The following is a 44969-nucleotide window of genomic DNA, read 5'->3' on the forward strand; positions in this document are numbered from 1 at the left end:
TCGCAAGTCAGCCGCTTTCTGGTGCTGCACAAAGAGCTTGATGCCGATGATGGCGAGCTGACCCGTACCAACAAGGTGCGTCGCGGCTTTATAGCCGAAAAATACCAGCCGCTGATTGACGCCCTGTACGGCAACAAAACCGAGCAGTTCATAGAAACCGTCGTCAAGTTTGAAGACGGCCGCAGTGGCAGCGTCAGCGCCACGCTGAAGATTGGCGATACCCAGACGTTTACCCCTGTGAAGGCCGCAGCATGAGCACCGTAAACATGAATGCTGACCTGGGCGCAGTTCGCGCGGCGACCGAACGCAGCGCAGGCCCAGCGTCGGCAACCAGCGCAGTACAGCAAGTGACGAGCGTGGCAGCCAAGAAGATTGGCGACGTCATTCTTGACGTGCAGAACATCAGCCTGAGCTTTGGCGGCGTCAAGGCCTTGCACGACATTTCGTTCAACGTCAAAGAGCACGAAATCCGCGCCATCATCGGGCCCAACGGCGCCGGCAAAAGCTCCATGCTCAACTGCATCAACGGCGTTTATTCGCCGCAGCAGGGCTCAATCGCCTTTCGCGGCCAGACCTTCAAGCACATGAACAGCCACCAGGTGGCGGTGATGGGCGTGGCCCGCACCTTCCAGAACCTGGCGTTATTCAAGGGCATGAGCGTGCTCGACAACATCATGTCGGGCCGCAACCTGAAGATCAAAAGCAACCTGCTGCTGCAGGCCTTGCGCATTGGCCCGGCAGAAAAAGAAGAAATCAGGCACCGCGAGGCAGTGGAAAAGATCATCGACTTCCTGGAAATCCAGGCCTTCCGCAAAACACCGGTGGGGCAGCTGCCCTACGGTTTGCAAAAACGTGTGGACCTGGGCCGCGCCCTGGCTATGGAGCCGCAGGTGCTACTGCTGGACGAACCCATGGCTGGCATGAACGTCGAGGAAAAGCAGGACATGTGCCGCTTCGTGCTCGACGTCAACGACGAATTCGGCACCACGGTCGTGCTGATCGAGCATGACATGGGCGTCGTCATGGATATTTCTGACCGCGTGGTGGTGCTCGACTACGGCAAAAAAATTGGCGACGGCACGCCCGGCGAGGTTCGCAACAACCCCGACGTGATCAGCGCCTATCTCGGCACCTCGCACTGAAGAAAGATCAAGATGGCTTTTTTTCTGGAAACACTGCTGGGCGGCCTGATGGCCGGCATGCTGTATTCATTGGTGGCGCTCGGCTTTGTGCTGATCTTCAAGGCCTCCGGCGTTTTCAACTTTGCCCAAGGCGCCATGGTGCTGTTTGCGGCACTGGCGATGGCGCGCTTTTCTGAATGGATTCCGCAGTGGACCGGCATTCAAAGCCTGCTGTTTGCCAACGTCATCGCTTTTGTCATGGCGGGCGGCGTGATGTTCGTGGTGGCCTGGCTGATCGAGCGCCTGGTGCTGCGCCACCTGGTCAATCAGGAAGGCGCGACGCTGCTGATGGCCACCCTGGGCATTGCCTATTTCATGGAAGGCCTGGGCCAGACGATTTTCGGCGGCAGCATCTACAAGATCGACATCGGCATGCCGAAAGATCCCATCTTCGCGCTGGACTCGGTTTTTCCGGGCGGTATCCTGATCAACAAGGAAGACCTGTACGCCGCACTGATCGCTGCGGTGCTAGTGGCGCTGCTAAGCGTGTTCTTCCAGAAAACGGCGACCGGCCGGGCGCTGCGCGCGGTTGCCGACGATCACCAGGCGGCGCAGTCCATCGGCATTCCGCTGAACCGTATCTGGGTCATCGTCTGGTGCGTCGCCGGAGTCGTAGCGCTGGTAGCGGGCATGATCTGGGGCAGCAAGCTGGGCGTGCAGTTTTCGCTTGCAACCATCGCCTTGCGGGCGCTTCCCGTAGTGATTCTGGGCGGCTTGACTTCGGTACCCGGCGCCATCATTGGCGGCCTGATCATTGGCGTGGGCGAGAAGCTGTCCGAGGTCTACCTCGGCCCGTTTGTCGGCGGTGGTATCGAGATCTGGTTCGCCTACGTGCTGGCCCTGGGCTTCCTGCTGATTCGGCCTCAGGGTCTGTTCGGCGAAAAAATCATTGACAGGGTATGAAAGCCCCCACGCTCGTCACTTCGTGTACTTCGCTGCCCCCCGGGGGGGGCCGCTGCGCCTGCGGCCCCTGCTGAACGGAGCACGGCCGGGCTCAAAACTTCTTTCATCGCAATCTAACGGCAGCGCACTAATATGTTCTACAGAGAAAACGGTCAATTCAAAACCAGCTACCGCGCGGACCAGCAGATCTTTCCGATCGCGCAGGACCGCATCGCCATCTTCCTGATTCTGGCGGTCGCCTTCGTGGCCGTGCCCATGCTGGCCAGCGACTATCTGTTTCGCGCCATCCTGATTCCGTTTGTCATCATGTCGCTGGCCGCGCTTGGCGTGAACATTCTGGTCGGCTACTGCGGCCAGATCTCGCTGGGTTCGGGCGCCTTCATGGCAGTCGGTGCTTACGGCGCCTACAACTTCTTTGTGCGCATCCCAGGCATGCCGCTGATCCCGGCGCTGATTCTGGGTGGCCTGTGCGCCACCCTGTTCGGCATCCTTTTTGGCCTGCCCAGCCTGCGTGTCAAGGGCCTGTACCTGGCGGTGGCCACGTTGGCCGCACAATTCTTCAGTGACTGGATGTTCCTGCGCATCAAGTGGTTCACGCTGGACTCACCGTCGGGCTCGGTGTCGGTGAACAACCTGCAGGTGTTCGGCCTGCCCATAGAAAGCGCGGTCAGCAAATATCTGCTGTGTCTGGGCGTGCTGGTGGTCATCGCTGTGCTGGCCAAAAACCTGGTGCGCGGCGCCATCGGCCGCGAGTGGATGGCGATTCGTGATATGGACGTGGCCGCCGCGGTGATCGGCATTCGGCCGATGTACGCCAAGCTTAGCGCGTTCGCGGTCAGCTCCTTCATCATCGGCGTGGCGGGCGCACTCTGGGCCTTTGTCTACCTCGGCGCCTGGGAACCAGCAGCGTTCTCGGTGGATCAGTCGTTTCGCCTGCTGTTCATGGTCATCATCGGCGGCCTGGGCTCCATCATGGGCGGCTTTTTCGGTGCGGCTTTCATCGTGATACTGCCTATCGCCCTCAACCAGTTCTTGCCGGTGTTTCTCGGCCTGTTTGGCATAGAAATTTCCACCGCCGGTATCGCCCATGCGGAGCTGATGATTTTCGGCGGCCTGATCGTCTGGTTCCTGATTGTGGAACCACATGGCTTGGCCAAGCTCTGGTCCACGGGCAAGCAAAAGTTGCGGCTGTGGCCTTTCCCGCATTGAATCTCTCAGGGCTGAGGATCACGCCCGGGCATCAATATGTTTTCGCAGGTCGACGCGTTAACCAGCGTGTCAGTTTTTTTAGGTGTTTTGCTTTTCTATTTTTTTTTAGGAGACGACAATGAAGATACGCAATTTGATTCTGGCAGTGGCCGCCCTGGCCGCTGGCGCCTCGTCGATGGTGACGACCAGCGCATTCGCCCAAGCCAAGGAGCAGTTCTTCCCGCTGCTGTCCTACCGCACCGGCCCCTACGCGCCCAATGGTGTGCCATGGGCAAACGGCAAGCAGGACTACATCAAGATGGTCAATGCCCGTGATGGCGGCATCAACGGCGTGAAGCTGACCTACGAGGAATGCGAAACCGGTTACGCCACCGACCGCGGCGTGGAATGCTACGAGCGCCTCAAGGGCCGCCCGGGGGTTGCGATTTTTGATCCGCAGGCCACCGGCATTACCTTCGCCCTGACCGAAAAAGTTGTGGCCGACAAGATTCCGCTGATCACGCTGGGCTATGGCCTTTCCGTTGCACAGGATGGCCAGGCCTTCAAATGGAACTTCCCGCTGATGGGAAGCTACTGGACCGGTGCCGACATCCTGATCCAGCACCTGGGCAAAAAGGAAGGCGGCCTGGACAAGCTCAAAGGCAAGAAAATCGCGCTGGTCTACCATGACTCACCCTTCGGCAAGGAACCCATTCCGCTGCTGCAAGAGCGCGCAAAAATGCACGGTTTCGAACTGCAGATGCTGCCCGTGACCGCACCTGGCGTCGAACAGAAAGCCACCTGGCTGCAGATTCGCCAGGCTCGCCCCGACTACGTACTGTTGTGGGGTTGGGGCGTGATGAACTCCACGGCGCTCAAGGAAGCGCAGGCCACCGGCTATCCACGCGACAAGATGTACGGTGTCTGGTGGGCCGGTGCCGAGCCCGACGTCAAAGACGTGGGTGAAGGCGCCAAGGGCTACAACGCACTGGCGCTCAATACCTCGGGCCAGCAGCCCAAAGTGATTCAGGACATCTTGGAGCTGGTGCATGACAAGGGCCAGGGAACCGGACCGAAAGATGAAGTCGGCCAGGTGCTTTACACCCGCGGCGTGATCATCCAGATGCTGAGCATCGAGGCCGTGCGCCGTGCGCAGGAACGCTTCGGCAAAGGCAAGGTCATGACCGGTGAGCAGGTTCGATGGGGCCTGGAGAACCTTGCATTGGATCAAAAACGGCTGGATGCCCTTGGCTTTTCGGGCATCATGCGTCCGCTGTCCACTTCCTGCTCAGACCACATGGGTTCAACCTGGGCGCGCATTCAAGCCTGGGACGGCAGTAAATGGAATTTCAGCTCCGACTTCATGCAGGCTGACGAACAGATTCTCAAGCCCATGATCAAGGCCGGCGCCGACAAGTACCTGGCCGACAAGAAGATGACTCGCCGTACTGCGGCAGATTGCCAATCCTGAGCAGCGGCGCGAATCAGCCGAGCCAGGCTTGCCGGCACTGACCGCGCCCTTTTCACTTGTCTTCATCCCCTCCCGCCTGGCGGGGGGATAGCGGCACCAAGAAGCCGCCAAATGAAAGAGCAGCCGCGCTGGTCTTTCATTTGACCACCCTGGAAAAATCTATGGAAACAAAAAACATCGTTCTCAACGTCAACGGCATCGAGGTCATCTACAACCATGTGATCCTCGTGCTCAAGGGCGTTTCGCTGCAGGTTCCTGAGGGCCGCATCGTCGCCATTCTGGGCGGCAACGGTGCCGGCAAGACGACCACGCTGCGCGCCATCTCCAACCTGCTGCAAGGTGAACGTGGCGAAGTCACCAAAGGCTCGATCGAACTGCGCGGTGAGCGCATCGAAAATCTGTCGCCGGCCGACCTGGTGCAGCGCGGCGTGGTGCAGGTCATGGAAGGCCGGCACTGCTTTGCCCATTTGACGATTGAAGAAAACTTGGCTGTAGGCGGCTACACGCGCAAAAGTAAAAGCGAAGTTGCCGCCAACCTGGAAAAGGTCTACAACTACTTTCCGCGCCTGAAAACCCGGCGCACCTCGCAAGCGGCGTACACCTCGGGAGGCGAGCAGCAGATGTGCGCGATTGGCCGCGCGCTGATGGCCAACCCGAGCATGGTGCTGCTCGATGAGCCCTCAATGGGCCTGGCGCCGCAGATTGTTGAAGAGGTCTTCAACATCGTCAAAGATCTCAACGAGAAGGAGAAAGTCACCTTCCTGATCGCCGAACAGAACACCAATATGGCGCTGAAATACGCCGACTACGGCTACATCATGGAAAGCGGCCGCGTGGTGATGGATGGCGCCGCCAGCGACCTGGCCAACAACGAGGATGTGAAAGAGTTTTACCTCGGCGTGGGCGGCGGCGAACGCAAGAGCTTCAAGGATGTGAAAAGCTACAAGCGCCGCAAGCGCTGGCTGGCTTGATTAGGCTGGAGGACACCGTCATGACTAAATTTTTTGATCCGCTGGAAACCCGTTCGCACGCTGAGCGCGAAGCCGACCTGATGGCCGCCCTGCCCCGGCAAGTCAGCCACGCACAAACGCGCAGCCCGGCTTTTGCCACCATCCTGCACGGTGTGGACGGCGCCGCCATCAACTCGCGCGCGGCCCTGGCGCGCCTGCCGGTGACGCGCAAACATGAACTGCTGGAGCGCCAGCAAGCGGCCCGCCAGGCCAGTGCTGCTGGGGATGTATTTGGCGGCTTCAGCGCGCTGCGTTTTGGCGCCCATATGCCGCGAGTGTTTGCCAGCCCCGGCACCATTTATGAGCCCGAAGGCACGCGTAAGGACTATTGGCGCATGGCACGCGCCATGCATGCGGCGGGCTTTCGTCCCGGCCAGCTGATTCACAACAGCTTCAGCTACCACTTCGTTCCCGCCGGCTCCATGATGGAAACCGGTGCGCACGCCCTGGGTTGCACGGTGTTTCCCGGTGGCACCGGGCAGACCGAGCAGCAGGTGCAGGCCATGGCAGAGCTCAGGCCCGCAGGCTACATCGGCACGCCGAGCTTTTTGAAAATCATCGTGGAAAAAGCCGCCGAGATGCAGGTCGCCCTGCCCAGCGTGACGCGCGCACTGGTCTCCGGCGAAGCCTTTCCGCCCAGCCTGCGCGACTGGCTGGGCGAGCGCGGCATTGCCGGCTACCAATGCTATGCATCGGCCGATCTGGGCCTGATTGCCTACGAGACCGAAGCGCGCGAAGGGCTGGTGCTTGACGAAGGCGTGATTGTGGAAATTGTCCGTCCCGGCACCGGCGACCCGGTGGCCGAGGGAGAAGTCGGCGAACTGGTGGTAACCACGCTGAACCCCGACTACCCGCTGATTCGTTTTGGCACCGGCGATCTGTCGGCGCTGTTGCCGGGCCACTGCCCAAGCGGGCGCACCAACGCGCGCATCAAGGGCTGGATGGGACGGGCCGACCAGACCGTGAAGATTCGCGGCATGTTTGTGCATCCGGGCCAGGTGGCGGATATCGCCCGCCGCTTCCCCGAAGTGATCAAGGCCAGGCTGATCGTCAGTGGCGAGATGGCCAATGACAGCATGACTTTTCAGGTCGAAGCGGCCTCCAGCGATAGCGGGCTGGACCAACGCATAGGCGCGGCCATTCGCGATGTGACCAAGCTGCGCGGCACCGTCGAGCTGCTGGCACCGGGCAGTCTGCCCAACGATGGCAAGGTGATTGAGGACGCGCGCAGCTACAAATAGACGGCGCCGCTACCTGTGATTTTTTCACGGCTTCGACCTGACCACGAAGATTCAGGAGTTTGAAATCTCTCGCGGCGGCCTGCTGCCCAACCTGCTGGCGTTTAACGTCGGCGTGGAGATCGGCCAGTTGCTGGCGCTCTTTGCCAACCTGATTTTGCTGGGGTACTGGCGCCGTACCGGCAGCTTCCTCCGCCACGCCTACACCGCCAACGTCGCATTGATGTGCGCCGGATTTCTGCTGATGGGCTACCAGTTCACTGGCTCTTTCATTTCCTGATCATCTGAAAGATCTCTTTCATGTACAACACTGATTTACCAAGCCGCGCAGAACTGCCTAGTTCCCGGCAACTGATCCGCTCGACTCTGTTTGCAGCAGTCGCGGCGAGTACCCTGTTGACGACGACGGTTCTGCCGGCCGAGTATGGGATTGATCCCACGGACATCGGAAGCCTGCTGGGCCTGAAGAAAATGGGCGAGATCAAGACCTCGCTTGCCAATGAGGCGGCACAGCAGACTCAAAACGTCCCGGCGCCTGTTGCTGCTGGGCCTGCCGCCGGGGCGCAGGCCAACAAGGCCTCAGTCGCCGCGAAAGCGTCAGACACAGCCCCCGTAGGAAAGGTGGACGAGATTTCCGTCTTTCTCAGGCCGGGTCAGAGCGCCGAGATCAAGCTTGATATGCGCAAGGGCGCCAAAGTGGCCTATCCCCGGGGCCGTGAGGGGAATTCGGTAAATTTCTATACCCATGGCGATCCAGTCGCCCCCACCGGCGGGTTTCTACCACGGCCACGGCAAAGGTCGCGGGGCAGACGGCGACAAGGGTGTTCTGGAAGCGGCCTTTGATGGCAGACACGGCTGGTTCTGGCGCAATCGTTCGAACCAGGACGTGAGCATCACCCTCAGTACCCAAGGTGAATACAAGGCGATAAAACGCGTGCTGTAAGATGCGCCGGGAACCGTCACCTTGGCCTGCATGGCTGCCGGGCGACGGTCTTTTTCGGTCTTTTCAGGAAGGCCAGCGCTGGTGTTCGTCATCGATGACGAAGGCATGCGAATGTTGCCGGTCCGCCAGCGCTGCGTCAGGTTCGCCAGCCAGGTGTGAATGCCCTTTTGCGAGGTTGTCGTGTCGGTGCAGAATTTCAACCGGGTCTTCTGCGGGCCATAGACGCATCGATAGCAGCACGGCCGCGCTGGCGAGGACGCCGAGCGTAACGAAACTGACGGCCAGCCCAAACTTAGCGCCCAGCCAGCCCGCCAAGGGGTAGGTGATCAGCCAGCAGGCGTGAGACAGGGCGAACTGAGCGGCAAAGAGCGCCGGGCGGTCAGTCTCGCCGGAAGAGCGGCGCAAAAGTCGTCCCGAAGGAGTTTGTGCCAGCGAATAGCCCAAGCCGAGCACAAACCACAACGGCAACAGCCAGGCATAGCGAGAGGCCAGCGCGAATCCTGCGAGCAAGCCCAGCGCAATCACGCCGGCCCCCACCAGCATGACGCGCCGTTCCGGCAAGCGCTCAAGCAGCCTTGGCAAGGCCAGGGCCACCAGCATGGAGCCGGCACCGAAACTGGCCAGGGCGATGGCCGTTGCGGCCTGTGTCAGGCCAAAACCAGCCTGGACCAGCACCACGGTGTTGACGATCACCATCGCGCTGCCCGAGGCAATCGCCAGGTTGAGAGCAAGCAAGCCGCGCAGACGCGGTGTGGCAAGGTAGATTCGCACGCCGCGTGTGGTTCTCTCATAAATACTGCGCTTGGGAGGGGCTTTTGCCTGCGGCAAGACGGCTGAAACGACTAGCGCTGCGGAGGCCAGGAAGCCCAATACCGTGCCGCCGAAGAGGCTGTGGTAGCTGACCACAGTCAACAGCAAGGCGGCCAGCATCGGGCTGACCAGGCTTTCGACGTCGTAGGCCAGCCGCGACAGCGACAAGGCCTGGGTGTAAGCCTTCTCTTCGGGCAAAACGTCCGGGATCGTCGCCTGGAAGGTAGGGGTGAACGCGGCGGAAGCCGACTGCAGGACAAAGATCAAGACATAGATTTCCCATATCTGCGTCACAAACGGCAGGATAAACGCTACACCGGCTCGTACCAGATCAAGCGCCACCAGCACCGCGCGGCGCGGCAGGCGCTCTGCCAAGGCCGACGCGATGGGCGCAACCCCGATGTAGGCCAGCATTTTTATGGCCAGTGCGGTTCCCAACACGGCCCCGGCGTTGGCGCCCGCCAGATCAAAAGCTAGCAAGCCCAATGCGACAGTGGCCAGGCCGGTGCCGAGAAGCGCGATAACCTGTGCGAGGAACAGATGCCTGTAAGTTCTGTTGGCGAGGACCTCAAGCACGGCTCATCTCGCCGAAAAAGTTTGCGAATACCATGATGACTACCTGTATCTGGCCCGTCTTTTGACGCAATTCCTTGACTGTAATCTATCCTGGGGGGTAGGATATTGCATGCCCGAAAAACATCTTCATACAGCGCATCCCGACGTGCTTAAACGCCTGAAGCGCGCGACCGGGCATTTGCAAAATGTCATTGCCATGATTGAGGGCGAGCGAGCTTGCATTGAGGTTGCCCAGCAACTTCACGCCGTTGAACGTGCCATCTGTGCGGCAAAGAAGTTGGTCATTCACGACCACCTTGATCACTGCCTCGAAGAGGTCGTCGGGGCAGGGCCGGCTGCCATGCGTTCTTCGATTGCGGAGTTCAAGGACATCACCAAGTATTTGTAAATGAATACGGGGGCACTGCATCGAACTTGCAGAGAAATCGATTGAAGTCTGGGTGATCCCGCAGGGTGCAAGCTCATCCGCCCGTGTTCTCAACACTTTAGTTGGGCGCCTCGGCGCCCTTGCCGGACGGCATTTTTCAGGCCCTGACAAAGGCGGACACGGCCAGCGCCGGGTTTAACCTGCTTGAAGCGCCGCCAGGGGCAAAATATCGTTTCTTCCCAACTGCGCCCCCAACCACCGGAGACCACTATGACGCATTCATTTAAACAAACTCGGCGTTCTACCCTTATTTACTGCGCCTTATCAGCTATTTTTTTAATAGCAATTCCCGCCGCAGCGCAAAGCAGTTGGCCAACCAAACCAGTCAAGATCGTGGTGCCTTTTGCACCAGGCGGTACCACCGACATCCTGGCCCGTGCCATGGCACCTGAACTGTCCAAGGCCTTCGGCCAGCAATTCGTGGTTGAAAACCGTGCCGGAGCGGGCGGCAACATCGGCGCCGACCTGGTGGCCAAGTCGTCCCCCGATGGTTACACCCTGTTGATGGGTACGGTCGGCACGCATGGCATCAACAAGTCACTTTTCAGCAAGATGGCCTTTGACCCGCAAAAAGATTTTGCGCCCATCACGCTGGTAGCTGGCGTGCCCAACGTGATGATCGTCAACACGGAAAAAGCGCGTGCGGCGGGCATCAATAATGTGGCCGATTTCATCCGTGTGGCCAAGGCCAATCCGGGCAAGTTCAACATGGCCTCCAGCGGCAACGGCACGTCCATCCATCTGGCTGGCGAGTTGTTCAAAACCATGAGCGGCACCTTCATGACGCACTTCCCCTACACCGGCTCCGGTCCGGCCCTGATGTCGCTGGTGGGTGGCGACATGGATGTGATGTTCGACAACCTGCCCTCATCGATGCAGCTGATCAAATCCGGAAAGCTCAAGGCACTGGCCGTGACCAGTTCGAAGCGTTCGGCCGCGCTGCCCGAGGTTGCGACGGTAGAAGAGGCGGGCGGTCCGGCACTCAAGGGCTTTGAAGCGAGCTCCTGGTTTGGCCTGCTGGCGCCCGCCGGCACGCCGCCCGACATCGTCAACCGCATCCAGCAGGAAGCGGCCAAGGCGCTGAACACCCCGGCCATCAAGGAAAAGCTGCTGGCCCAGGGCGCCGTTCCCAGTGGCAACACGCCCCAGCAGTTCACAGACTTCATTGACGCCGAGCACAAGAAGTGGGCGAGGGTGGTGAAAGCGTCCGGCGCCAAAGTAGATTGAGCGTGAAGGAATCGCGCCCAGCGAACCCGTAGCCGCCCAGAAAAAAGCCCCGTCACCGGGGCCTTTTCAATTAGCAGACAAGTTTGCGGGCAAAAAGTGCCCATTTAAAGCCGCTTCAGACCCCCCAGACCACCTCGTGGCTCGACTTGTGGTTGCGCCGCAGCATGTCGATAAAAGGCAAGGCACGCTGATGCAAACCCAGGCCATCACCTGGCACGTGGCCAGCCTCTTCGTCGCCTGACTGCTCCAAGGCAATGGCCGCCTCCAGCGCCGCGATAGCTGCTGGCATCTGCTCGGGCAAGATGATCCCCTTGGGGCCAGCGTCCTTGCCGATGATCTCCAGAATACGGCGGCCGTTGGCCTCCAGCATGATTACGTCACCGGCATCTTTGGATTTGAATTTGTACAGCATGGAAAGCTCCTTGGTTTAACCCTCTTCATCATTATGGGCAGCTTTTACAGGCGTGTATGTAGGCCTGTGTCATCTTTTTCCAGGACCGCCGAAGCCCTTCACACTCTGGACGTTTCCTCCGTCATTTTTTTTGTTTCAACCCCATGCAGCCGATTGAGGTCTAGGCAGAAATCCGCTTGACGAAAATAGTTTAAGCCTAAACAATTAAAACCAGATCAATTCAAAAGGCGCGCTTTCATGCACATCCTTTGTCTGGGCGGTGGCCCCGCAGGCCTGTATTTCGCCCTGCTGATGAAATTGCAGAACCCGGCAAACCAGGTGACGGTGGTCGAGCGCAACCGCCCGTTTGACACCTTTGGCTGGGGTGTGGTGCTGTCCGACCAGACGCTGGTCAACCTGCAGAAGGCAGACCCGCTGAGCGCCCGGCTGATTGGCGACGCCTTCAATCATTGGGACGACATCGAGGTGTTTTTCAAAGGCCGCGCCGTTCGCTCCGGCGGCCACGGTTTTTGCGGCATAGGCCGCAAGCGGCTGCTCAACATCCTGCAGGAGCGCTGCCTGGGCCTGGGTGTTGACCTGGTATTTGAAACCGACGCGCAGGACGACCAGGCAATTGCTGCGCAATACAGCGCCGACCTGGTGATAGCCAGCGACGGCCTTAACAGCCGCATTCGCAGCCGCTACGCCGCTACTTACCAGCCCGACGTTGAGCTGCGCGCCTGCCGCTTTGTCTGGCTGGGCACCCACCAAACCTTTGACGCCTTCACCTTTGCCTTCGAGCAGACCGAGCACGGCTGGTTTGCCGCCCATGCCTACAAGTTTGACGACGACACCTCGACCTTCATCGTCGAGACGCCAGACGCGGTGTGGAAGGCGCACGGCCTGGACCAGATGAGCCAGCAAGACGGCATTGCCTTTTGCGAGCGGCTGTTTGCCAATTACCTGGACGGCCACGCGCTGATGAACAACGCCGCGCATGTGCGCGGCTCGGCAATCTGGATCCGCTTTCCGCGTGTCGTCTGCCAGCGCTGGGTGCACCACGAAATATTGCCCCCAAAGGCCTTCGGCCTGGCCCCCCAAGGGGGCGCGCCTGGCTTGGGGCGGCCCGGCGCCGAGGCCATCGCCGGCAGGCGCGTGCCGATTGTGCTGATGGGCGACGCGGCGCATACCGCGCATTTCTCAATTGGCAGCGGCACCAAGCTGGCGCTGGAAGACGCGATTGAGTTGACGCGCTGTTTTGCGCAGCACGCAAATGCCGACGAAGCGCTGCAGGCCTATGAAGCACTACGCGCTGTGGAGGTGCTGAAGATCCAGAACGCGGCGCGCAACTCGACCGAATGGTTTGAGAACGTGGACCGCTACAGCGGACTGCAAGCCGAGCAGTTTTTCTACTCGCTGCTGACGCGTTCGCAGCGCATCAGCCACGAAAATCTGCGCGTGCGCGATGCCGCCTGGCTGCAAGGCTACGAGCAGTGGCTGGCGCACCAAACTGCCCCGGCACATTCGGGTCGCGCCGCGAAGGGCATCCCCCCGCAAGCGACGGCTCCCTCTGAGGGCAGCGCAATATGCGAAGCGACAAGCGTGGGGGCCACCTGCCCGCCCATGCTGCTGCCGCTGACGGTGCGCGGCATCACGTTGAAAAACCGCATCGTCGTCTCACCCATGGCCATGTACAGCGCGGTCGACGGCGTGGCCCAGGACTTTCATTTGGTGCACTTGGGGGCGCGCGCCCTGGGCGGCGCGGCGCTGGTGTTTGTTGAAATGACCGCGCCTTCGCCCCATGGCCGCATTACCCCGGGCTGCACCGGCCTGTGGAACGACGTGCAGATGCTGGCCTTCAAACGCATCGCCGATTTTGTTCACGCCTCGGGCGCGGGCGCCAAAATCGGCCTGCAGCTGGGCCACAGCGGCCCCAAAGGCTCGACGCAGCTGGGCTGGGAAGCGCCCGATGAACCGCTGACCGAGGGCAACTGGCCGCTGCTGGCCGCCAGCGCCGTCGCCTACGGCCCGACCAGCCAGCGGCCGCACGCCATGACGCCGGAGGACATGGCGCTGCTGAAGAGTCAGTTTGTGCAGGCGACCCGGCGCGGCGTTGAAGCTGGTTTTGACTGGCTGGAGCTGCAATGCGCGCACGGCTACCTGCTGTCGAGCTTCATCACCCCGCTGACCAATCAGCGCAACGACGAGTATGGCGGCAGCCTGGAAAACCGCTGCCGCTACCCGTTGGAGGTGTTCCGCGCGATGCGGGCCGTCTGGCCCGCGCTGCTGCCCATGAGCGTGCGCATTTCTGCCCACGACTGGGCGCCCGGCGGCAACACCGACGACGACGCGGTGCAAATCGCCCGGCTGTTCAAGACCGAAGGCTGCGATTTCATCGATGTCTCCTCGGGCCAGACCACGCGCGCCGCCAAGCCGGTGTATGGCCGCATGTACCAGACGCCGTTCGCCGATCGCATCCGCAACGAAGTCGGCATACAGACGATTGCCGTCGGCGCCATTTCGGAGGTCGACCATGTCAACAGCATCATTGCCGCTGGCCGCGCCGACCTGTGCGCGCTGGCCCGCCCACACCTGGCCGACCCGGCCTGGACGCTGCACGAAGCGGCCAAGCTGCAAAGCCAGCAGGTCAGCTGGCCCTTGCCTTACCTGAGCGGCCGGGACCAGCTGTACCGCGAGATTTACAAGCAAAAAGAGGCTCTAGCCCAAGAAGGGCGGGCGCAGCCTGCTATTAAATAAGGAGTTCGCAGATCGGGTAAGCCGACATCGGCGTGTTGTGACGGTAGCTCTCGGTTTGCGCTGCGCCAAGCCGACCTACAACACAAATACAGGCCAAAAGTGGCTCTAGCCCAATAACCACGGGCGCAAGCAGCTATTAATTACATAGCAAAAGGAAAAGCAATGGACATGGAAGCACGCGGCCGCAGCGAACACCCTGAAGCCCTGCGGCTCTGGCTGCGGCTGCTAACCTGCACCCAACTGGTCGAAAAGCAGGTGCGCAGCCAGCTGCGCGAGCAGTTTGACACCACGCTGCCGCGCTTTGACCTGATGGCGCAGCTCGAACGCAAGCCCGAAGGCCTGAAGATGAACGAGCTGTCGCGCCGCATGATGGTGACGGGCGGCAACATTACCGGCATCACCGACCAGCTGGTGAACGAAGGCCTGGTTGAGCGCGTGGAAGTAACCGGTGACCGCCGCGTCTGTCGCGTGCGCCTGACGCCGCTCGGGCGCTCGCAATTTGACGCGATGGCCAGGCAGCACGAAGGCTGGATCGTCGCCGCCTTTGACGGCCTGGCCCCGCCTGAAGTCGAAGCCCTGCACCGGCTGCTGGGCAAGGTCAAACAGCATTTCAACGACACCCCACTGGAAACCGCATGAAGCCCACCATGACGCATTCCCTAGGCCAAAGCAATCCAATGCGCGCGCAGTTTGATGCACTTGCGAGCTACCAGGCCAGGCATTTCGCCTACGCTTTTGACGCCGGCGTCGCCACGCTGACGTTGAACCGTCCGGAGCGCAAGAATCCGCTGACTTTCGAGTCCTACGCCGAACTGCGCGCGCTGTTTCGCGCGCTGAACTACGCCACCGACGTCAAGGTGGTGGTGCTGACGGGTGCCGGCGGCAATTTTTGCTCGGGCGGCGATGTGCATGAAATCATCGGTCCACTGACGAAAATGAGCATGCCCGAACTGCTGGACTTCACCCGCATGACGGGCGATCTGGTGAAGGCCATGCGCCTGTGTCCGCAGCCCATCGTGGCGGCGATTGACGGCATTTGCGCGGGGGCAGGGGCCATGCTGGCGCTCGCGGCCGACCTGCGGTTGGGCACTGCACGCACCAAAACCGCCTTCCTGTTCACCCGCGTGGGCCTGGCGGGCGCCGACATGGGCGCCTGCGCGCTGCTGCCGCGCCTGATCGGCCAGGGCCGCGCGTCGGAGCTGCTGTTCACCGGCCGCACCATGAGCGCCGAGGAAGGCCTGCAATGGGGCTTTTTCAATGCGTTGCATGATCCCGACGCGCTGCTGAGTGCGACGCAGCAATTGGCGCTGCAGCTTGCCAGCGGACCGACCTTTGCCCACGGCATGACCAAGACCATGCTGCACCAGGAATGGGCCATGACGCTGGAGCAGGCGATAGAGGCCGAAGCGCAGGCGCAAGCCATTTGCATGCAGACGCAGGACTTCCAGCGGGCCTACCAGGCGTTTGCGGCCAAAGAAAAACCCGTGTTCCAGGGCGATTAGGCGCACCAGCTTATCAAAACTTTTTTCAGTATGAAATCACCAACCGGCCACCTCACCCTGCCATTTTTTGATGCAGTTCACCGCGAGCTCGGGCTGCGGCTGGCCGAGTGGATTCCACGGCAACACGTCGACGAAAGCGATGACCGCCAGGCCTGCAGGACGTGGGTCAGTCTGCTGGGCGAGCACGGCTGGCTGCGCTACTGCGTGCCGGCCGGCCCCGACGGCGCCTTGGGCGGCGCACTGGCCAGGCTCGACTCTCGCGCGCTGGTTGTTTTGCGCGAAACGCTGGCCTTCCACTCGCCCTTGGCTGATTTTGCATTGGCCATGCAGGGACTGGGCAGCGGCGCCATCACGTTGGCGGGTACGCCAGCGCAGCAAGCGGCATACCTGCCAGGAGTCGCCAGCGGAGAAAAAATCGCGGCCTTCGCGCTGAGCGAGGCCGATGCCGGCTCCGACGTCGGCGCCATGACGACCAGCGCAGTTCAGCAGGCAGGTGGCTGGACCCTCAACGGCAGCAAGGCCTGGATCAGCAACGGCGGCATCGCTGATTTTTATGTCACCTTTGCCAAAACCGATCCGGTTGCGGGCACGCGCGGCATCAGCGCCTTCATCGTCGACGCGGATACTGCGGGACTCGACAGCAGCGAGCACATCGTCGTGATGTCGCCGCACCCGCTCGCCACGCTGAAATTTGCCCACTGCCAGCTGCCTGAGAGCGCGCAGCTGGGCACGCTGCATGGCGGCTTCAAGCTGGCGATGCAAACGCTGGATATTTTCCGCGCCTCGGTAGCGGGCGCCGCGCTGGGCATGGCGCGCCGCGCCCTCGCGGAGGCCGTACAGCATGCCAAGCAACGCAAGCTGTTCGGCCAGCGGCTGGCGGACTTCCAGCTGACGCAGGCCAGACTCGGCGAAATGGCGGCGCTGGTCGATGCGGCCGCGCTGCTGACCTACCGCGCCGCCTGGCTGCGCGACGAAGGCGAACGACTGGGCAGCGCCACGCGCACCACGCTTGAGTCGGCCATGGCAAAAATGACCGCCACTGAAAACGCCCAGCGTGTCATCGACATGGCGCTGCAGCTGCACGGCGGCCTGGGCGTGAAGGTCGGCAGCAAGGTGGAAAGCCTGTACCGCGACATCCGTTCGCTGCGCATCTATGAAGGCGCCACCGAGGTACAGCAACTCATCATCGGAAAGGCGGTACTGCACTCATGACTGCTTCCTCTTTAACCTCCTCTTTCACTCCCACTATTACTTCCCCCACGCTGGACTCCCCCACAGCAGCGTCTGCGCAGACCGACCGTTTCGTGCACGATCGCCTGCCCACACCGGCGCAGTGGCCCAAGCTGGTCTACCCGCTGCCTGAATTGCGGATTGCAGCCCAGGCCAATCTGGTGGACAGTCTGTTCAGCCAGGCTGCACGTAACGGGCACGCGAATCGGCCGCTGCTGCGCTCGGACCAGATCACGCTGAGCTATGCCGAGGCACTAGACCGCGTCAACCGGATTGCCCAGGTATTGATCGAGGACTTCAAGCTGGTGCCGGGCAACCGGGTCTTGCTGCGTGGCGGCAACTCCATTGGCATGGCACTGGCCTGGCTGGGTGTGGTGCAGGCCGGGCTGGTGGCGGTGGCGACCATGCCGCTGTTGCGCGCCAAAGAACTGGGCGACATCATCGAAAAGGCCCAGCCGGTGCTGGCGCTGTGCGACGCCGGGCTGCTGGACGAATTGCACACCGCCCAAGCGCAGAGCGCCACGCTGCGCACCGTCATCCCCTTCAACCTGATGAACGAGCCTGGCTCACTGGCCGTGCTTGCAGCGCAAAAAGATGGCCACTTCCGGCCCTGTCCAACCTCCAGCGATGACATCGCGATGATGGCCTTCACGTCAGGAACCACCGGCAAACCCAAGGCGGCCGTACATACGCACCGCGACGTGCTCGTCGCCTGCGAGGCCTGGCCGCGTCATGTGTTGAAGGCAACGCCTGAAGACATCGTCATCGGCTCGCCGCCGCTGGCCTTTACCTTCGGCCTGGGCGGTCTGCTGGTGTTTCCGATGTGGGCCGGCGCGTCGGTTTACTACCCCTCGACTGCCTACACACCCGAGGCCATGGTCCAGCTGATCAAGCAGGCGGGTGCGACGATCTGCTACACCGCCCCGACGCTTTACCGTCAGATGGCGCCCTTTGCCAGGCAGCATTGCCTCCCCGCCCTGCGGCTCTGTATCAGTGCCGGCGAGGGCTTGCCGGATGCCACGCGCCAGCTTTGGAAAGACGCCACTGGCATCGAAATAATCGACGGCATCGGCGCCACCGAAATGTTTCATATCTTCATCTCATCAAAGGGGGAGGACGTGCGGCGCGGCGCGATTGGCCGGGTGGTGCCCGGCTACAGCGCCCGCGTGGTCGACGAAGACGGCGTTGAAGTGCCGCGCGGCACCCTGGGCAAGCTGGCGGTGATAGGCCCGACCGGCTGTCGCTACCTCGACGATGCACGCCAGGGCAACTACGTCAAGGACGGCTGGAACTACCCGGGCGATGCGTTCGTGCAGGATGCCGATGGCTATTTTTTCTACCAGGCCAGAGCCGATGACATGATCATCACCGCAGGCTACAACGTGGCGGGGCCGGAGGTTGAAGACGCCCTGCTCAACCATCCCGCCGTGGCCGAGTGCGCGGTGATCGGCCTGCCCGATGCTGAGCGTGGCATGCTCGTCAAGGCCTTTGTAGTGCTCAAGCCCGATCAGCCAGCAGGCGACCACTTGGTCAAGGCCTTGCAAGACCATGTCAAGGCCACACTCGCGCCATTCAAGTATCCACGCCAGATCGAGTTTGTCGCTACGCTCCCCCGCACCGAGACCGGAAAACTGCAACGCTTCAAACTACGCCAGCCATGAAATTCACAACCGTAAAAAAAGTCCGTTTTCACCATTGCGATCCGGCAGGCATCGTTTTTTATCCGCAGTTTTATTATTTGCTGCACGAGGTACAGGAAGATTTTCTGGCCCACATCGGATTTGCTGAACACACCATGATTGAAGGCGGTGCTGGCGTGCCCATTGTCGACATGAAAACCGAATTTCTGGGCATGTGCCGCTATGGCGACGAACTCACGATGACGCTGGAGCTGACCCGCATCGGCAACACAAGCCTGGGCATGCACTATGAAATTTACGGCAGCCCCCAGGCAACGGGGGAAGCCGGCACCATCAAGTTAAGAGCCGATGGCGTGGTGGTTTATGCCCAGTTTCCGCGCGGCAAAGCCGTGCCCTTTCCTGAAGATTTGCGCAAGGCCCTGCAGCCCTACCTTCAGAGCTTTGCTGAAAGAGCGTGATGCAAAGAATTCAACCACCCGACTGGGCCGAACCCAGAGGCTACGCCAACGGCGTGCTGGCGCGCGGCAGCCTGCTATTCGTCAGTGGTCAGATAGGCTGGAACGCGCAGCAGCAGTTTGAAAGTGACGACTTCGTGGCGCAGACGCGCCAGACCCTGCAAAACATCGCCGCAGTGCTCAAGGCCGGTGGTGCCGGGCCCGAACACATGGTGCGCATGACCTGGTACGTGGTGGACCGGGTGGAATATCTCGCCAGGCTCAAGGAGCTGGGCGGCGTCTACCGTGAAGTTATGGGCAAGAACTTCCCCGCGATGACCTGCGTGCAGGTCGCGGGTTTGGTGGAAGCGCGCGCGCAGGTCGAAATTGAAGTCACGGCGGTGCTGCCCGACTAGCGCGGGGGGCAGCGGCTGCTCACCAAGCAGCTTTTTTTGCGTTGCATTAAAACACTTCCCACTCGCCGGCCTTGGCAAGCTGGGGAGCTGCCGCCTGCCGGCGCTGCGGCGCGGCAATCGCCTGCCTGACTTGTGGCGGCTGCATCGGCGCCATACGGTGATTTGAGGCGGACCTGCGCCGGGGCCCGGCCACCAGACGGGGTTGCCCTTTGTCGTGTTTGAATACGTTCACCCCCTCGACCAGCCCGCTGGCTTGCTCTTGCAGTGAGGCTGCTGCCGCGGCAGCCTCTTCAACCAGCGCGGCGTTTTGCTGCGTCACCTGGTCCATTTGCGTGATGGCCTGGTTGATCTGCTCGATGCCCGAAGTCTGCTCTTGGCTGGCCACGGTGATCTCGGCCATGATGTCGGTGACGCGTTTGACGCTGCCGACGATTTCGTCCATGGTCTTGCCGGCCTCTAGCACTTGCTTGCTGCCTTCTTCAACCTTGTCAACGGAGTCGCCTATCAGGGTCTTGATCTCTTTGGCGGCTGCAGCGCTTCGCTGGGCGAGGTTTCTGACTTCGGCGGCGACCACGGCAAAGCCGCGTCCCTGCTCGCCGGCTCTGGCTGCTTCAACGGCAGCGTTGAGCGCCAGGATGTTGGTTTGAAAGGCGATACCGTCGATCACGCCGATGATGTCGACGATCTTTTTGGACGAGCTGTTGATGGCGCTCATGGTGTCGACTACTTGGGACACGACGCGACCGCCTTTGACCGCTACGTTTGACGCGGACTCGGCGAGCTGGTTGGCCTGGCGGGCGTTGTCGGCGTTTTGCTTGACAGTACTCGTCAACTCTTCCATCGACGCGGCGGTTTCTTCAAGCGAGCTGGCCTGCTGCTCGGTGCGGGACGACAGGTCCATGTTGCCGGCGGCGATCTGGCTGGAGGCTGTGGCCACACTCATGGCGCGCTCAGCCACGTCGTCGACCAGTGAGTGCAGGTTCAGCCCTGCCTGGTTAACGGCGCGCAACAACATGCCTATTTCGTCTACCCGATTCAACCTGATGTTGCGGCCTGGTTGGCCGCTGGCGACCTTCTGGGCTTGTTCCAGAATGGCTGCCAGCGGCGAAGCCAGCTGCACCTCCAGCATCACTGCTCCGAGCACGGCACCTGCAAGCAGGCCTGCTGCCACAGCCACCAGAGATACGCCAGCCACCCCGACCGTCACGGCGGCAGCCAACGGTATCGCAACCATCAGCGCTGCGGCAAGCCGCACGCGCCAACGTGCGGGCATCACCTGAAACGTCGAGGTCCAAGCCATCCAACCCGTGCGGACAATAACCCCTTTGCGAAACGCGAGGCCACGCGCGCTTCCTTCGCGAAATCGCCGATACAAGTCCTCGGCTGCGCGCACTTCCTGCAACTCGGGCTTGGTACGTACCGACAAGTAGCCTGTCACCACGCCACCACGCTGAATAGACGTTGCGTTCGCGCGTACCCAATAGTGGTCCCCGTTCTGCCGCCGATTTTTAATCAGTGCCGTCCATGATTGACCGGCTTTCAAGGTGGCCCACATATCGGCGAAAGCCTGAGTGGGCATGTCCGGATGGCGGATCGCGTTGTGCAGCTGGCCCATGATTTCTTCACGGCTGAAGCCGCTGACTTCTACGAACGCCGAGTTGGCATAGGTGATATGGCTTTGGGTATCGGTCGTGGACATCAGCGTCACGTCGTCCGGAAACTGATACTCGCGCTGCGTCACGGGTTGGTTGTTTCTCATGCCAAACCTCCTCCCTTTTTAATAGGTTGATAGTGAATTTTTGAAGGACGACGCTGAAGGTCGCCATTAAACTCGCGAACGCCTTCATCGGGCCTAATGGTTTGACATAAAACAGATCAGCTAAGGCGACAACTTGCTACTGGGCTGTTTTTTTTCAGAACCACATGGCAGACAACGGCCCACTCAAGAAGAACTCAAAAGCGAGGGGCAGAACTATTCGCAACCCGCCATCGCCCATGAAATTTGTCAAACTACGATTTAAAACTCTTCCCACTCGCCAGCTCCGGCAGGCACTGCGGCCGCCAGCCGCCGGGACGGCAAAGCGCCAGCCACGCGATTGCGCTGCGCTGCGGCAATGGCCTGTTTGGCCCGTGGCGGCTGCACAGGTGCCGTACGCTGATGGGGGATGGCCACCGTCCGCTGCGGCGCGGCCACAGAGTTGAGTTGCGTCTGACCGAGCTTGAACACGCTGACGACTTGCGACAAGCCGCTGGCTTGCTCTTGCAGTGAGGCTGATGCCGCAGCGGCCTCTTCAACCAGCGCGGCGTTTTGCTGCGTCACCTGGTCCATTTGCGTCACGGCCTGGTTGATCTGCTCGATGCCTGAGGTCTGCTGCTGGCTGGCCACGGTGATCTCGGCCATGATGTCGGTGACGCGTTTGACGCTGCCAACGATTTCGTCCATGGTCTTGCCTGCCTCAGCTACCTGCTTGCTGCCTTCTTCAACCTTGTCAACGGAGTCGCCTATCAGGGTCTTGATCTCTTTGGCGGCTGCAGCACTTCGCTGGGCGAGGTTTCTTACTTCGGCAGCGACCACGGCAAAGCCGCGTCCCTGCTCGCCGGCTCTGGCTGCTTCAACGGCAGCGTTCAAGGCCAGGATGTTGGTTTGAAAGGCGATACCGTCGATCACGCCGATGATGTCGACGATCTTTTTGGACGAGCTGTTGATGGCGCTCATGGTGTCAACCACTTGCGACACGACGCGACCGCCTTTGACCGCTACGTTTGAGGCGGATTCGGCCAGTTGATTGGCCTGGCGGGCGTTGTCGGCGTTTTGCTTGACGGTACTCGTCAACTCTTCCATCGACGCGGCGGTTTCTTCAAGCGAGCTGGCCTGCTGCTCGGTGCGCGACGACAAGTCCATGTTGCCGGCGGCGATCTGGCTGGAGGCTGCTGCAATGGTGTTGGTGCCGATACGGACCTGGCCGACGATGCCGACGAGGCTGTCGTTCATGTCTTTCAATGCTTGCAGCAGTTTTCCCGTTTCGTCTTTTGTCGTCACTTTGATAAGACTGGTCAAATCGCCAGCGGCGACGGTCTGGGCTACCTTCACCGCAGCATCTATCGGGCCGGTAATACTGCGGATTATTGCTGTGGCAAGTAGGCTGACGCAAAGGACGGAAGCCAGCAGGACACCAATGATCAGCTGTTTCAAACGGGCAGCGTCTGCCTGTGCAAAAGATGCTGTATCGGTGGAGTTTTTTTCGATGAGATCGGATAACGCTGCCATTTCCTTTTCAACAGCGACGAATGTTTCCATGAACTTTGTCAAGCCGGCTTCACTTTTTTCGGGGCTGTCAAAGGCCAGCGCCACACCAGCCTGACTGGCTTTTAAATACGCGTCAACCAACGGGCGTACTTTGACTATTGCCAGCGCAATATTTGCCGTGAGCGGTAGTTCTTCATTAGCTTTGAGTGCATCCTGAAAAAATTTGAGGTGCTCCGCCAGTCCCTGCTCAATTGACTTTCGCTGATCGGCCTGTTTTAGGGTAGCCGCCAATGTCGCCGCCAGAATGTCGGCGCGCAATGCATCGTGCATCATGTCAGCCTCCATATGATTGCGCAGTGCTGCAGTCGCTGTGGAATTTTTCTGCAAAGCTCCTGCCATTTTGTATTCGCTCCAGAGGCTTGACGCGCCAATAGTCAGCAAAAATAGAATGGAGATCAGTGCAAACACAACCAGGCGTAACTTAATGCTCATGATCTACTCCAGACGTTGGTGATTAAATGCACTAACTCATCCCGCACAGTCTTAATAGATGCGGGACTGAAAAACCATGGCGCTAACAGCAGCCAACGAAACAATTTGAGGAAAATCTAGTACTCGGCTTCGGCAAGTTCACCAACAACGGAAAATTTTTGGCGCGGCGGCCCCTCAATGGCCTGCTTGGCACGCGGCGGCTGTTTGGGCGCTATGAGCGGCCTGAGTGTGCCGGTGTGCGGGGGCGCGACCACCCGATGACCCTGCTCGCTGTCCAGCCTGAACACACTGACCACCTGCGACAGTCCGCTGGCCTGCTCCTGCAGCGAAGCCGCAGTTGCGGCAGCCTCTTCAACCAGCGCGGCGTTTTGCTGCGTCACCTGGTCCATTTGCGTGATGGCCTGGTTGATCTGCTCGATGCCCGAGGTCTGCTCCTGGCTGGCCACGCTGATCTCGGCCATGATGTCGGTGACGCGTTTGACGCTGATCACGATCTCGTCCATGGTCTTGCCGGCCTCTAACACTTGCTTGCTGCCTTCTTCAACCTTGTCAACGGAGTCGCCTATCAGGGTCTTGATCTCTTTGGCGGCTGCAGCGCTTCGCTGGGCGAGGTTTCTGACTTCGGCGGCGACCACGGCAAAGCCGCGTCCCTGCTCGCCGGCTCTGGCTGCTTCAACGGCAGCGTTGAGCGCCAGGATGTTGGTTTGAAAGGCGATACCGTCGATCACGCCGATGATGTCGACGATCTTTTTGGACGAGCTGTTGATGGCGCTCATGGTGTCGACTACTTGGGACACGACGCGACCGCCTTTGACCGCTACGTTTGACGCGGACTCGGCGAGCTGGTTGGCCTGGCGGGCGTTGTCGGCGTTTTGCTTGACAGTACTCGTCAACTCTTCCATCGACGCGGCGGTTTCTTCAAGCGAGCTGGCCTGCTGCTCGGTGCGCGACGACAGGTCCATGTTGCCGGCGGCGATCTGGCTGGAGGCTGTGGCTATGGTGTCGGTGCCCTGGCGGACTTTGCCCACAATGGTGGCAAGTTTGGACTGCATGTTTTTCAGTGCGAAGAGTAAGCTGGCGTCATCGCCTGGACGAGTCCTGACATCAACACTCAGGTCACCAGCCGCAATAGACCAGAGAACTCGCGCGGCGTAAGCAGGTTCACCGCCCAATTGACGCTGCAACAAGCGAGCTACCCCCACGCCCAAAGCAATACTGACCGCGATGCCGCCCAAGGCCATGGCCACCATCAACAGGCGCGACGCTTCGTATGTGCCGATCGCTTTTTCCATGCTCGTCTTAGCCCGCTGGTCACTGCGCACCACCATGTGCTTGAGAACCTCTTCGAGTGCACGGGAATCCTTCAACAACTGCGCGCTGTCCTCAGCCACTCGGCTGTCAAACTGCGTACTGTCCAAGGACTGCCTGGAAACCAGCGCCACAAAATCAGTCAGGCGCTGTTTCAGCGGTGGAATCAGCCCCTCATACTGCCGATACAGCTTGTTGCCTTCGGTGTCCTCATCAAACAGGAACTTGACCTCAGCCATACGGGTTTCGAGATCAGTCACGGCGGACTTTATCCCCACCGCGTCGTATTTTCGCTCCCCTAGCGTGGAGGCCGAAAGCAGGCTCATTTGAGCCCGGCTGGCGTAAAGCAGATGGATGTTGGCCTCCTGGATGACCTTCAATGCCCGCATTTCGTGGCTGTAAAGACTTTCGGTTGAAGCACTAATACGCCCCATGTAAAAGATTCCAAGCCCACCTACCGCAGCACCCACCGCCGCAACGAGCAAGAAACTAAGCACTAGCTTGACGGAGACACGAAGCTGATAGAACCACTGCATTATTTTTTTCCTTTGAGATTCTGTTGATATCGAATCGTACTGGCAGGGATGACGGCTGATCAGACTTGAATATTTAGCACTTGGTGATCAGCGCAACTCCGAATCCTCATGACCGGGGCGGCGAGCGTACAGCTATGAAGCGGGATGCCGACATCCTGGCAAAGCAAGCTGACAAGCCTGCATGAACGAACGTCGGGTCATCAAACTAAAACTCTTCCCACTCGCCGGAAGGCGTGGCGGCCGCCAGCTGCCTGGACGGCATAGGCAAGCTGCCCCGCTTGGGTTTGGTTACGGTGATGGCCGGGTTGGCCGCCGGCGGCCGCCGGTGCGTGGGCTGCTGATGGCTCGCTACCGTGCGCCGGGACGGGATCGCGTCAATTTGCTGGCCGCCCTCGAGCCGGAATAAGCTGACCACCTGGCTCAAGCCGCTGGCCTGCTCTTGCAGCGACTGCGCCGCTGCCGCCGCCTCTACGACCAGCGCCGCGTTTTGCTGCGTCACCTGGTCCATCTGCGTGATCGCCTGGTTGATCTGCTCGATGCCCGAGGTCTGCTCCTGGCTCGCTGCCGTGATCTCGGCCATGATGTCGGTCACGCGCTTGACGCTGTCGACGATCTCGTCCATCGTCTTGCCCGCTTCAAGCACCTGCTTGCTGCCTTCTTCGACCTTGTCGACCGAGTCGCCGATCAAGGTCTTGATCTCTTTGGCCGCCGCCGCCGAGCGCTGGGCCAGGTTTCGGACCTCGGCTGCCACCACCGCAAAGCCCCTGCCTTGCTCGCCGGCCCGCGCCGCTTCGACCGCCGCATTCAAGGCCAGGATATTGGTCTGAAAGGCGATGCCGTCGATCACGCCGATGATGTCAACGATCTTTCTGGATGAGGTGTTGATCACGCCCATGGTCTGCACCACCTGGGCAACGACTTGGCCGCCCTTGACGGCTACGCCGGAGGCCGAGACCGCCAACTGGTTGGCCTGGCAGGCGTTGTCGGCGTTTTGCTTGACGGTGCTCGTCAGCTCTTCCATCGAGGCGGCGGTTTCTTCCAGCGAGCTGGCCTGCTGCTCGGTGCGGGACGACAGGTCCAGGTTGCCCGCGGCAATCTCGCTGGACGCCGTGGCCACCGCATCCACATTGGCGCTGATATCGGAGACCACCGCCAACAGGTTGGCGCTCATCTGATTCAAGGCGAGCAGCAGGGGTTTGGCCTCGTCAGTGGGATGTATCTCGAACTTGACGAGATCACCCCCGGCAATGGCTCGCGCCACTTTGGCGGCATTGTCCAAAGGACGGAAAACCGTGCGGACAAGGAAGTAGCCAAAGCCAGCCCAGGCCAGCGAAGAAGCCACGACACCAGCCGCAATAACATCAGGCACCCAATCGGCCTGGCTCGATGACATGGCCAGCAGACTGACTTCGCGCCAGGCCAGCCCCCCCAGCACCAGTGTCAGCGTGGCAGCCAGGGCCGTTGCCCCGAGAACCCGTTGAGAGATCGGAATTCGGCGCACGCCCGCCATGGGTGCAGCCCACAGCGGCTTGACCACTTCACCCCGGTGAATGCTTAACCCGGCTGCATGGCCCTCCCTGAACTTGCGATAAAGCTGCGCAGCCTCGACCACCTGCGAGGGTTCAGGTCTGTTGCGCACTGACATGTAACCCTGGGTCACGCCGTTCTGGCGTATCGGGGCGACGTTGGCCTGTACCCAGTAAAAGTCGCCATTCTTGCGCCGGTTCTTGACCAGACCGGTCCATGGCAGGTCGCTGGCCAGCGTTTTCCACATGTCGGCAAAGGCTTCTGCCGGCATGTCGGGATGCCGAAGAATGTTGTGCGCCTTGCCTGTCAGTTCGTGCAGGTCGAAGCCGCTGACCTCGACAAAGATCGGGTTTGCATAGGTGATGCGTCCCTTGAGGTCGGTGCGAGATACCAGCGCCTTGTCGTGAGGGATTTTGTATTCGTTGTTCGTGACAGGTAGGTTGACACGCATGGTGGGTATCTCCGTTTAAAGACGGCTGAAAAATGACAGGGATGTTGACTCACTCGCCAGCGTCGCTGGGCAGCGATCCTCACCCCCGGCTCAAAACGCTTCCCAATCACCTGCGCTTGTGGGCGTGGCGGCCGCCAGCTGCCTGGACGGCATAGGCAAGCTGCCCCGCTTGGGTTTGGTTACGGCGATGGCTGGGTTGGCCGCCGGCGGCTGCAGGTGCGCGGGCTGCTGATGGCTCGCTGCCGTGCGCCGGGACGGGATCGCGTCAATTTGCTGGCTGCCTTCGAGCCGGAATACGCTGACCACCTGGCTCAAGCCGCTGGCCTGCTCTTGCAGCGACTGCGCCGCTGCGGCGGCTTCTTCGACTAGCGCCGCGTTTTGCTGCGTCACCTGGTCCATTTGCGTGATGGCCTGGTTGATCTGCTCGATGCCCGAAGTCTGCTCCTGGCTGGCCACGCTGATCTCGGCCATGATGTCGGTGACGCGTTTGACGCTTCCGACGATTTCGTCCATGGTCTTGCCTGCCTCTAACACTTGCTTGCTGCCTTCTTCAACCTTGTCAACGGAGTCGCCTATCAGGGTCTTGATCTCTTTGGCGGCTGCAGCGCTTCGCTGGGCGAGGTTTCTGACTTCGGCGGCGACCACGGCAAAGCCGCGTCCCTGCTCGCCGGCTCTGGCTGCTTCAACGGCAGCGTTGAGCGCCAGGATGTTGGTTTGAAAGGCGATACCGTCGATCACGCCGATGATGTCGACGATCTTTTTGGACGAGCTGTTGATGGCGCTCATGGTGTCGACTACTTGGGACACGACGCGACCGCCTTTGACCGCTACGTTTGACGCGGACTCGGCGAGCTGGTTGGCCTGGCGGGCGTTGTCGGCGTTTTGCTTGACAGTACTCGTCAACTCTTCCATCGACGCGGCGGTTTCTTCAAGCGAGCTGGCCTGCTGCTCGGTGCGCGACGACAGGTCCATGTTGCCGGCGGCGATCTGGCTGGACGCAGTGGCTATGGTGTCGGTGCCCTGGCGGACCTCGGATATGGCGTCCACCAGCTTGTCGCGCATGGTGTTCAGTGCACCCATCATGGCGCTCACTTCATCATTGCCGTGGTCGGTCGCTGCGGCATCAAGATGGAGCTCGGCCAATTCGTTGGCCCTTTTTGTTGCCATATTCAAGCGTTTCGACATGCTGCGCACCATCAAAATGGTAAAAGTTAAAGCCCCTGCAATCACTAAAACACAACTAACCAGCATCCAGGTTGCGACAGTTTGCAAGTCGGCGTTACGCTGCTCGGACCCGGCTTCGGCTTCCTTGCTCAAAAGGTTGATTAGCTTTCCAATCGCAGCGACCGTTGAACGCCCTGCAGGAGTGAGATCCCTGTCGCGCAGTATGGCGGCTTCTTCTATCTCGCCGCCGATCAGCTTATCAACCCAACGCACACGAGCGGTAGCGTATTTTTTATAGTTTTCATTAACATCACGCATAGCCGCACGACTCGAATCGGACAGCGGAAGACTAGAAAATGTTTGAACGTGCTTATCAAAATCAGCATAGTTTTTGCTGTCGCTTTGTACGAGTTTTTGTCGCTCATCTGAATCCGCAATACTTCGATATTGAGCCGTTCCCAAGCGCAAAGCCCACAGCGAGCTGTTGGCATCCGCAAGAGCAGCGGTGGCCAACGTCTCGCTTTTGTAAGTACGTTCATTGGCATCACGGGTTGTACTTGATTGCCACAGTGCAACGCCGCAGACACTGACCAGGCTGGTAATCAGGCCGCCGACCAGCCATTGAAGTTTTGAAGTTATTTTCATTATGTGTATTCTGGATTCACGTATTGGCTGGCTTCATGACACGGCCCGTAAAGCCAACGCCATCTTGCGGCGCGGCATCAGCGTGCCCAACCAAATTCGTCAGCTTGTTGTAGATTGCATGAGCGCCTTTTTAGAACTCTTCCCACTCGCCTGCCCCAAGAGGCACTGCGGCTGCAGCAAGCCGCCTGGATGGCAAAACGCTTGCGCCCTGCTGGCGCTGCGGTGCTGCAATAGCGTGTTTGGCTGGTGGAGGCTGCCGGAGCGCCGAGCGCGCCTGGGCGGCTGCTGCGCGCCGGGCTGGGGCCACTGAGTTGCTCTGCTCTTGATCAAGGTTGAACGAACTCACGACTTGCGACAAGCCGCTGGCTTGCTCTTGCAGTGAGGCTGCTGCCGCGGCAGCCTCTTCAACCAGCGCGGCGTTTTGCTGCGTCACCTGGTCCATTTGCGTGATGGCCTGGTTGATCTGCTCGATGCCTGAGGTCTGCTGCTGGCTGGCCACGCTGATCTCGGCCATGATGTCGGTGACGCGTTTGACGCTGCCAACGATCTCGTCCATGGTCTCGCCTGCCTCTAACACTTGCTTGCTGCCTTCTTCAACCTTGTCAACGGAGTCGCCTATCAGGGTCTTGATCTCTTTGGCTGCTGCAGCGCTTCGCTGGGCGAGGTTTCTGACTTCGGCGGCGACCACGGCAAAGCCGCGTCCCTGCTCGCCGGCTCTGGCTGCTTCAACGGCAGCGTTGAGCGCCAGGATGTTGGTTTGAAAGGCGATACCGTCGATCACGCCGATGATGTCGACGATCTTTTTGGACGAGCTGTTGATGGCGCTCATGGTGTCGACTACTTGGGACACGACGCGACCGCCTTTGACCGCTACGTTTGACGCGGACTCGGCGAGCTGGTTGGCCTGGCGGGCGTTGTCGGCGTTTTGCTTGACAGTACTCGTCAACTCTTCCATCGACGCGGCGGTTTCTTCAAGCGAGCTGGCCTGCTGCTCGGTGCGCGACGACAGGTCCATGTTGCCGGCGGCGATCTGGCTGGAGGCTGTGGCTATGGTCTCGGTGCCCTGGCGGACTTCTCCGACGATCTTGACCAGGCTGGCGTTCATGTCTTTTAGCGCTTGCAGCAGCTGGCCGGTTTCGTCCTTGGAGTTGACTTCGATATGGCTGGTCAGATCACCGGCGGCAACGGTCTGCGCAACTTTGACCGCGGCATTGATCGGGATCGTGATGGATCGGGTGATGAGCCATGCGATAAACGTGCCCAGCAGCACCGCCAGGCCGGTCAGCGCCAGCATGAGCAGCAGCGTCGAGTTGTACATCTCTTCGACCGCGGCCACCTCCAGCTTGTTGACGGCCCTCTGCATTTCGATGTTCTCGTCCAGTGTAGCGAGCCATTTCGTCGTCGCAGGGCCTGCCTCCTTCAGCAGCAGCTCGATAGCCTCGACGTCCTTGTTGGCCTTGGCCAGCGCGATTACCTTGTCGTTGAGCGGCCGCGCGGCGAGCCGGGCATCCTTCATCTTGATGCGGATGGCCTTTCCCTCCTCGCTCGTTGCGGTCTTTTCCAGGGCTTCGAGGGCGGTGTTGTACTTGTTGCGGGCGTCCTCAATCTTCTTCATTTCAAACGCAATGGCCGCCTCGTCGCTGAGCAACACCATAGTGCGGATCACGCGCGACACCACGTGCACGGCCTCAATCATGTCCTCCACCAGAATCATCTTGGCGACATCGACATTGACAATCTCGTCAAGCGACCGTTTCGTCTGACTAATGCCGTTGATGCCAATTCCTGCCACGCCTGTCAGCAAAAGCAGCACGATAGCGAAGCCGGAGCCCAGGCGAGTGCCAATCTTTAAGTTTTTTATATTCATATTTAATCCTTGCAGGTTCGATCAATGCGATGAGATTGATGCTTCATTGACTAGGGGGTTCCAACCGCCAGTTTTTCAATCAGGCCCATCTCGCTGCTGGACATCAGCTTGTCCAGATCGACCAGTATCAGCATGCGCTCGTCCAGCGTTCCCAGACCAATCAGGTAGGCCGTGTCCAACACCGAGCCCATCTCGGGCGCCGGCTTGATCTGCTCGGGCGTCAAGGTGATCACGTCCGATACGCTGTCAACCACCATGCCCATGACTCGGCTGGCCAGGTTGAGTATGATCACCACGGTGAACTGGTCGTAAGTCGGCGTTCCCAGGTTGAACTTGATGCGCATGTCAATGATGGGCACGATGATGCCGCGCAGATTGACCACGCCTTTGATGTGCTCGGGCGCATTGGCGATACGCGTGACGGTGTCGTAGCCGCGCAGCTCCTGCACCTTCTGGATATCAATGCCGTATTCTTCCTGGCCCAGCGTGAAGGCCAGAACTTCCATGGCCGCGGTGGCGGATGCCGCCGAAGATACGTCTACTGGGGCGGCGGAGTTGGAATGGTTTGATGCGGTGTGCATGATTTTTAAATGGCTTGTATTTAGAACGTTTCCCAGTCGCCATCGGCGGTGGCCAATGCGGGTGCGGGGGCTGACTTGCGATGCGGCGCGGCGATGGCGTGTTTGGCGCGGGGTGGCTGCTGGTGTGCAGGCGCGCGCCTGGCAGCTGCCGTGCGCTGAGGTGCTGGCGCATGATCAAGCCGACTGTCATCGAGCTTGAACACACTGACGACTTGCGACAAGCCGCTAGCCTGCTCTTGCAGCGACTGCGCCGCTGCGGCGGCTTCTTCGACTAGCGCGGCGTTTTGCTGCGTCACCTGGTCCATTTGCGTGATGGCCTGGTTGATCTGCTCGATGCCCGAAGTCTGCTCCTGGCTGGCCACGCTGATCTCGGCCATGATGTCGGTGACGCGTTTGACGCTTCCGACGATTTCGTCCATGGTCTTGCCTGCCTCTAACACTTGCTTGCTGCCTTCTTCAACCTTGTCAACGGAGTCGCCTATCAGGGTCTTGATCTCTTTGGCGGCTGCAGCGCTTCGCTGGGCGAGGTTTCTGACTTCGGCGGCGACCACGGCAAAGCCGCGTCCCTGCTCGCCGGCTCTGGCTGCTTCAACGGCAGCGTTGAGCGCCAGGATGTTGGTTTGAAAGGCGATACCGTCGATCACGCCGATGATGTCGACGATCTTTTTGGACGAGCTGTTGATGGCGCTCATGGTGTCGACTACTTGGGACACGACGCGACCGCCTTTGACCGCTACGTTTGACGCGGACTCGGCGAGCTGGTTGGCCTGGCGGGCGTTGTCGGCGTTTTGCTTGACAGTACTCGTCAACTCTTCCATCGACGCGGCGGTTTCTTCAAGCGAGCTGGCCTGCTGCTCGGTGCGCGACGACAGGTCCATGTTGCCGGCGGCGATCTGGCTGGAGGCTGCGGCAATGGTGTTGGTGCCGATACGGACCTGGCCGACGACTTTGGCCAGGCTATCGCGCATCGTTTTCATTGCGAACAGCAAGCTGGATTGATCGTTGACTTTGGTATTGACCGTTACCGCAAGGTCACCTGACGCAATTTGTCGGGCGATGTCGGTGGCCTCTTCTGGCTCACCGCCGATTGACCTCTCAATGCCGCGAATGACAAGCAGAACTATCGCGCTTAAAGCAATGCCAATGCCGCAAAGCAGTAGAGCGGATCTCCACAGATTTTGAATAAAGGCATCGCGCAAGTCGTCCAGATAGAGCCCCGTGATGAAGGTCCAATCCCAAGGCTTGAAGGTTAGAACATAAGCGCCCTTGGGAAACACCTGCTTTTGATCTGCATTGCCGGGCTTTGTCCATACATATTCGATCCAGCCTTCTCCCACACCTTTTGCGATGCTCGCAACATTCTTATATAAATATTGACCGTTCGGATCCTTAAAATCAGCGACATCTTTGCCCACAATTTCCGGCTTCATAGGGTGCATGAGCATGGTCGGCTGAGAATTGATAACGGTGTAATAACCATCCTTCCCATAGCGCATGGCTTTAAGCCTAGCCAGCGCCTGTTTTTGCGCCTCCGCCAGCGGCAATGCACCTGACGAAGCCAGATCGGCATATTCCTTGACCGTTGACATCCCCACGTCAGTCGCAAACTTCAAGGCGATCTGGCGTTCTTCAAAACGCAGGAACTTGGCCTGAAAAATTGCAACCGTGGTGATGCCCAATAGGCAAAACCAGCTAACAACGAGCGGCAGATAGAGTTTGGTGCGAAATGTTAGTTTCATATCAAGGTCACGAATCAGTAGGCAGACAAGTACGGAAAGGGCTTTCAGGAAGGTCTGGGCAGTGTTGATTTTTCGCGGCCCGTCCGCTGCATCGCTGCCACGTCGATAATCAGCGCGACATTGCCATCACCCAGAATCGTCGCGGCAGAAATACCGGGTACTTTGCGGTAGTTGGTTTCAATGTTTTTGACGACGACCTGATGCTGTCCAACCAATTGGTCAACCAGCAATGCAAACCGTGCGCCTTCAGCTTGCACGATCACCGCGATGCCTTTTGTCGGATCGAGCACGGCATCGGCGACTTCGAAGAACTTGTGCAACTCGACCAGCACCAGGTATTCGCCCCGCACATGCATGACCTGCTCATCGCTGGTGATGGAATGAATGTCTTTGGCTAGCGGCTGCAATGATTCGATGACGTAATTTAAAGGCAAGATGTAGACCTCCTGGCCCACCTTGACCGACATGCCATTCAGAATAGCCAGCGTCAGCGGCAAAACGATTTTGATGGAGGTGCCCTTGCCCAGCACCGAGGCGACTTCAACATGGCCGCCCATTGCATGAATATTGCGCTTCACCACGTCCATGCCCACGCCGCGGCCTGAGACATCGGTCACGATCTCTGCTGTTGAAAAGCCCGGCGCAAAAATTAATTGCCACACCTCTTCATCGGACATGGCCTCGCTCACCGCCATGCCTTGCTGAACCGCTTTGGCCAGAATTTTTTCGCGCGGCAGTCCTACGCCATCGTCTTTGACCTCGATCACGATGTTGCCGCCCTGGTGCCGGGCTGAAAGCGTCAGGCGTCCTACCGGGTCTTTGCCCGCTGCAATGCGTTGCGCTGGCAGTTCAACCCCGTGGTCAAGACTGTTGCGTACCAAGTGCGTGATTGGATCAATGATGCGTTCGATCAGCCCCTTGTCCAGCTCGGTCTCCTTGCCGACGGTTACCAGCTCAACCTGTTTGCCCAGCTTGGCCGACAGGTCGCGTATCAGGCGCGGGAAACGGCTGAAAACATAGTCCATCGGCATCATGCGGATCGACATCACCGATTCCTGCAAGTCTCTGGCATTGCGTTCCAAGTGCCCCATGCCGCTCAGCAGGCGCTCGTGCAGCACCGGATCTAGCTTTGACGCGGTTTGCGTCAGCATCGACTGGGTAATTACGAGTTCGCCGACGAGATTGATGATCTGGTCGACCTTTTCAACATCCACCCGGATGGAGTTTGACTCTTTGCCGCTGGTGGGCGCCGCCACTGCAGCCGCCGCGGCAGTCGTAGACGGTGCGGCGGGAACTGAAGGGGCGGCGGGTGCAGGCAGCGCCACCGGGACGGCCACAATCACCATGCCCGGCGTGGCCTCAGGGGCGCTGACCGCAGTGGCCGATTCGTTGGTGATCTCAATTTGATCAGCCTCGATAACAAAGCAGCACACAGCAACAATGTCATCGGCATCACAGTTGGTTTCCACCCACAGCGTCAGGCTGTCATCGGTCTGGCTTTGCGCCGTGACATGGCCCAGGTTTTCCAGCTCTTCACTGAGCAGCTTGCGGTCGTTTGCCGAGACCTTGGTAAAGCGCACTTTCAGCAAGGGCGTAGCTGGCGCGTTGGTCACAGATGTCGATGCAGCCAAGGTCGTGGCTTGCGGCGTCACGACCAGCGCTTGAACGGCCGCCTGGTTCCCTGCCGCAGCCACAACACCAGCGCTCGACTCCAGCGCGAGCTGCCGCAACACGGCGCAGATTCGTGCGACTCCATCAGGCTCAGGCTCTCCGCCTTCCCGGTAAGCCCCCATTTGCGCTTGCAAAACGTCTTTGGTTTCCAAAAAGGCATCCATCATTTTGGTGGTCAGTTTCAAATCGCCATGGCGCGCGCGATCCAGCAGGTTTTCAAGCAAATGCGTAGTCTCGGTCAACGCCAGAAAGCCAAAGGTGGCGGCACCGCCCTTGATCGAATGCGCGGCGCGAAAAATTGCATGAAGATGCTCGCTGTCTGGCGCCTGAAGATCAAGGCCCAACAGCAGCTGCTCCATTTCGGCCAGCAACTCATCGGCTTCTTCAAAAAAGGTTTGATAAAACTGGGTTATGTCCATCGTGGGTTCATCTTGGGTCTGTCTAAGCGCCGCGCTGGGGCAGTGTCTGGTCGCGGCTGATCAGTTATCAATAAAACTTTATCAACTCTTGCGTGGGCCAGTGCTGGGCAGGTTCGCCGCGGCCTGGCCGGCAGTTGCCGGCGCCGCAGTTCCCGCCTTGAGGCTGACGCTGGCTGCAACGGCCGCGTTGGCTTTCTCTATGTCCATCTGGGCGCGCTGATTGAGCACCACAATGCTGATGCGGCGGTTGATGGGTGCATAGGGGTCGTCCTGGTTCAGGTTCATGCTGGACGCAACGCCCATGACGCGCAGTACCTTGACTTCCTGAAGCCCGCCCACAATCAACTCACGGCGCGAGGCGTTGGCCCTGTCAGCCGACAGTTCCCAGTTGCTATACGACTTGTCGCCCTGCGCGTATTTGGTTGCATCGGTATGGCCAGACAAAGTGATTTTGTTGGGCTGCGCGTTGATGACCGGACCGATCTCGCGCAGGATGGTGCGCATGTAGGACACCACCACCGCGCTGGACCTGTCAAACATGGGCCGATTACTGCTGTCCACAATCTGGATGCGCAAGCCTTCGGGCGTGATGTCTATCAGCAACTGTGGGCGAAACTGCTTGAGCACCGGGCTGGCTTCGATCATCTGGTCGAGCTGCTTTTTCATGTCGGCCAGGCGCGCCACATCCTCGGCCTCCGCTTCAGCGTCGACAGTGACTTCGCCTTCGGGCCGCTTCACCTCATCATTGGTCTTCGTGGGCTCGCCACCACCTGGAATAACGCTGGGGCTGTTGTTGATGGCGGGCCCGCCCTTGAGGGCCTCGCTGAGCGGCATCTTGAAATGCTCGGCAATACCCGTCAGCTGCTTGGGAGAGGAGGACGACAACAGCCACATGACAAGAAAAAACGCAAACATCGCCGTCATGAAGTCGGCGTAGGCAATCTTCCAACCTCCACCGTGGTGGCCTGCCGCCATCACGGGGCGTTTGATGATAACAACGCGGCGGGATGCTTCACTCATGACAATTCAGGCGCGGCTGTTCATTTAGCGGTTTTTGACTTCGCGGACGTGCAGGTCCAGCTCGGTGAACGAAGGCCGCTCGGTCGAGCGCAAGACTTTTCGGCCGAACTCCACCGCCAGTTGCGGCGCGTAGCCGTTCAGGCTGGCCAATAGCGTCACCCTGACGCACTGATAGACCTTCAATGATTCAGACACCTTGTGCTCGATCAGCGATGCCAGCGGCGAGACAAAGCCGTAAGCCAGCAAGACGCCGAGAAAAGTTCCCACCATTGCATGGGCAATCAGCGTGCCCATGACCGCCGGAGGCAAGTCAGCCGAAGCCAGTGCATGCACCACACCCAGCACCGCCGCCACAATGCCAAGCGCCGGCAGCGCGTCGCCAACTTTGGCAAGGCTGTGCGCAGGCGCTTCGGCCTCGTGCTTGTAGGTTTCCATCTCCTGCTCCATCAGCTGGTCGATCTCAAACGGGTCCGTATTGCCGCTGACGATCAGGCGCAGGTAGTCGGTTAGAAACTCCATGACGGGCAGATCCGCTAAAAGCACCGGGTACAGCGAAAAAACCGGACTATTCTGCGGATCGTCCACATCCGATTCAAGCGCCAGCATGCCGTCTTTGCGCCCTTTGGCAAGGAGCACGTACAGCAAGGCCAGCAGCTCCATATAGAGCGCCTTGTCGCGTTTTTTTGAGCTTTTAAGCAGCTTGGGCAAGGCCTTCAACGTGGCGCTGATGGCATGGCGATCGTTGCCGACGATAAACGCCCCTAGCGCAGAACCGGCAATCATCAGCAGTTCAACCGGCTGGTACAAGGCGCCAAAATTCCCGCCTATCAGCGCATAGCCGCCAAATACGGAGCCCAGCACGACCAGATAACCAACTATGACCAGCACAATGCACTCGCTCTTTAAAACAATTTGAAGAAGAAACGCCGCGCTGTTCTACATCTGGTCAGACGCGCGACCCATTCATCACATCGGCCAGCCACTGCGATGACGACATCGCCGGGCGCCCGCCTTTAGGGACGCTCGACACCGCCAACGCATCGACAACCACATCCGCATCTGCTTTGATCTTGCGTAGCTTGCCGGCGCGCGACGGCGGGCGGCACAACACACAGACGTAGTTGCTTTGCGGGTCGTGCGCATGCGCGACAAACTGCCCGGTGCAGCGGGTGCAAGTGCTCAGTTGCAGCATGTCGCTGTCAAAAAAGCGAACCAGCGTCCAGGCCCGTGTGAAATCGAGCACCACCTCGCTGCCTTGACGCTCGACCTGCTCCCGGTAAAGGCGGTAGCTTTTTATGACCGCGTCAATCCGCGTGCAGCCGCCGTGCGTCACCATGAAACGGTAGATGTTGTAGAACATCGACGAGTGAATGTTGGACATCCACGTCATGAACCAGTCGGTGGAAAACGGCAGCAAGCCCTTGGGTGGCGAGACGCCCCGGATTTCCTTGTAAAGCTTGATCAGCCGATCACGGCTCAAGCTGGTTTCGGCTTCCAGAAACTGCAGCCGGGCACCCAACTTGATCAGGTCTATGGCCAGGTGAATTTCGCGCGCTTCACGCAGGACGCTTTTACCGGCCATGATGGGCAACCCTGCGAGCCAAGTTATCCGCGTCAGTGCCGCCTGGGGTGCTTGGCTTCATGCCGCCACCTCGATTTGCTGGCCGGACAGAAGAATGGCGGTGTGGGCTTGCTGCAGCGCCAGGTTTTTGCTGTCGTGCGTCAGGGCCGACAAAATTGGGTGGTCGTCAAAGCGGAAGCGGCACAGCAGCAAGCTGGAGTTGGACAGCTTGACGATCTGCGACAGCGACAGGTTGCCAAGCAAATCGGCCAGTTCGCGGCTCATGCCCAAGCGGAACATGGCGGTTGCGACGTCTTCGCGAACCAGTCGCTGGGCCAGCAGCAGGTAAGCCAGATTCAAGTCACCGATTTCGTTGGTAGTAGCAGTTTCATTCATTATGTGCTCACAGTTCTCTCAACATTTGCGCCTGGGCGGCGCAGCCAAAACAGCCATTTGTCTTTGCAACCAGCCGGGACTCAGTCCTACGCGCTCCTAAGCTGATGGACTTATTTTGAACACAAATTCACTTTTTTTTACACAGTCTTGATAAATTTATCATTTATTTACAACTAAGCCACAGATTCGCAGATTTGATTGGACAAATGACAACACTTGATTCAGATCAAATTTCCGCGCGCATCTCGCAGGCCGGCCCGCCTTCCAGCTGGTACAGCCAGGCCAGCACTTCGGCGACGGCGACATACAGTTGCGCGGGAATCTGGGCGTCCAGGTTGACATTCATGAGCAGCTTCACCAGGTCGGGCGAGGCGTGCACATACAAACCACTTTCACGGGCGCGCCGAACAATCGAGTCAGCCACCGCGCCGTAACCCTTGGCCACGACAATCGGCGCCCTGTCCTTGGCCGCGTAGGAAATCGCAACGGCGCTGGGCCTGTCGGGCGGCGATCCGTCGGGCAGGGTGGGGTCAGCCATTGTGGGTAGCCTCGTCTTTCGTGCCTGCCGGCACGGCCGGCTCCGGCGCCAGCGCCCCTACCCAGACGCCCTTCAGTTGCAGCCCCAAAGCGGCAAAGCGCGCCGGCAGTTCATGGCGTTCGTTGCCCAGCAAGGCCACCGTGCCGTTTTCGCTGGCGGACAGCTGCAACTGCAGCGTGTTGCCGACCAGGCTCAAACGCACTTCAACGTCCTTCAACTCGGGCAGGCGCAGGGCCAGGCGCGTGCTCCAACTGCGCTGCGGCGCTTCGCCAGCGGCACGATCATCGGGCTCTTGCTGAATCTCCCAGTCCATAGGCGTGCCCGGCCAGGCTTCGCCGCCCCAGCGAAACACCGGCTGCGCCAGCAGTTCGAGTTGCTGGCGCACCAGTGCCACGGCATCGGCATGCACGCCCGCAGGAACCAGTGCGCTGCTGCGCGCCGCGTCCACGGCGCTGGCGCCAAGCGTTTTCAGGCTGCGTTCTTGCCCGTCCGGATCCTGCAGCGACGCCGCCTCGCTTTCTGGCGTCTCGGCCGGGCTGCTTTCCAACGAATTTCCCAACGCGGCTTCCAGGGCGCTTTCCAGCGAATTTTTCGGCATGCCTTCCGGCAGCGCGACCTCACTACCGACTGCGGCGGCTGCAACGGCGGCACCCGCTGCAAGCGCTATGGGAAGGCCGGCCTGCGGTTCTTGCATCAGCTGCGCCAGCGTGCGCGTGCCGGCGGCAAATTGCTGCAGATGCGATTCGTAAAACAGGCCGGAGTTGTCCACGGTATGCGCCAGGGTCGCCGCCAGCAGCGGGGCCATCGGCGGCTGGCGCAGCGGCCACAGCGCCTGGGCGCCCAAGATTTTTGAAGTGGGGCTGGCGGGCAGATCCAGAATCACACTGAGCGCGCGAGCCGCCGGACTCAGCGTGACGGCCTCGCTGGCAGTTGCCACAGTTGCAGGTGGGGAAGTGCGGCCACGCGCAGCCCCGGCAAACAGTCCGACATCGAGTTGCTGCTGAAGCGCGGCGCGCGAGGGCATACGAATGTCGTTGCCGATCGGCTCCGCATGGGTGACGGCCCCCGGCCCGGCGATGGCGGGCTGCGCCTTGAGCGGCAGCACCGGGACCAGGCCGCTCATGACAGCAAATCAGTGCCCTGGCTGTAAGCCGACTGAAGGCTTTGCTGCTGCTCCATACTCCGGAGCATTGCCCCCAACTGCGACAGCTGCGGCATGACAATGCTCGAAATTTCGGCGTGGTTGGAATTGATGCGGCCCAGCAAGCGGTACTTGCGCTCCGCCTGCGCCTCATCCAGCGCCATCAGCGGCTCAATCACCCGCAGCCTATCGACCGTGGCGCTGTATTGCGCTTCCAGCGCCGGCAGCGCGCCCCACTGACCCGCGCGCGCGAGCTCCAGCATGCGCTCGGTCAGCGGAGAAATCTGCTCGTAGCAGTGCATGACTTCACTTTGAGAACACATATCAGGCTCCAATGGAAAAACGGGCGGTCGAAGTAACAACTGACGCTTCTGGCGCCAATCGGGTTTTATTGGGATCGATCTCGCGCCACGCCGAGCTGATGTTGTCTAACAGCCTGTCTGCCTCGTCAAGCAGCGCCGGATCATTGCGCAGGTTGGCATATATCAGGCGCTGGGCGATGTAGTCGTACAGCGCTGAAAGATTAGCGATGAGTTCAGCGCCCTCTTGACCACCCGCCCCCGCGTCCAGGCTGGCTTTCAATCCGTTGTCCACGATATTGATAGCCTTGGAAATCGCTTGGCCCTTGGCCGCGATTTCTTTGTTTTCCATATGGTGACGCGCCATGGTGATGGCGGTTTTAGCGCCATCAAACAGCATAGTGATGAGCTGGTGCGGCGATGCGCTCATGGCGCCGCTTTCCTGGCCCATTTTTGTGTAGGCACTGGCGCCGGGATTGTAGGAGTGAGCGGGTGTGTACATTAAATTTTTGCTTATTTTTTGCTTGCGTTCATGGAATTGAATTGCGCTGTCAGATAGCTACTGGTCGAATTCATACTAGACATCATGATGTCCAATTGTGTGAACTGGGCTTTGTAGCGCGCCACCGTGGCATCGATTCGCGTGCTCATCGCCTCGTATTGCTTGTCTAGCCGTTTGAGAGAGCCCGTCAAACCGTCAGCCGCCGCCGTCAAAGCACCGCCGGTTGCGGTAAAACCCAGCGCCAGCACAGACAACTGCTTCCCATAACCCGCCGTGTCGGTTGCCGTGCCGGCAAACAGTTTGGCCACCCCGTCCATGTTGCTATTGAGAGCTGCGTCCAGCTTGGTGGAGTCAACCGCCAGTGTGCCGTCTTTTTGAAACGACACGCCGATATTCGACAGCATCGTGAAATCGCCTGTCGTACCGCTTTGGGGCGAGGTCAGCGCTGTACGGAGTTGAACCTGGAGGTTGCGCAGCGTTGAATCACCTGTCAAGGCAGATCCTTTTTGGGCGTCTGCGTTGTAGTTTGTCAGCGTCTTTCCGGTACTCAGCAAACTGTTGTAGCTGGCAACAAAGGCATTGATGGCAGATGCCACGCTGGACGTATCACGCGCTACCGTCAGCGTGCTGTCACCGGGCTTGACCAGGGTGAGCGTTACGCCCTGCAGGGACTCGGACACGGTATTGGTCGCGCTGGTGATGGGCAGGCCATTCACGGTAAGTGTGGCATTTTTTGCGGGAGCCGTTTCCGTCATGGTTACCGGGTCAGTGGTGTTGTGATTCATCAGGGTTTTCAAGGCGGCATCGCCCGTCACCGTGATTTTCATGCTCGACGCCTCACCCGTTTTACTCGACACCAAAACCAGCCTAAATGGTTTAGCACCGCCATCATTCACGATGCTCGCCGTAACACCCACATCCTTGGTAGCGTTGATGGCATCGCGAATGCCTTCCAGGGTACTGTTAGCGCCAATGGTGACGTCAATGGCGCCACCACTGCCAATCTGAAAATTAACGGTGCCGCTACCGACGGCTGCGGTCGCGCTGGTCTGCCCAGAAGTCGCCAGCGACTGCGCTTGCGCAAGCTGGGTCACATTGATCGCGTAGCTGCCCGCCACCGCCGTGGTTTCAGCGCTGGCGGTCAGGACCGTTGTAAAACTCGATGCGGCTTTTACGCCCTGAAAAAGGCCCAGGCTGGACAACTTGGCAGACGCTGACTGGAGCGCGCCTAGCGAATTTTGCAGCGTGCCATAGGCCGACAGCTTGGTGGTGTAGCTCGCCGCTTTGGCGTCCAGCGCCCGCAGAGGCAGCTTTTCCGCAGTGGTCAGCTGTGCCAGCAAGCTGCTCAGTTCGAGGTTGGACCCCACCCCCAGACTTGAAATTGACGCCATGATGCTTCCTAATTCGTTCTTGTCAGACCTTTTGGCTCACCAAAAGACCCTGCAATTTGTCCAGCGCTTTGGAGAAGCGCACCACCTCTTCCGTAGGCATCTGTCGTATCACCTCGCCGCTCTCCACGTCCACCACCTTGGTGACCATGGTGTGGGCCTCCTTGTCAAACTCGAACTGCACGCCTATGGAGGCCAGCTTCAGGCTTTGGTTGATCTCAGCCAGCGCGGAATTCAGCTGGGTGCTAGTGGCCTCGGCCGATTGCTTCTCGCGCACCGGTTCGGGAGCCGGCGCTGGTCGCGCCACGGGCAGCGCGGCCGGCAGGTCCGCGGCGGCCCGGCGCAGCGCGCTGGCCGGGTTGGCCGAAAAGGCACTGACTGAAGAAACTGTCATGGCACTGTCTCCTGAGAACTCGCTAGGGAGTCCCCCCTGTGTGGTCCAAGCGGGACTGCTTAACGCTCTTCGTAGGTCGGGTTAGCCTAAAGGGCATCACCCGACCTATTCGTTTTCGCTTAACGCAGCAGCGACAACACGCCTTGCGTCGACTGGTTGGCCTGGGCCAAGACAGAGGTACCAGCCTGTTGCAGGATGTTCGCGCGCGTCATGTTCGACACCTCAGTCGCGTAGTCTGCGTCTTCAATGCGTGAGCGTGAAGAAGTCAGGTTGGTAATGGTGGTGCCAAGGTTGGAGATCACCGAGTCAAAACGGTTTTGCACCGCACCGAGTGCGCCGCGCAGTTTGTCCACTTTTGACAGGGCTGCGTCCAGAGCTTTCAGTGGATCAGCAGTTGCCGTGGCATTGCTGACAGCCTTCGTGGTGAGCTTGCCTGCGTTGGCGTAAATCGTTTCAGCGAATGCGTTCGTGACGCTGCCATTGCTGTTTGCGAAAAGTGTCTCAGCAGTATTGGCCGTCAACTTGCCGTTGAGATCAATATTTGCGGTTGCTCCACCAGTAGTCATTGTCACTGCACCAGTGGTGACGGCAACCGAGTAGTTATCAGCTGTGCTAGCACTAGAGCCGTCTTGATCAACGGTGTATGCAAGTCCATTGACCTTTGACTGCAGTGCAGCATCCGTGATCTTGTCGTTGGTGACGTTAAACGCATTGCTAGCAGCAGCTGTATAGAGCGTTCCGGTAGCGCCGCCAATTCTGATGGTGTCAGCGACCTGCATACCTTTTGCTGCGTCTGTCAGGTCCGCGAGCGTGGCAAGCGTTGAAGCAGAGCCGGTCTTAGTCAAATTCTTGGTGGCATCAAGGTAAAGTAAAGAGCCGTCGTTCGCATCGGTAATTGCACCGGCGCTGTCAATTTTTACGTCTTGGCTTTTTGAGCCAATCGTCACAGTTGCTGTAATGCTTCCGCCAGCAGCTGGTTTCAGCGATGCAATCGAGTTGGCGTTCGAACGACCAGTCTCGTCAAAGCTGAAGTTGCTATTTGCCGTGCTTTTTGTGTAAGTAATGGAAGCGGCAGTCGCAACAACCTTGCCACCGTTGGCAATGCCGGCAAACACATCGCTGCCTTTTGCCGCATCAGCAGCGCCATAGCTACGGGTATAGGTTTGTGTGCCATTGGCGCTGACTCCACCAGATTTTCCGAAGCCGCTTACGGCCAAATCGGTAGCACTTGCGGCTGTGTTTTTCGTACCTGTGCCGTCCACGTTAAAGCCGGTCAAACCCAGCGTTTTGGCACTGATTTCTTGCAGATCAATATCGATCTTCTCGCCGTCATTGGCACCAACTTGCACAGTCAGCTTGCCGGCCGATGAGGAAAGAACCTTGACGCCGTTGAAGTCGGTCTGCTGCGAAGTACGGTCGATTTCTTGCAGACGCTGGGTAATTTCAGCCTGGATTGAAGACTTGTCAGCATCGGAATTGCTGCCGTTGGCCGATTGCACGGCCAGTTCACGAATGCGCTGCAGGTTGGTGTTGACTTCGCCCAATGCGCCTTCAGTGGTTTGCGCAAGCGAGATGCCGTCGTTGGCGTTGCGCGAAGCTTGCGTCAGGCCCTTGATGTTGGCGGTGAAGCGGTTGGCAATCGCCTGGCCGGCAGCGTCGTCCTTGGCGCTGTTGATGCGCATGCCGGAAGACAGGCGCTGGATCGCGGTATTCAGCGCGCCCTGCGATTTGTTCAAGTTGTTCTGCGTGAGCAACGAGAGCGAGTTGGTGTTGATGACTTGGCCCATGGTATGGCTCCTGTGTACTAAGGTTGAAGGACTCGGCTAACTTGCCGTCACGCTGGCCTTGTCTGTTGGAACAGTCTGCAAGCCACCGTTATTTAAGTTATCGGCCGGATGTATCAAAACCTTTAGGGTTGTAAGCAGATATTTTTCACTTTTCGAAGTTCATCTGTTTACTTCAGTTGTTTCATCGACTTCTTTGACTTCGTAGCTTTGCTTTTTTGCCGCCCGGCGAAGACAAGGCCGGCGGAAATCAGGCTGCGCTCCCGGAGCATTTTTTACAATTTCCAGCATAGCAAGCTAAGCGCTGCTCACATGCCGACAACTGACGGCAAAAATGGGGGCTTTTCTTGCGGTCCCGGTTGCGGGGTTGCGACTTGGACAGACTCGCTCCAGGAAAAAATAGTGCTGCAGCCCAATAGACATGGGCGCAAGCAGCTATTGATAACGTAGCAGATAGCGCCATATCAACCGGCAGCGCCAGCCCATGTCTCGTTTCGGTCAGGACCGCAAGCGTGGTAACAGACGGCGCGCAACCATGGCGCTCACTGACGTGAAAGCGAACTTTTTTTTGAGCACGGGCGGGATGTCAGCCAGCGTTCCTAAGTTCACGCAGGCCCTGAAAATTTGGCGCGTTTAGGGTTCGATGGAATACGGCTGCAGGCCAATGACTGCGCACGCTGACAGCTATTGAATTAATAGCGTATTGGGTTTGCAGGGCTGGGCTGGGCTGGCCGGGGTAGTCCAGCTTTGGCTGGTTGGGCACCCATTTCGCTGCAGTGCAAAACCCCGAACCCTCCGGGGGCGAGTCATAGCTCGGCGAATTTGGGCTCTGACTCCAAAAACCCGGATCCAGACTGCGGGTCGCTTTTGGGTGTTCGCATAACTTCGCTTTGCGAAGTTATGCGAACACCCATCACGAGAACTTTGCTTACTTTCTTTGGCGAAGCAAAGAAAA

Annotated in this window: 39 protein-coding genes and 1 pseudogene (1 of these 40 only partly in view); 18 read left to right on the forward strand and 22 right to left on the reverse strand. The window is 59.6% G+C overall.

From position 1 onward, the window contains the following. From HHJ18_RS05770 to HHJ18_RS05810, 9 genes and pseudogenes are all read left to right on the forward strand, one after another. A protein-coding gene (locus tag HHJ18_RS05770) for an AMP-binding protein (RefSeq protein WP_296912553.1) crosses the window boundary here: on the forward strand, positions 1-255 show its final stretch. It extends 1692 nt beyond the left edge of the window; only the last 255 of its 1947 coding nucleotides appear in the window; its start codon lies beyond the left edge, outside the window; it ends in the stop codon at positions 253-255. 101 nt (positions 256-356) lie between these two features. Further along, positions 357-1142 (forward strand): ABC transporter ATP-binding protein, encoded by a 786-nt coding sequence (locus HHJ18_RS05775; RefSeq protein WP_296912650.1) that lies wholly within the window; start codon positions 357-359, stop codon positions 1140-1142. A gap of 12 nt (positions 1143-1154) precedes the next feature. After that, entirely contained in the window at positions 1155-2084 is a 930-nt protein-coding gene (locus HHJ18_RS05780) for a branched-chain amino acid ABC transporter permease (protein WP_296912555.1), read from the forward strand. A 132-nt stretch (positions 2085-2216) separates the two neighbouring features. After that, a complete protein-coding gene (locus tag HHJ18_RS05785; RefSeq protein WP_296912558.1) occupies positions 2217-3293 on the forward strand; it encodes a branched-chain amino acid ABC transporter permease in 1077 nt (358 codons plus the stop codon). 118 nt (positions 3294-3411) lie between these two features. Beyond that, complete coding sequence (locus HHJ18_RS05790) at positions 3412-4743, forward strand: ABC transporter substrate-binding protein (RefSeq protein WP_296912563.1); 1332 nt, start codon at positions 3412-3414, stop codon at positions 4741-4743. Between the two features lie 161 nt (positions 4744-4904). After that, the gene (locus HHJ18_RS05795) at positions 4905-5714 is read left to right on the forward strand and encodes an ABC transporter ATP-binding protein (protein WP_296912565.1); all 810 of its coding nucleotides are present in this window, start codon (positions 4905-4907) and stop codon (positions 5712-5714) included. 20 nt (positions 5715-5734) lie between these two features. Next, entirely contained in the window at positions 5735-6994 is a 1260-nt protein-coding gene (locus HHJ18_RS05800) for an AMP-binding protein (protein WP_296912568.1), read from the forward strand. Between the two features lie 22 nt (positions 6995-7016). Beyond that, positions 7017-7271: pseudogene (locus tag HHJ18_RS05805) on the forward strand (HupE/UreJ family protein); the annotation flags it as partial. A gap of 20 nt (positions 7272-7291) precedes the next feature. Further along, positions 7292-7834: a transmembrane anchor protein gene (locus HHJ18_RS05810; protein WP_296912571.1), complete on the forward strand. Its 543-nt coding sequence runs from the start codon at positions 7292-7294 to the stop codon at positions 7832-7834. A gap of 163 nt (positions 7835-7997) precedes the next feature. On the opposite strand, the gene HHJ18_RS05815 is transcribed toward HHJ18_RS05810, so the two are convergent. Next, positions 7998-9320 (reverse strand): MFS transporter, encoded by a 1323-nt coding sequence (locus tag HHJ18_RS05815; RefSeq protein WP_296912574.1) that lies wholly within the window; start codon positions 9318-9320, stop codon positions 7998-8000. Positions 9321-9429: 109 nt separating this feature from the next. On the opposite strand from HHJ18_RS05815, the gene HHJ18_RS05820 reads away from it, so the two are divergent. Next, positions 9430-9708, forward strand: coding sequence for a metal-sensing transcriptional repressor (locus tag HHJ18_RS05820; RefSeq protein ID WP_296912577.1), 279 nt, complete (start codon positions 9430-9432; stop codon positions 9706-9708). Between the two features lie 249 nt (positions 9709-9957). Beyond that, positions 9958-10974 carry a tripartite tricarboxylate transporter substrate binding protein gene (locus HHJ18_RS05825; protein WP_296912580.1) on the forward strand — a complete coding sequence of 339 codons (1017 nt, stop codon included), beginning with the start codon at positions 9958-9960 and terminating at the stop codon, positions 10972-10974. A gap of 115 nt (positions 10975-11089) precedes the next feature. On the opposite strand, the gene HHJ18_RS05830 is transcribed toward HHJ18_RS05825, so the two are convergent. Continuing rightward, on the reverse strand, positions 11090-11386 hold the full coding sequence (locus HHJ18_RS05830; protein ID WP_296912583.1) for a DUF1840 domain-containing protein: 297 nt from the start codon (positions 11384-11386) through the stop codon (positions 11090-11092). A 237-nt stretch (positions 11387-11623) separates the two neighbouring features. Between HHJ18_RS05830 and HHJ18_RS05835 the strand changes: the two genes are divergently transcribed. From HHJ18_RS05835 to HHJ18_RS05865, 7 genes are all read left to right on the forward strand, one after another. Further along, positions 11624-14122 (forward strand): bifunctional salicylyl-CoA 5-hydroxylase/oxidoreductase, encoded by a 2499-nt coding sequence (locus HHJ18_RS05835; RefSeq protein WP_296912585.1) that lies wholly within the window; start codon positions 11624-11626, stop codon positions 14120-14122. Between the two features lie 162 nt (positions 14123-14284). Next, complete coding sequence (locus HHJ18_RS05840; RefSeq protein WP_296912588.1) at positions 14285-14761, forward strand: MarR family transcriptional regulator; 477 nt, start codon at positions 14285-14287, stop codon at positions 14759-14761. A gap of 8 nt (positions 14762-14769) precedes the next feature. Then, positions 14770-15624, forward strand: coding sequence for an enoyl-CoA hydratase family protein (locus HHJ18_RS05845; protein ID WP_296912653.1), 855 nt, complete (start codon positions 14770-14772; stop codon positions 15622-15624). Positions 15625-15654: 30 nt separating this feature from the next. After that, positions 15655-16836: an acyl-CoA dehydrogenase gene (locus tag HHJ18_RS05850; RefSeq protein WP_296912591.1), complete on the forward strand. Its 1182-nt coding sequence runs from the start codon at positions 15655-15657 to the stop codon at positions 16834-16836. Beyond that, positions 16833-18515 carry an AMP-binding protein gene (locus HHJ18_RS05855; RefSeq protein WP_296912593.1) on the forward strand — a complete coding sequence of 561 codons (1683 nt, stop codon included), beginning with the start codon at positions 16833-16835 and terminating at the stop codon, positions 18513-18515. The genes HHJ18_RS05850 and HHJ18_RS05855 overlap by 4 nt, the downstream gene beginning before the upstream one ends. Then, positions 18512-18952, forward strand: a complete 441-nt coding sequence (locus tag HHJ18_RS05860; RefSeq protein WP_296912596.1) for a thioesterase family protein — start codon at positions 18512-18514, stop codon at positions 18950-18952. The genes HHJ18_RS05855 and HHJ18_RS05860 overlap by 4 nt, the downstream gene beginning before the upstream one ends. Next, complete coding sequence (locus tag HHJ18_RS05865; RefSeq protein ID WP_296912599.1) at positions 18952-19344, forward strand: RidA family protein; 393 nt, start codon at positions 18952-18954, stop codon at positions 19342-19344. Before HHJ18_RS05860 ends, HHJ18_RS05865 begins: the two co-directional genes overlap by 1 nt. Before the next feature lie 46 nt (positions 19345-19390). Here the strand turns inward: HHJ18_RS05865 and HHJ18_RS05870 are convergent, their stop codons facing one another. The 20 genes from HHJ18_RS05870 to HHJ18_RS05965 all read right to left on the reverse strand — a co-directional run bounded on the left by HHJ18_RS05870 (position 19391) and on the right by HHJ18_RS05965 (position 44017). Next, positions 19391-21103, reverse strand: coding sequence for a PAS domain-containing methyl-accepting chemotaxis protein (locus HHJ18_RS05870; protein ID WP_296912601.1), 1713 nt, complete (start codon positions 21101-21103; stop codon positions 19391-19393). A 258-nt stretch (positions 21104-21361) separates the two neighbouring features. Beyond that, a complete protein-coding gene (locus HHJ18_RS05875; protein WP_296912604.1) occupies positions 21362-23083 on the reverse strand; it encodes a methyl-accepting chemotaxis protein in 1722 nt (573 codons plus the stop codon). Positions 23084-23199: 116 nt separating this feature from the next. Continuing rightward, complete coding sequence (locus HHJ18_RS05880) at positions 23200-24927, reverse strand: methyl-accepting chemotaxis protein (protein ID WP_296912607.1); 1728 nt, start codon at positions 24925-24927, stop codon at positions 23200-23202. A 205-nt stretch (positions 24928-25132) separates the two neighbouring features. After that, positions 25133-26905 carry a PAS domain-containing methyl-accepting chemotaxis protein gene (locus tag HHJ18_RS05885; protein ID WP_296912609.1) on the reverse strand — a complete coding sequence of 591 codons (1773 nt, stop codon included), beginning with the start codon at positions 26903-26905 and terminating at the stop codon, positions 25133-25135. Positions 26906-26995: 90 nt separating this feature from the next. Further along, entirely contained in the window at positions 26996-28714 is a 1719-nt protein-coding gene (locus tag HHJ18_RS05890) for a methyl-accepting chemotaxis protein (RefSeq protein WP_296912611.1), read from the reverse strand. Positions 28715-28844: 130 nt separating this feature from the next. Then, a complete protein-coding gene (locus tag HHJ18_RS05895; protein ID WP_296912612.1) occupies positions 28845-30581 on the reverse strand; it encodes a methyl-accepting chemotaxis protein in 1737 nt (578 codons plus the stop codon). A 50-nt stretch (positions 30582-30631) separates the two neighbouring features. Continuing rightward, complete coding sequence (locus HHJ18_RS05900) at positions 30632-31087, reverse strand: chemotaxis protein CheW (RefSeq protein WP_296912656.1); 456 nt, start codon at positions 31085-31087, stop codon at positions 30632-30634. A gap of 95 nt (positions 31088-31182) precedes the next feature. Next, on the reverse strand, positions 31183-32901 hold the full coding sequence (locus tag HHJ18_RS05905; protein ID WP_296912613.1) for a methyl-accepting chemotaxis protein: 1719 nt from the start codon (positions 32899-32901) through the stop codon (positions 31183-31185). 44 nt (positions 32902-32945) lie between these two features. Next, positions 32946-34991 carry a chemotaxis protein CheA gene (gene cheA, locus HHJ18_RS05910; RefSeq protein WP_296912615.1) on the reverse strand — a complete coding sequence of 682 codons (2046 nt, stop codon included), beginning with the start codon at positions 34989-34991 and terminating at the stop codon, positions 32946-32948. 81 nt (positions 34992-35072) lie between these two features. Then, entirely contained in the window at positions 35073-36011 is a 939-nt protein-coding gene (gene motB, locus HHJ18_RS05915) for a flagellar motor protein MotB (RefSeq protein WP_296912617.1), read from the reverse strand. A 24-nt stretch (positions 36012-36035) separates the two neighbouring features. After that, positions 36036-36899 (reverse strand): flagellar motor stator protein MotA, encoded by an 864-nt coding sequence (gene motA / locus HHJ18_RS05920; RefSeq protein WP_296912620.1) that lies wholly within the window; start codon positions 36897-36899, stop codon positions 36036-36038. Between the two features lie 58 nt (positions 36900-36957). Continuing rightward, on the reverse strand, positions 36958-37593 hold the full coding sequence (gene flhC / locus HHJ18_RS05925; protein ID WP_296912622.1) for a flagellar transcriptional regulator FlhC: 636 nt from the start codon (positions 37591-37593) through the stop codon (positions 36958-36960). Between the two features lie 57 nt (positions 37594-37650). Further along, a complete protein-coding gene (flhD, locus tag HHJ18_RS05930) occupies positions 37651-37968 on the reverse strand; it encodes a flagellar transcriptional regulator FlhD (protein WP_296912624.1) in 318 nt (105 codons plus the stop codon). Positions 37969-38194: 226 nt separating this feature from the next. After that, positions 38195-38506 (reverse strand): EscU/YscU/HrcU family type III secretion system export apparatus switch protein, encoded by a 312-nt coding sequence (locus tag HHJ18_RS05935; RefSeq protein WP_296912626.1) that lies wholly within the window; start codon positions 38504-38506, stop codon positions 38195-38197. Further along, on the reverse strand, positions 38499-39629 hold the full coding sequence (locus HHJ18_RS05940) for a flagellar hook-length control protein FliK (protein ID WP_296912629.1): 1131 nt from the start codon (positions 39627-39629) through the stop codon (positions 38499-38501). The genes HHJ18_RS05935 and HHJ18_RS05940 overlap by 8 nt, the downstream gene beginning before the upstream one ends. Beyond that, positions 39626-39970, reverse strand: a complete 345-nt coding sequence (locus HHJ18_RS05945) for a flagellar protein FliT (protein ID WP_296912631.1) — start codon at positions 39968-39970, stop codon at positions 39626-39628. The genes HHJ18_RS05940 and HHJ18_RS05945 overlap by 4 nt, the downstream gene beginning before the upstream one ends. Position 39971: 1 nt before the next feature. After that, positions 39972-40448 carry a flagellar export chaperone FliS gene (gene fliS, locus HHJ18_RS05950; protein WP_296912634.1) on the reverse strand — a complete coding sequence of 159 codons (477 nt, stop codon included), beginning with the start codon at positions 40446-40448 and terminating at the stop codon, positions 39972-39974. 11 nt (positions 40449-40459) lie between these two features. Further along, positions 40460-41839, reverse strand: a complete 1380-nt coding sequence (fliD, locus tag HHJ18_RS05955) for a flagellar filament capping protein FliD (protein WP_296912636.1) — start codon at positions 41837-41839, stop codon at positions 40460-40462. A gap of 22 nt (positions 41840-41861) precedes the next feature. Further along, complete coding sequence (locus HHJ18_RS05960; protein WP_296912639.1) at positions 41862-42230, reverse strand: flagellar protein FlaG; 369 nt, start codon at positions 42228-42230, stop codon at positions 41862-41864. Positions 42231-42349: 119 nt separating this feature from the next. Continuing rightward, positions 42350-44017 (reverse strand): flagellin, encoded by a 1668-nt coding sequence (locus tag HHJ18_RS05965; protein ID WP_296912642.1) that lies wholly within the window; start codon positions 44015-44017, stop codon positions 42350-42352. Positions 44018-44969: the final 952 nt, after the last annotated feature.

Source organism: Polaromonas sp., from assembly GCF_012927455.1.
GTDB lineage: Bacteria > Pseudomonadota > Gammaproteobacteria > Burkholderiales > Burkholderiaceae_C > Polaromonas.

Excerpts from the sequence above, each read along its gene's own strand:
- HHJ18_RS05965 (WP_296912642.1), bottom strand. The coding sequence starts at position 44,017 with ATGGGCCAAGTCATCAACACCAACTCGCTCTCGTTGCTCACGCAGAAC.
- HHJ18_RS05895 (WP_296912612.1), bottom strand. The coding sequence starts at position 30,581 with ATGAATATAAAAAACTTAAAGATTGGCACTCGCCTGGGCTCCGGCTTC.
- HHJ18_RS05945 (WP_296912631.1), bottom strand. The coding sequence starts at position 39,970 with ATGTGTTCTCAAAGTGAAGTCATGCACTGCTACGAGCAGATTTCTCCG.
- HHJ18_RS05900 (WP_296912656.1), bottom strand. The coding sequence starts at position 31,087 with ATGGAAGTTCTGGCCTTCACGCTGGGCCAGGAAGAATACGGCATTGAT.
- HHJ18_RS05855 (WP_296912593.1), top strand. The coding sequence starts at position 16,833 with ATGACTGCTTCCTCTTTAACCTCCTCTTTCACTCCCACTATTACTTCC.
- HHJ18_RS05875 (WP_296912604.1), bottom strand. The coding sequence starts at position 23,083 with ATGAGCATTAAGTTACGCCTGGTTGTGTTTGCACTGATCTCCATTCTA.
- cheA (WP_296912615.1), bottom strand. The coding sequence starts at position 34,991 with ATGGACATAACCCAGTTTTATCAAACCTTTTTTGAAGAAGCCGATGAG.
- HHJ18_RS05830 (WP_296912583.1), bottom strand. The coding sequence starts at position 11,386 with ATGCTGTACAAATTCAAATCCAAAGATGCCGGTGACGTAATCATGCTG.
- HHJ18_RS05840 (WP_296912588.1), top strand. The coding sequence starts at position 14,285 with ATGGACATGGAAGCACGCGGCCGCAGCGAACACCCTGAAGCCCTGCGG.
- flhC (WP_296912622.1), bottom strand. The coding sequence starts at position 37,593 with ATGGCCGGTAAAAGCGTCCTGCGTGAAGCGCGCGAAATTCACCTGGCC.
- HHJ18_RS05890 (WP_296912611.1), bottom strand. The coding sequence starts at position 28,714 with ATGAAAATAACTTCAAAACTTCAATGGCTGGTCGGCGGCCTGATTACC.
- HHJ18_RS05800 (WP_296912568.1), top strand. The coding sequence starts at position 5,735 with ATGACTAAATTTTTTGATCCGCTGGAAACCCGTTCGCACGCTGAGCGC.
- HHJ18_RS05885 (WP_296912609.1), bottom strand. The coding sequence starts at position 26,905 with ATGCGTGTCAACCTACCTGTCACGAACAACGAATACAAAATCCCTCAC.
- HHJ18_RS05905 (WP_296912613.1), bottom strand. The coding sequence starts at position 32,901 with ATGAAACTAACATTTCGCACCAAACTCTATCTGCCGCTCGTTGTTAGC.
- HHJ18_RS05845 (WP_296912653.1), top strand. The coding sequence starts at position 14,770 with ATGACGCATTCCCTAGGCCAAAGCAATCCAATGCGCGCGCAGTTTGAT.
- HHJ18_RS05790 (WP_296912563.1), top strand. The coding sequence starts at position 3,412 with ATGAAGATACGCAATTTGATTCTGGCAGTGGCCGCCCTGGCCGCTGGC.
- HHJ18_RS05795 (WP_296912565.1), top strand. The coding sequence starts at position 4,905 with ATGGAAACAAAAAACATCGTTCTCAACGTCAACGGCATCGAGGTCATC.
- fliS (WP_296912634.1), bottom strand. The coding sequence starts at position 40,448 with ATGTACACACCCGCTCACTCCTACAATCCCGGCGCCAGTGCCTACACA.
- HHJ18_RS05835 (WP_296912585.1), top strand. The coding sequence starts at position 11,624 with ATGCACATCCTTTGTCTGGGCGGTGGCCCCGCAGGCCTGTATTTCGCC.
- HHJ18_RS05850 (WP_296912591.1), top strand. The coding sequence starts at position 15,655 with ATGAAATCACCAACCGGCCACCTCACCCTGCCATTTTTTGATGCAGTT.
- HHJ18_RS05780 (WP_296912555.1), top strand. The coding sequence starts at position 1,155 with ATGGCTTTTTTTCTGGAAACACTGCTGGGCGGCCTGATGGCCGGCATG.
- HHJ18_RS05865 (WP_296912599.1), top strand. The coding sequence starts at position 18,952 with ATGCAAAGAATTCAACCACCCGACTGGGCCGAACCCAGAGGCTACGCC.
- HHJ18_RS05940 (WP_296912629.1), bottom strand. The coding sequence starts at position 39,629 with ATGAGCGGCCTGGTCCCGGTGCTGCCGCTCAAGGCGCAGCCCGCCATC.
- HHJ18_RS05860 (WP_296912596.1), top strand. The coding sequence starts at position 18,512 with ATGAAATTCACAACCGTAAAAAAAGTCCGTTTTCACCATTGCGATCCG.
- HHJ18_RS05785 (WP_296912558.1), top strand. The coding sequence starts at position 2,217 with ATGTTCTACAGAGAAAACGGTCAATTCAAAACCAGCTACCGCGCGGAC.
- fliD (WP_296912636.1), bottom strand. The coding sequence starts at position 41,839 with ATGGCGTCAATTTCAAGTCTGGGGGTGGGGTCCAACCTCGAACTGAGC.
- HHJ18_RS05880 (WP_296912607.1), bottom strand. The coding sequence starts at position 24,927 with ATGCAGTGGTTCTATCAGCTTCGTGTCTCCGTCAAGCTAGTGCTTAGT.
- HHJ18_RS05810 (WP_296912571.1), top strand. The coding sequence starts at position 7,292 with ATGTACAACACTGATTTACCAAGCCGCGCAGAACTGCCTAGTTCCCGG.
- HHJ18_RS05960 (WP_296912639.1), bottom strand. The coding sequence starts at position 42,230 with ATGACAGTTTCTTCAGTCAGTGCCTTTTCGGCCAACCCGGCCAGCGCG.
- HHJ18_RS05935 (WP_296912626.1), bottom strand. The coding sequence starts at position 38,506 with ATGGCTGACCCCACCCTGCCCGACGGATCGCCGCCCGACAGGCCCAGC.
- motB (WP_296912617.1), bottom strand. The coding sequence starts at position 36,011 with ATGAGTGAAGCATCCCGCCGCGTTGTTATCATCAAACGCCCCGTGATG.
- HHJ18_RS05820 (WP_296912577.1), top strand. The coding sequence starts at position 9,430 with ATGCCCGAAAAACATCTTCATACAGCGCATCCCGACGTGCTTAAACGC.
- HHJ18_RS05825 (WP_296912580.1), top strand. The coding sequence starts at position 9,958 with ATGACGCATTCATTTAAACAAACTCGGCGTTCTACCCTTATTTACTGC.
- HHJ18_RS05870 (WP_296912601.1), bottom strand. The coding sequence starts at position 21,103 with ATGAGAAACAACCAACCCGTGACGCAGCGCGAGTATCAGTTTCCGGAC.
- flhD (WP_296912624.1), bottom strand. The coding sequence starts at position 37,968 with ATGAATGAAACTGCTACTACCAACGAAATCGGTGACTTGAATCTGGCT.